We start from the raw sequence: 57671 nt of genomic DNA, 5'->3' as shown, positions 1-57671 counted from the left end.
GTCGGAACATCCGATCCACAAATATTCCGGTGACTGACCTTCGGCCAATCGCTCAAAAAAGCCAGGGTCTTCATCTTTGATGCGATTTACCCAGTCTTTGTTGCCTTCAAGAAGTAGTTTGATTGACTCTGTCATGCTGGGTGTTCCCTTTTTTGATCGCGCGTATGTGAAAGCCTAGTGAGTGGCGCTCGTCGAGTGTTGGTTGGGCCAAGTAATGGATTTTGCGTATCTGAACAAGTTAGTTTGCACCCATCATCCCGGCTCGCATCTTATGCACCGGCCGAACTGTACGCAGGCAAAACCCACAATTTCCGTTCAGCTTCCGGGCTTCACGAAAGGCACCTTTTTGGCAGGACAATTTGGCCCTACTCGACTGTAACGTGATTGGCCGTCAACACTGCGGCAAGCGGTACAGAAGCCCAAAGCCGCATACCTGTTAAGGCGCTGTCTTAATCCGGGCCAACCGAACGCCTTGATCCGGCATGGCTGGCGTTGGGAAATCGGTCTTTTCCAAGCCTGCCAAAATCAGCCTTGGGGTGCATTTTTGGAGAAATCGCCTATGATGAAAGCATTATGAGCGGCAACGATATCTTCCAGTCGATCGGAAGTCTCGGCCCTGAAGGGGTCCAAAAAATTGTCGACCGGCTGGAGTTTCGCGGACGCGACCCGGTCTTTGTCAGAATGCGCGAAGCATATCTACAACACATCGACCTCGGGTTCTGTAAGACGTTGCTTGATCTTGGTTGCGGCACCGGGGTAGTCGCCCGCGCGTTGGCAGCACGTGAAGGGCTCGTCACTGAGATCACTGGAATAGATTACAGCCCGGAATTGGTCGAGGCTGCGACTCGCCTTGCCGCCGAAGAAGGCCTTGCAGGGCGGGTCAATTTCCGGACCGGCGATTCCCACGCTCTGCCCGATCCTGATAACAGCTATGACGTGGTGCTCGCCCACACACTTGTCAGCCATGTCAGCGATCCGGATGCGGTGATCGCAGAAGCTGCCCGGGTTGTGCGCCCTGGCGGCGCGGTCGCTGTCTTCGACGGCGACTACGCCTCTTTGACCTTCGGAGCCGGAAATGCGGCGCGCAATAATGAAGTCGTCAACATGATACTTAATGCCGTGGTTGCCAATCCTCTGGTCCTGCGCAGGATGCCCGCAGTCCTTGCGCGGCATGGCTTGAAATTGACGCATTTCCTGCCCGAGGTTTTCGCTGAAGCCCGCAATGGTTCATTCTTTCTGAACCTGGCCGATAGCTATATTCCGCTGGTCGTGCGAAATGGGGATATGAGCGAAGGTGAGGCCGCCGACTGGTTGTCCGCGCAGCACCGGGCCAGTAACGAGGAGACATTCTTCGGAGCGTGCAACTACTATACCTATGTCGCCCAGAAAACCTGAGCTCTGACTGCACGGGTTGAACACCACATCTCCACGTCATGAGTTTGCCGAGGCATGTGATTTTGTGTTTGACCTTTCGGGCCAGAACCCAGGTGAACCGGGCTTGTGAACCGACGGAGTTCATCTTGGCGGGTTTGATCACGTTTTATGCGATGGCCTTGTTTTGGCCGCCGGCCTCGGATCCTGAAAACTTCCAGTTTTTGCGACCCAAGTTCTGAGCATTTGCGCGAGCGAATTTACCTCGGTAGCCAAATGCGTGTTGAGGAGGAGCAAATCAGCCGGATCGTCGAAGGCGGTCCCCCGGTCCTTCGGCGATGCCGCCTTGATGCCCGCAACAATTTTGAGGGTAAATCCTGAAATCGCCGAGTTCCCAGACTGTTTTTCCTATCCGTGGCGAACCTTCCTGCAAATCCAAGGGTGTTGCTTGCCTCAATCAAGTACTCCGGTTTGATCGCCTTCCCAAAACTGATGACTGACAAATTCAGATGCACTGACTCACGTTATGTGCGGGGGACTGGTAAGGAACCATTCATCATTCTATCGACCAGCGACGGTAGAAACTGTATCGCGAATGTGCCTATTTGGCATGCCCCTGCTCACTCAAGCCAGTAACGCCAGGTCATGGCCGGTGGTTTTTTTGCGCGTGGCCATGGACTTGGCGTCCTTGCCACCAATGGTCAGGGTGAGGTCTTTGAAAAACCCCTTACTGTCGAACCACCAGCGATGGGAATAGACTTTGGTTCGTTTTGGCTTCGGAACGTCGCGCTTGTATTGTTCATTGCAGTAAATGTCCCAATGGCCTTTGGTAGTGAGCGTTGGCATCCCAACATGGCCTGCGCGGTCGCGTCCGCCGTGGACTAGCCCGCCGGCCAGTGCCAACACCTTGTCCCGACCGCTGTAGTAATTCGTGAAGCGTTTACTGCGATTGCCAAGAACCAGCCCCCCCCACGCGCCTTTCTCGAGCCAGGCGGAATCCACATCGGCCGATGCAAACATGACTTGATCGACGCCCCAGTTGCCGCTTCCAGAACCCGCCGAGTCACCAAAATCGGAGAAGGCGCGCAAAACAACAAATGCCCCCATGGAATGCGCGATAAGATGAACTTTTGGGCGCGGCGACATGGCCAGCAACGGCAGTATTCCGTCGCCCACAAGATGAGGGGCCACTGCCTTGGCGTCGGAACGATCCTTGTCATAGCTGAGAACAGAACCGTCGCTTGGCCAGTCGAACGCAACGACCGCGCCCTTATATCCTTTTGATCTCACACCCTTTTCGATCTTGGCCAGCCGGTCCAGCATTTCCTTCTGCGACGTGTTGAAACCGTGAACGTAAATCAGGACGTCTTTGTCACCTCCTGCCTTCTGCACCATCTCAAGCCACTTCTTTTGCTTGATGATGCCTCCTTTTCGGATGCGTCCGTCGGAACTTGTATGTGAGATCGAGACGTACCGGGTTTTCGCGGCAGGTTTTATCGTGAACTTCTTTTTTGAAGCGTTGTAAGTGCGCCGGGAGAAAAACAAAGCCATCCTGTGAACTCCTTTTAACCAATTCATAAAATCTGCCACAGAAAAGCGTTTCTAGCAAAATATTGGAGAACTTCTGATACAATGTAACCGCGCTACTGACCCGAAGCCCGCGAATTTCGGACGGCTGGCCGCAAAGTTAACACCAGGACCCGACTGCCCGGAAATATGAGTATTCGAGAGGGATCTGTTCCAAAGAAATTTCTATCTAAATACCTTGGAGGGAGTAATGACCGCGCGAGATATTTCATTTGCCAGTTTCAATTTGTTGAACCTTCACCTGTCTGGTCAGGCCATCTATGGCGACTCAGATGGATGGGATCAGGCCACCTATGAAAAGAAGATAGCGTTTACCGCGAAGGCGCTGAGCAGAATTGATGCGGACGTGGTCGGCGTGCAGGAGCTTTGGGCCGAGGACGCGCTGCAAGCGGCGCTGGACAACTCGTCTTTGGCTGGAACCCATACACTGTTGGTGCCCGAGGATCACAATAACAAGAAGATCGTATGCGCGGCCGCTGTGCGTTCGGACATACTGGTGGATCAACCAGAATGGATCGAAGATTTTCCCGAGGAATGCGTTTTGCAGTCGACAGGGGATGATCCGCAGCAACCTGATATTTCTGTGGCGCTGGATGGCTTTTCCCGTCCTGTCATGCATTTTCAGGTCCGCCCCGATCCTCGGACACCGGTTATTCATGTGTTCGTCTGTCATTTCAAATCCCGCCGCCCGGCCCAGATTTGGCGCGAGCGGGGTTGGTATGACAAGGACGTTCACGGCCCGCATATCACGTCACTGGGCTATGCTATCTCGACCGTGCGCAGGACCGCCGAAGCGGCCGCTTTGCGCGTGATCATAACCAACCTGACAAAGAAAACGGATACCCCTGTGGTTCTGATCGGCGACATGAATGACGGCAAGGAAAGCAACACGCTCAATATTCTGTCAGAACAGCCAACCTACCTGTCGCCTCTGTCTTCGGGAGGAGCCGACAACGCGCTTTATACCGCGCAAACCATGCAGGAATACCGTTCGACGCGCGACGTATATTACACGCATGTGTTCAAAGGACAGCGCGAAAGCTTGGACCACATCATGTTCAGTCAGGAGTTCTACGATAATTCGAAGAAACGCCTTTGGGCCTTTGACGAGATGCTTGTGCAGAATGACCACCTGAACCATGACGATCATAAAGAAAGCGGAACCACGGATCATGGGATTATTCGCGTGGGTTTTCAGTGGAAGCCTGCGCCCGGCCAAGGCAGTTGATATTGTTTGGTTTCCGGGTACTTCCTGACCATTTTTATGGCCATATGGGATCACGCCGGATTCGCCACCCGGCTACCTGGATAGCTTTTTTGGCACTTCCACAACCTGTGCCATTGAACGCGGACAACCATAGCGGCTTGAGACGGCATCGGTGTAATCGGGCGGAACGCTCCCCCTCAGGTTGCGTAATTGCAAGTTTTATGTTATGTTTTTAGATATTTAGTATGAACATTTGATCGGCGCAGCCGTTTTTTAGTTTTTTGTGGAGTAACTGATGCGGTATCTTGTTGTTATCATTTTGATATTGGTTGCCGCGAACGCGGTGATCAAAGAGTCTGCGGCCTACGCCAATACTTCCTGCAATCCCAAATATGAAAAATGCGGCTGGTAGTGCGGTTACGCGAAACTCTTTGATTGACGCAACAGAGTCGGGGAACCGAAAACATGGGCAACTATGCTGTTTGGGCCATCGGTCTGGGTGGGCTGATACTGCTGTTCGAGGCGTACAAGGAATACACAACCTCTGACGCCGTGGACAATCTGAAATCCAACAACCAGGCATCTCGTAAAGAGCTTGAAAACGTCCGAATGTCGGCACTGACCACCAAGGCCGAAAACCGCCGAGGTCTGGCGATATATATGGTGTTCTTTGTCGGCATCTACTTCGTGATGCTGATGTCGCCGGAACTGATCGCGACCTTTGTGATGGGCAGCAAGGAAGCGACGGCTGCGACAGGCGGGTCCAACGTTGTGGCCCGATCCATCGTTAACCCCGAGGCTGGTACGGGGCCTGCCGTTGATCCGCGTACTCTGCCGTTTTGGCTGGCCATCGCCATCACCTTTGGGGCCGCTTCGCCCACCTTTCAGGTTATCGAGCGCAAAATCCGCGCCATCGCCTATTTCTTTGCCGGTGTACCCAGAAACATTTTTCGGGTGCTGCAATCTCTCGAAGATCTGAATTACGGCAGCTATGGGGATGGCGAGACCCTGCCGCTGTGGAAAGCTTTTCGTGAGAAGATCGCGGCAAGTAAGGTTGACCCGATCATGGATGGAATGGTGCAAAGCATCGAAAGCTCGTTGCGCTGTATCGATTTGCTGCAACCGCCAATCATCGGGCCGCAAAGCTCGGCCTTCCGGCAATTGTTCAATGAAGATACCCCACTGGCGCGGATCGACGACCTGCGATCACGGTACGCCAGCATTCTGGGCCGCATTGCCAACTTCAAGCTGGAAAAAGACACCTTGCAAAGCCTGCAGGATGAAACCGCAAAACTGGCGGACTCGATGCAGTGTCTGTTTGCGCTTTATTCGATCAGGTCGCGCAAAGTGCCCGAAGCGCTGATGAACACGCCAACGGCACAGATCATCGAAAAAGTGACTGGTGAAGACACCGCGCAATCCCTGCACGACATCACGCTTGCAAGTATTTTCGGGGCGGTTTTCAGCTATGTCCTGGTTGAACAGGTGGCCATGTTCAGCAGCAACGTAAACGATGCGACCGAATTGCGCGAAATCTGCGCCGCCATGCTGATCCCCCTGATCCCGTCACTTATCCTGCTGGCGTTTCTTACCATACTGCTGCGGCATCTCAGGATGGATCAGGGCAGCTGGCCCCGCAGTGACGATATACAGATTCCGTTCTGGGATTATGCCAAGCTTGCTTTCTGGCCCGCCTTCCTGGCCACGGTTCTCTATGGTGCGATAACCTGCATCGGCGCGGATGGTGTCGTTCGACACGCGCTGGACGGTGACGGCAGCGCAATGATCACAACAGGCCTGAATTTTCTGAAGGATGAAATCGAACAGTTGCCGCGTATCTTTTTGCTGTCTTACGTGACGGCCTGCGCCCTGTTGTTCGTTGCGGATCAGCATGACCGGATGCGCTGGTTCGTGACGGTTGGTATCGCCCTGTTGGTATCGGCATTCCTTCTGATGGTGGCAAATCTGGCCGCAAGCCTGTTCAATATAGTCCCCCCGGCGACGGGCCTTGGCCTGCTGGACATCGCAATCATGGTAACGCTTCCCTATTCCATTTTCCTGGTCTTTTACGCAATCGCCGCCGAACTGGCTGAAACCGGGTCGATGAAGAAAATCCTGTCAGTTGTCGGCACCCGCATCCGCGAGCCCCAGAGATCGGATGGTCGCTCATGACACGCCCTGCTGTTTTGGCGTTCGCCTTGGCGGCTTTGGCCTGGCAAGGCACTGCCTCTTCTGTCACGGCCGAAGCGGACCTGATCGTTGGCGTGCGAACGGACGCCCCGCCTTTTTCGTATCTCGCGGTGCGTGATCGCGAAGGACGTTTGACCAGCGATACGCCGCCTCTTGCGTCGGGTGAGGTGTTCACCGGCTACATGGTCAATATCTGCGCCACGGTTCTTGAAGAACTGCAGAAGTCCCGCGATTTCACCGTTGAATGGAAGGCTGTCGAGGCGCGGGACCGGTTCACCGACCTACAAAGCGGCAAAATCAACATTCTCTGCGATCCGGCCACCATTACCCAAGAGCGTTTGTCCTATCCCGGCGTGCTTGTTTCCCCGCCGGTCTATCTGTCTGGTGTCGGAAGGGCGGAGACGACGCGTGACCAGTGGGCTGGTCACTGGCCCTGTATCGGCCCGGTCGCAGGGATCGTGGAAGGCACCACGGCACCGCGTTCTATTAGGCTGATTGCAGAAAAATACGGTTTCGGCGAGACATTCTCGGAAATCGTCAGAATGCATCCGGATGTAGACAAGGTTGTTCTCAGCGACGATGAGAAAAAACGCCTGACCGATTGCCCGGATGCCGTGGCTGGGTTGACGTGGGATGTGGGTTCGCTTGCTAAATATGTCAGCGCCGATGCGGCCGATACAGATCCTGACGCTGCCTATGTTGTCCGCAGTTACCCAAACCATGAAAAACTGGCGCAAGCGCTGTGCGACGGGCAAATCTATTACTCGGTTGGCGATCTTGAGATCGTGACGCTGGCATTGAAGTCCTACATTGAAAGAAACCCGGATTGTCAGGCCCGCGCGGACGCTCAGGTCTATTCTGAAGAGCGCTATGGCATTTTCGTCCACTTGTCAGATCAGATGAACAGTTCGGACCAACTCGCCTTGGCGTTTCTTCAGCAGCTCACGATCGAGATTCACAAGGGTCACGATTCAATCCTTGTGCGAAGTTTTTCGGATAATTTTGACCGCAACAAGATTTCACGCTCCTTGGATCTGTTCCTGTGGAATCTGGTCGCCGGGGCCAACTGACGGCGGACGTGTCACCCAAGATAGTCTCGCAGCGCAGGCGGCGGGTTATCAAAAAGTGTGGATGTCTCGGTGACCGGGTGCGCCAGCCCATCCGCCACCAGAACCGAATGACTTGCGATCCGTCTTGCATCCTGTGGATCATGGCTGACCATCATCATTGTCGTTCCGGCCTCGGTCGTCAGGGCAGAGACAAGATCCAGCATTTCCGCCTTGAGCGCCGGTCCCAGAGCGGCAAACGGCTCGTCCAGCAACAGCAAAGGCCGCTGTTGTACCAGCACGCGGGCAAGGGCAACACGGCTTTGTTGACCGCCCGACAATTGTGCCGGTCGCCGGTCCGCCATATCGGGCAAACCAACACGATCCAGCGCGGAATGCACCTGTGCCTGCTGATCGGCTGACAACCGGCCGTTCGGATGCAAACCCAGGGCGATGTTCTGGCCAGCGGTCAGATGAGGAAACAGGTTCCCATCCTGAAACAGCATCGCCAGCGGGCGCTGCCCCGGCGGTAATCCGGTAATATCGCTGCCGCGCCAGTAAATTTGCCCCGCGGCCAGATCGCGAAACCCAGCAATCGCCTCTAAAAGGGTCGACTTTCCCGCACCGGAAGGACCAATGATCGCAACCCGTGATCCGGATTCGATTTGCAGGGTCGCGCGTAATACGAAATCGCCATTTGAAATCGCACAGCCATCAAGCTTCAGCATGCCAGCGCCCTCCTCGATCCAAAAGCCAGAATGCCCCCATCGAAAGCGCCAGCAGCAACAGGGCGCCACCGGCCGCTGCCTCCATCTGATAGGCTCCCATCAGCCGGTAAATCTGAAGCGGAAGCGTGGCAATTTGTGCATCGGCAAATAGCGCGATGACCCCCAAATCCCCCATGGACAGTGCCGCCGCCAGACCCGCGGCAAATCCGATTTGCGGTCGCAGGCGGGGCAGCAGAATGCGTGTCACAAAACTCCATCTGCTCATATCCAGTGACAGTGCCAGACGACCGTATTGAGCAACAACCTCGCGCGTCGATGGAACAAGTATCCTCAGGGCAAAGGGCAACGCCATGACGGCATTCACCAGAGCCGTTACAGGCAGGGCCAGAACAGTAGGGTTGGCAAGTGGGCGGATCAGGATGAACAGCCCGGTGCCGACGACCAGAGGTGACGCTGCCAATCCAAGAACACCGCAGAGTTCGACGATCCCGTATCGCCCGGTTGCAACCGTCATCGCCATCGGCAAGGCCAGAAGCAGCAGAACGACGGTGCTGGCTGCCGCGACCAAAACGGATATCAAGGCCGCCCGGTACACCTGCGCCGGCATCTCGAACACTCCCGAAAGTCCGGAGATCACGACCGAGGTCAACGGCAGCAGGAGAAAGGCAGCCGCTGCGCTGATCCAGAAGGCATCAAACACCCGCGTCCCTTCATCCCAGCGTCGGATCGAACGATCCAGCCCGGCACCAAACCCGTCACCCCTGGAGAACCTGAGCGCTGCCAGGGCCGCCACCGCGGTCAGAACCAGTTGCACTCCGGACAGAAGCGCGGCGCGACCCAAGTTGAAATCATAGGTAAAGGCCTGGTAAATCGCGAGTTCTATCGTGGTCGCGCGTGGTCCACCACCCAAAGTCAGGGCAACTGCAAAACTGGTCAGGCAAATGGCAAAAACAACGGCCAGAATACCGGGCAGGATACGTGCCAGCATAGGCATTTCGATCAGCCGGAACATGGCCCATCCGTTGCAACCCAACTGGGCGGCCAATCGAAACCTTTCGGACGGGATCTCCTGCCACCCCTGCAAGATCAGACGCGTGGCCAAGGGGAGATTGAAAAAGACATGCGCCAGAACCACGCCATGCAGCCCGTAGATACGGATCGGCGGTAGCCCAAAAACCGCTAGAACGTCTGAAATCCAGCCCGCTCGGCCGAAAACCTGCAGCAAGCCGATGATGGCGACAATGACCGGCAAAATGAACGGCGCCCCCAGCAGCGCGATCAGAACCGCCCGCCCGCGAAAACGCCGCCGGGCCAGCGCGCGGGCGACAGGAACGGCAAGCCCTGCACTGAAAATGGCGGACAACACCGCCTGAACCAGTGTGAACCGAAGGGCTGACCAATCGGCCGGTCCGAACCCACTTGCGGAGTCGGCGCGCAGGGCAACTGCGGCGAGCGTACCAAGAATAAGCACGGCAATCAGTATCGCCGCGCCAATACCCGGCGTCGGATTTACTGGCTGAGCGCGCCCAGCCATTCCGCCAACGCCTCATCCCGCACGGCTGCCGCCTGATCAGAATCCAGCAGCAAAGATTTTTCCGGTACGGTCAGTGTATCAAACCCTTCGGGCAGGCCCGCCGCAGGCGTTACCGCCGGATACATCCAGTTTGTTGTCGGGATGATCTGCTGGAAGGCATCCGAAACCATGAACTGTAAAAACTGGTCCGCCAGTTCAGGCTGATCGGTTCCGGCCAGTTTCCCGGCTACTTCGACCTGCATATAGTGACCTTCGTCAAATGCCGCCGCCGCCTTGCTTGCATCTTCTTCAGCGATCAGGTGATAGGCAGGTGATGTGGTGTAACTGAGAACCATGTCAGCCTCACCCTCAAGAAACAGTCCATACGCCTCGGACCAGCCCTTGGTGACGGTCACGATATTATCGGCCAGTCCTGCCCAGATTTCGGGGGCTTCGTCGCCATAGGCGGCTTTGACCCACAGCAACAGGCCTAGCCCTGGCGTGGATGAACGCGGATCCTGAATGATGATTTTGGTATCACCGTCGGCCAGCTCACGGAAATTGGCCGGTGCTGCTGCGTCGGCATTATGGACAAACGCGAAATACCCCCAGTCGTAAGGCGCAAATACGTCATCGTTCCATTCTACGGGCAAAGTGTATTTGGCGCTGACCGAACTGGGCGCAAACAGGCCGGTTTCCTTTGCTGCTGCAATCAGGTTGGTGTCCAGACCCAAGACGACGTCTGCATCCGAGTTTTCGCCTTCCAGACGGATGCGCGACAGCAGGGCGGCACCGTCTTCCACACCAACAAGGTTCAGTTCGCAGTCGCAGACCGCTTCGAATGCTTCCTTGACCTGCGGACCCGGACCCCAATCCGAGACGAAGCTGTCATAAGTATAAACGGTCAGCTGAGGTTTGTCGGCGGCGATAGCCGAAGTCGCGCTCAGAATTCCCGCAGCAATCAGCAGATGTTTCATGTCATCCTCCATTGCGGCGAGAGGGCAAGGATGGATGAAACCGTCACCTTTCCCTCCGCCGGTTCTAGCCGGTTCAGGTTCAACGGGTTCGCTATGGGCGTCTCAGCGCGGCATTCCGCGCACCCCGAGGTGAGGCCGTGATTAGGGTGATGTCGAAACAATTTCAACCAAATTCGCCCTTCACGCTTCACTGGCATGAAGGATACTTCTCAACTGGCGGGATCAGGGCAGATCAGCCTGCGAGCCCAGGCTTTGAACCTGCAGCCATTCAATCGCGGCCCGGGTCTCGCGTCGCGATCGGCCAAGTCCTGTGCTCTCGACGAAATAACCATGAGTGGGTGTTATTTTTTCATCAAACAGACGCACGACGCGACCTTCGGCCAGATCCTGATCGATCAAGGGCAGCCAGCCGACAATCGCGCCCTGCCCTTCTGCGGCACCCCGCAGCAGAACATTGGCATCTTCAAAGATCGGACCACGCAAAGGGCCATCAACCGGGACATTCATCGCCCGGAACCAGTCGAGCCAACCCCAGTGGTTCCTTTGATGCAACAGCGGACAGTGCAACAGGTCTTGGGGCTCATTCACCGGACCGTGCCTCAGGACAAATGCCTCCGACGCTATGGCAACGGGGGCAAGCTCGATCAGCTTGATCGCGGTTTCGGGCATCTCGGCCATTCGTTCCCAGCGGATCACGATGTCGATGTTTGCCCGGTTCAGCGTGCCGGGTTGATAAGAAGGAACCACCTCCAGCTCGATCTCGGGGTGGTCGTCCCAAAAATCACCGATCCGGGGCATCAGCCAGCGGGCGGTGAAAATCGGCCCCGCAGCAAGTCGGACCACTTTGCGGGAGCTGCGGCGAACCGAGCGCACCGCGTCATCCAGAATTTCAAATGCCTGAGCCGTTGCTGCCGCCAGACGCCTGCCATCTTCGGTCAACGCGACCTCGCGCCCGGCCCGTTCAAACAGCTTGACGCCCAGCTGCTCTTCCAGCCCTCGAATGTGATGGCTGATCGCCGTGGGTGTGACCGACAATTTCTCGGCCGCAATTCGAAAACTGCCCTGGCGGGCGGCTGCATCGAAGGCGCGAAGGGCGGGAAGAGAGGCGGTCACGAATTTCCCTAATGTAAGTTTTACTCATCAATTGCTGAGAAAACGGCTTTTGTAAACAAGCCCTATGGCTGTGTAGGCTGACTTTGAATGAAGCTGAGCTCATGATATTAGGCCCATGTCTACGCGCCGGCGCGGTCGCAAGGACCGTCTGACACAAGATAACAGCGACGAGGCCAGCCCTGCGGTATGGCCGGGTGTGGTTGGCGGGTGCCTGAAACCGCTGTCCCCGAATGAAGTCGCTCAGACCGAGGAAGCCGCATTGCTGCTGCTTGAGACCCTCGGACTAAGTCAGCCGACCCCATCCATGGTCGACAAGGTGACGGCAGCGGGCGGGACGCTGGGCGATGACGGACGATTGTTGTTTCCGCGCGCCCTTGTGCGCAAGTCGATCAAGCAGGCAAGGCGGAATTTCGTCCTTTGCGGGCAAGTTCCTGAAAACGATCTGCGGATCGAAGGCACGCGGGTCCATATGTCAACCGGCGGCGCCGCGCCGGGTGTCTTCGACATCGATACGGGCCACTACCGCCCTTCAACCCTGGCCGACCTGTATGATGCCGCCCGACTGGTCGACAGGATGGAGAACATCCATCATTTCAGCCGTCCGGTCGTTGCGCGCGACGTTGACCCTGCTGCGGCAATGGACCTCAACACTGCCTATGCCTGCCTGATGGGCACGTCCAAGCATGTTTCCGTCTCGATTACCGAACCCGAAAACGTCCCGGCCATTGCCCGCCTTTGTTACAGGATCGCAGGTGACGAAGCCGCCTTTCGCGCGCGACCGTTCCTGACTGTCATGGTCTGTCATGTTGTGCCGCCCATGCGCTTCGCAGAAGAGGCTTGTGAAGTGCTCGAGGCCGCTATTCTTGCGGGTTTTCCGGTACAATTGATCAGCGCGGGACAGGCCGGGGCCACAAGCCCGGCCACCTTGGCCGGGTCACTTGTACAGGCCGTGGCTGAAACGCTCGCCGGATTGGTTTTTGCCCGCCTCGTCGATCCGCAGGTTCGCGCGATTTTTGCACCCAAACCTTTGGTCGCCGACCTGCGCACCGGGTCGATGTCTGGTGGCGGAGGGGAACAGGCGATCCTGATGGCCGGTGCGGCGCAGATGGGGCGGCATTTCAACTTGCCGACTTCGTCCATAGCCGGGATTACCGACGCCAAGACACTGGATTCCCAATACGGGGCTGAGAAATGCCTGGCAGTCGCCATGGCGGCACATGCGGGATCGAACATTGTCACGCAGGCCGCTGGCAGTCATGCCAGTCTTCTGGGCGTTTCATTGGAAGGCTATGTCAGCGACAACGACCTTTTGGGCAATGTGCTTCGAACAATCCGTGGGATCGAAGTTACGACCGACAACATTGCAGCGCAGGTGATCGCCGATGTGTGTCGGGGTCCGGGTCACTACCTGGGTGAGGTTCATACCTACGACCGAATGAAATCGGACTATTTCTATCCTCATGTTGGCGACAGGCGCACACCGGTTGACTGGCAGGAAGACGGCGCGCGTCCAGTCGGTGAAGTTGCGAAAGCCAAGGCGCGTGAGTTGCTTGCAAGTCATTTCCCCTCACACATTCCGGATACGGTCGATCGCGATGTGCGACAGCAATTCGACATTCGACTGAGCCGCCGCCGGATCGGGAGAGAGCCATGACCGATCGTACCGCCGGCGCTTTCAGCGCGCTCGAAACAAGAACAATCCATGGGGCTACTGCATGACTCTGCCCCACCATGCCCGCACCATCGTGATAGGCGGCGGCGTGATCGGGTGCTCGGTCGCCTACCATCTGGCCCGTGAGGGTCGCAAAGACATCATCGTGCTCGAACGTTCCAAACTGACCTCGGGCACCACATGGCATGCGGCGGGTCTGGTGCGTCGCTTGCGCCCGTCGGCCACTCTGACAAAGCTGATCAACTATTCGATTGACCTATATGGCGCACTCGAACGTGAGACCGGGCAAGCGACGGGCTGGGTTCAAACCGGGTCGCTTACGCTGGCCACGAACGGTGATCGCCTGACCAACATCAAACGTCAGGTTTCGCTGGGCCGTGCGTTCGGGCTTGAGGCCGAAGTGGTCGATGCGGCCCGCGCGCACAACCTATGGCCTCTGATCAAAGTGGACGACGTCCTGGGGGCAGTCTGGTCACCCGCCGACGGCAGGGTCAACCCATCCGATGTTGCGCTGGCGCTGTCGAAAGGGGCCCGGGCGCGCGGTGTGCAAATATTCGAGGACACCAAGGTAACGGGTCTGCAAAAAAAAGGCGGTCGGATTGCAGCCGTCGAAGTCAGTGACCACCTGATCGAAGCTGAGGAGGTGGTGATCGCATGTGGACTGTGGTCCCGCGAAGTGGCGGCCATGGCCGGCGCGCACATGCCCCTTTACGCCTGCGAGCATTTCTACATGCTGACCAAGCCGCTGCCCGAAGTGCAGGCGCTTGGGCCGGGCGCACATCTGCCGACGCTCAACGATCAGGATGCGTTCCTGTACGCCCGCGACGATGTCGAAGGGCTTCTGGTGGGTTCATTCGAACCCCATGCCAAGGGCCTGCCACTGGATCGCCTGCCTGCTGATTTCAGCTTCGACCTGCTGGACGAAGACTGGGATCATTTCATGCCAATGATGGAAAACGCGCTGCGACGCATTCCCGCGCTGGAGCGTGCCGAAGTGCGGATGCTGCTGAACGGTCCTGAGAGTTTCACCCTCGACGGCCAGTTCATGTTGGGAGAAAGCTCGGATGTTCCTGGACTGTTTCTGATCGGCGGGATGAACTCCACCGGTATCGCGCTGGCCGGGGGCGCGGGCATGGCAATGGCCGAATGGATCATTGCCGGCGAGCCGACGATGGAACTAAGCGAATCCGATATCCGGCGGTTTAGCCCGGAGATGAACGTTCTGGGCGCGCTGGAGGCACGCATTCCCGAAGTTCTGGGACGCCACTACGACAATCCCTACCCCGGGCGCTCGATGGAGACTGCGCGGGGGCAGCGTCGCTCGCCTGTTCACGAGGGGCTGGTGGCCGCAGGGGCACGATTTGAATCCCGCGGCGGATGGGAACGTGCAGTGCATTTCGGCGGTGAAGCCGCCCACTTGCCGCTGACCTTCGGAGTGCCCGCTTGGCGCGAGCAGGTCGGCCGCGAAGTGGCCGCCTGCCGCGAGGGTGCCGCCATTCTGGACCAGAGTGCGTTCGGCAAGATCATGATCCAAGGCCCCGATGCCTGCGCCTTTCTGAACCGGCTGTGTGCGGCGCAGATAGATGTTGCCGAGGGTCGGATTGTGTACTCGCAAATCCTGAACAAACGAGGCGGGATCGAGAGCGACGTGACGGTTCAGCGGCACGGCCCGCAAACCTTCCTGATGATCACGGGTGCAAGTGAAGTTGTGCGTAACCTGAAAAGGATGCGTGAAACGCGGGGCGTATATCGTGTTGAGTTTACTGATGTAGCAAGCGGATATGCCATCCTGGGTCTCGCCGGACAAAGGGCCTGCGATGTTCTTCAAGCGACCACAAACACTCCCCTGCCCGATCTCAAGAGATTTCAGTTCAGGCCCGCTGAAATCGGCCTCGCCCGTAGCTGGGTCGGCCGCCTGAGCTTTACCGGCGAAGAAGGGTTCGAACTCTATATCCCAGCAGAAATGGCAATGGCCGCGCATGAGGCGCTGGTGAGGGCCGGGGCGACCCATGCTGGTCTCTTTGCTAGTGGTTCTTTGCGGATTGAAAGCGGCTTTCGGGCCTTTGGCCACGAACTGACCCCCGGCACCACACCCGTCGAAGCCGGGCTTGCGGCCTTTTGCGCCTTTGGCTCTGGTTTTGTGGGTGAAAATGCGCTGCTCGAGCTGGAGCCGAAAAAACGGATCGTTTCGCTGCTGTTTGATGATCCGGCCGCGATACCGATCCACGATGAGCCGATCTATCTGAACGGGCGCGCCATCGGGCAGATAACGTCGTCGGCCTGGAGTTATCGGTTCAACCGATCCGTGGCCTTGGCAGTTGTGCACGATATCCAGCGGTCTTTCGAAGAAAAATCCTGGACTGCGGATGGCACGCTGCCTGTTGAAGTCGAAATCGCCTGTGTGCGGTTTTCGGCGCAGGCCACTTTGAAACCCGCGAAGGAAGCATTTTCGTGACGGACGGGACGCGCACCACCCGTGTCGCCATCATTGGCGGCGGTATCATGGGGGTCGCTGCGCAGTTTCAGCTGGCCAAAAACGGTTGGACAGATACGATTCTGTTCGAGAAAGCGGAATTGACAAGTGGCTCGACCTGGCACGCCGCGGGACAGATCGCCCACGCCGTCGGCAGCCGTATTGCGGGATGGATCAACAAGACCTCGATCGCCACATACAAGCAGGTTGAAAAAGAGACGGGCCAAAGCATCGGTTGGCATGAAGTCGGCGGTTTTCGCATTGCCACCACCGATGATGAGGTTGACTGGATGAAATCCATCATGGGTGTGGGCAAGATGCTCAATCTGCCGATGGAACTGGTCGGGCCGGATGAGGTTGCAAAAGGCAATCCGTTTTACAAGGTCGACAACGTCAAGGCGGCAGTCCGGACGTTCGAAGACGGACATATCGACCCGTCCGGCGTGACCCAGGCGTTGGCGGCGGCATCCCGCACGCGTGGGGCCAAAATTGACCGCCGCAATCAGGTTCTGGGCGCAAGCCGACGAGGGGACATTTGGCTGCTGCGCACGGAAAATGGTGAAGTACTGGCCGAACACGTAGTGATCGCCGCAGGCAGCTATGCCAATCAGGTTGGAGAGTGGTTTGGTTTGAAAATCCCCTCGGTCTCGTGCCTGCATCACTATCTGGTCACTGATACCGTGCCTGAATTCGAAAACCGCCCGGAACTGCCGGTTATGCGCGACAACGCCTTTGGCGGGTATATCAGACAGGAACAGAAGTCCGGCCTGATCGGAATATACGAAGGCCATGTTTGCCCGACCGTCTGGACAATGCCGCAGGGTGCGCCCTGGAAGGCCGAAAATGAACTGTTCGAGGCCGATTACGACTCGATTGGCGACTTCCTGATGATCGCCTTTGAAAAAATGCCTGTCCTTGCTGATCTGGGCATCAAGCGAGTGGTTCGGGGTGCAATCACACACACACCCGACGGGGGGATGCTGGTTGGGCCCTCGGGTGCGCCGAATGTCTGGCTGTCCTGTGGGTCGTCTATCGGCCTCGCGTGGGGCGGCGGTGCGGGCAAGGTGCTGGCCGACTGGATGGTTCACGGCGAAACGCAGATCAACACAAGGTCGATGGACCCGCGCCGTTACGGCGATTTTGCCAGTGACACCTTTATCGTCGAACGCACCAAAGATGAATTCATGCGCCGCCATGACACGCCCTGCCCTGGCAAGCAGTTCACGTCCCTTCGCCCGATCAAGCGACATCCGCTGTATGATCGGTTGGCCGCCAAAGGCGCGGTTTTCGGCGAGATCGCAGGGTGGGAACGCCCACGGTATTTTGGTATGCCGGGTGAAGTCGAGCAGATAGGCTGGGGGCACCAGCCATGGCACACCAACGCGATGGCCGAGGCGCAAGTAACCCGTGCGTCTGCTGGCGTAATTGATCTATGCGCATTTGCTCAGTTCGAAATTACCGGCCCGGATGCCTGCAATCTGCTGGACAGGTTGTCTGCAAACACAATCCCCTCCCGCGACGGAGGCATAAGCCTGAACCACCTGTTAACGCCCAATGGACGGTTCGAAACCGAGATGACGATCTGGCGCATTGCCAGGGATCGGTATTTCACAGGCTCCGCAATAGCCCGCGCCAAACCGGACTTTGATTGGATCCGATCACACATTCGGCCAGGCGAGGACGTGCGGATAATCAACCGAACTTCGGACTGGGGGATGCTGGCCCTGTCCGGTCCGAACTCGCGCAAAATCCTGCGTGAACTTACCGACGCGGATCTGTCGAATGCCGCCTTCCCCTGGTTGTCGGGGCAGGAAATCACCGTGGCGGATGTGCCGGTCTATGCCTTGCGAGTATCTTTTGTTGGAGAGTTGGGTTGGGAGATTCACGCGCCACTCCACCGGATCGCGGAGATCTATGATGCGCTCCACGCGGCAGGTGCCGGGCACGGCCTGATTGATCTTGGCAGTTACGCGTTCAACGGCATGCGAATGGAGAAGGCCTATCGCGCTTCGGGCGAACTGACCACCGATGTCGGTCCGCTGGATGTCGGTTTGGACCGTTTCGTTCGTGCAGAAAGGCGCGATTTCATTGGGCGGAATGCCTTATTGGCCCACGTACCGGAATGGGAACTGCTTTATTGCGAACTCCACGCAGATCGTATCGACATTCATGGCGGAGAACCCGTCCTGCATAACAGCGTTGTTGTCGGACTGACAACGTCGGGTGGATATGGTTACACGATCGGTAGATCTCTGGGCTGGTTATTCGTGCGCAGGGGTACGGCGCGAACTGGGCTTTCGGTGCAAATTCTGAACCAGGACATACCTGTTACAGTCCATGACGAAGCCCTTTTCGACCCAAAGAACCTGCGCCCCCGATCCGAGGAGTAAATGATGACCACGATCAATGGCGGTGAGGCCGTCTATCGCGTTTTGAAGGCCAACCGGATCGACACGGTATTCGGATTACTTGGCGGCTCGATGCTGGAACTTTACGACGCAATGTATCGCGGCGGCGATATCGCCTATATCGGCGCCCGCGATGAACGCGCAGCTGGGCACATGGCGGATGCCTGGGCGCGCATGACGGGCAAACCCGGGGTCGTCCTCGGCGCGCAGGCCGGCCCCGGCGTGGTCAATATTGTAACTGCCGTAGCCGAAGCTCATCTGGCCTATTCACCGCTTGTCGTCATAGCGGGGGCGATCAGCCGGTCCGATCAGGCCAAGGATACGTTTCAGGAAGTCGACCAGGTCGCATTGTTTGCTCCGATCTGCAAGCGTTCGGTGTTGGTGACCGATCCCAGCCGACTGGCGCCAATGCTCGAAGATGCGATCCGCCTTTCAAGTTCGGGTAGACGCGGGCCGGTGGTATTGCATGTCCCACGCGATCTTTTCGCGGCCCAGGTTCCGCCCATTGCGACGGAGCCCGTCAAAATAGCCCGCCCCGGCCCGCCTGCACCCGAGGATGTGACCGCGATTGCCAGATTGCTGTCCGGCGCAAAGCGCCCGGTGATTTTCGCAGGTGCCGGTTTTAAGTGGAGTGCCGGGTGCGACACGCTGACAAGGCTTGCCGAAACGCTCGAGGTTCCGGTGGTCGCGTCCACGGGTCATGCGGATGTCATGCGGCATGGTCATCCCTGGTTCGCCGGACAGGCGGGGCCACGTGGCAATCGCGTCGCCTCGCGCCTGACCAAAGAGGCAGACGTTATGGTCGTTCTGGGCGCGCGGTTGGGGTTCAACTCGACCTTTCACAGCAATGACTATGTCGGAGCCGATACCCGAATTGCCCAAGTGGATATCGAAGGGTCCGCCGTTGGTCGCTATTTTCCGGCTGAGATCGCAGTTCAGGCAGACGCCTGCCAAACGGCCGTCGCATTGACCGAAAAATGTTCAAAGCCCGCCGCTGATCCATGGCGTATTTCTTTTCAAGACGACATGAAAACCTTGCGTGCCGAACGTGACGAAGAGGCCAGGATCGCCACGCGGCCTATGCACCCCAGACGCGCCTTGGCGGAAATTCGGAAAGTACTGCCCGAGAATGCAATTGTAACGCTGGATACCGGCAACACGTGTCTTCAGGCAGCAGACCGGCTAGCCCACTATGCACCCAGGTCCCTGATCACACCGCTGGACTTCGGATTGGTCGGTTTTGGTCTTCCGGCGGCTATTGGCGCCAAGGCCGCCGCCCCGGATCGACCGGTCGTGGCAATCATGGGCGACGGCGCGATCGGATACACGATGATTGAAATTCAGACAGCAATCTCATATGGATTGCCGATAGTGATCGTGGTCCTGGATAACGAGGCATGGGGAGCGGAAAAAGCTTATCAACAGGAGTTTTTCGAAGGCCGTCTGCTTGGTGCCGAAATCGCCTCGCCCCGGTTCGACCGGTTCGCTGAGTTGTGTGGCGGCAAAGGAATCTGGATAGAGTCGCCGGAGGATCTGGGGCCAGCCCTGACCAGCGAATTTTCCAGCGGGGCAACAACTGTTATTCACGCCAAGATCGACGCCGAAGCCCTTACGACGTTGCGCAAGGATTTGTTTCAAAGGTGATTTGCAGGGTATCGTTTGAAGCCAACCAAATTCCAGGGTGTAGCGAATTGATGGCACCAGTTTGGACCCATCTTGATCTCGTGGCGCTCCCATGACGGCGGGTTCCAGACGCAAGCTCTCCCGAACCATTTGTTTGATCGGGTTGACTACGGTCGGGTTTGAACCTGCCTAAATTAAGGCATCGAATCGGAGGATTCGTGCGCTTTGCGCGAACTCAATGCCCGGGTAGAAACCAATTCTATTTTACCTTCAGTCACCCCTTGGGGCTACAACTTTCGGAGAGAGAAGTTCTTCTTGCGAACCAGGCCGTCGTTGAAATCATACCCGAAATACTCAATGTCGCGGATGTAAACCTCACCAACCGCTTTACTGCTTTCATCGGAATAGTATTCCCGGTAATCCCGCCTTTTCGATTTCTTTCGATGCTTGAAGAACATACGCCTGCTGCCGATTTCCCGAAGCACGACTTTTAGGTCTTTATCGAGGGTTTCGAAGCGGCCCAGGAAATCCAACGGCATTTCACCGTCGTCATTTACGAGAAAACTGGATTGAGGTTTGAAATAGGGTATGTCGAGGTACTTTGAAGGTTCTTCCGTGAATGAAGACAGGAAGCTCTCGAAATCGGGGTGATTGGCCACCAGTTCCAGTTCCTGACGCCGCGCGATGATATAGTGATAGGCCGAGACCAACCTGTCCCAAGGATTCCGAACAAAACTGAACTTGAAATAGTCTGCCGCCTCCGGCCCCAATTGCTCGAGATGCACAAATAATGACGAGTGCTTATCGATCGAAGGAGAAGGATCATGTTTCGTAAAATTCAAAAGGTTCGGGCGGCGCAAAATTGTTGAAACCGTCGATCCCGCAGTTTTTGGAATATGAATGAATACGGTCTTTAGCGTGGGATAGATTGGCACCGAATTGCTACGCCTCCTTGCAGACAACGCGTGGGGCGCAAGTGCTCCGAAGGACTCGCGCAACATGCGCAAGACCAATGGTACACTCCGACGGGTGGCAAGAAAAGCATATCGGTATCATGCAGATACCATGTGCCGCGCCTAACAAATGGGAAATCCACGCGACGCCCTTGCCGCGCTGCCCGGGCCGCATGATCGAATACGGGCCAGTGGCCCGCTCCGATTCAGAACCTGTAGTTCAAGGAAAACGAAAGTGTGGTTACACCCAAGTCTTTAAAGTCACGTTCAAAATCCGAGTACTCAGAATAGACCAACTCGGCGCCAAGCGTGATCTCCTCGCGGATGAAACGTTCATAACCAAGAGACACGAAATAACCATCGCCTTCGCCAGGATTAATATCGCCGCTGGCGTGCGTGTCGAGTTCAGCATAACCGGCGCTGGCGTAGTACATGTTCAACCCGCTGTCGATGCCGCCGCGCGCGCCAAAACGCTTGTATGAACCCAGTTCGAAACCAGGGTCAATGTCCAGATTCGTCCGGGTGTATTGCAGAAAATACCCGATTATGACCTTGCCGAAATCGTAGTCCCAGCCGAATTTCGCGCCGTAGATCGGGCCGCTGGAGCCTTCCACGTCGGGGGCATAACCAAGTTCCAAACCAACGGAAAAACCTGTCCAGTCGACGCCGGATGCAGAGAGTACAGCCGGCTTTTGGAACGGTGCCATGACACGGGAAACTTCAGTATCACTCGCCATTGAAGCTGCCGGGTACGTCGCAGCAAGGACAAGGGCGACGGCTTGGGTGCGAATAGTCATTTTGATCATATCCATAGCAACTGAATTAACACCTTACTTTAGCGCAGATGCCACGTAATGTTCCATGTGGGACCCTGAAATCCAGAAAATTTGCCATGGCTGTTGCGTCAATACGGCAATGGTCGCGAACCACAAAAGCCCCTGATACGCTCTGCGTCCAAACGCTCACTCGAATGTCGTGTTGCCGCCGGGTCAGCAACCGTCATTCTTCAAAGAGTTGACCATTCTTCGGTTCTTTCCAGCTGCCTGGAGGTGAGCGGTTGTTTTCTTTGGCAGATCTTTGACGGAAAAGTCTTGGCAAGAAAACTGAAGCAGGCAAAACACTTACCTAACCTAAAGTCGAGTTTATCTGAAAAGCGTCAAAGCGATTCAAACCCCTTCGAACCGCCGGAATGCCAGAGCAATCAGGCCCGCAATCGCCATATAAACGAGCGCAAGCAGCAGCAGTGGTTCGTAGACGATAAAGGTGTCTGCCCGAACCCGGGAAGAAACTGCATAGATCTCGACCACTGTTATGGTCGCCACCAGCGGGGTTGCCTTGAGTTGCAAAATTGTTTCGCCACCCAAAGTCGGCAGCACGTTGCGGACTGCCTGCGGCAACCAGATCCGGCGGAACATGGTGAAACGTGGCATGCCAAATGACTTTGCGGCCTCAAGCTGCCCTTTCGCCACCCCGGAAAACGCGCCGCGCATTACTTCGCCCTCATAGCCCGCGAATGACAAGGTCAGCGCGAGCACTGCATAGGGCCACGCCTGGCGCAGGTACGGCCATAGTTCCGATGCGCGGATCCAGGGAAACTGGGGAAACAGAGAGCCCAGCCCATAATACAGCAACCAAATCTGCAGCAGCAGCGGCGTGCCGCGAATTATGGTGCAGAATACCCGAGCTGGAGTGGCCAGATACCAAGGCCCGACCGCCTGCGCCAATCCAAGCGGCACAGCCAAAAGAAAGCCCAGAACAGTTGTAACAACCAGAAGCCAAACCGTGGTCCAAAGACCTTGCAGTGCCAAGGGCGCATATTTTGGGATCCAGTCCCAGCGCAGCGATAACGCGCACCAGATCACCAATGCCGCAAACAGAAGCATCATAACGATGCGGTGCGGTTGCATCAGGGCTTTGAATGTTGTCATGCGGCGTCCCCTTTCAGCGAAGGTTGACCGCGCCGTGCCCATTTCTCAATTCGGGCAAAAACCACACCCGAAAACAGGGTCACCATAAGATAGAGGAAGCCCGCCGCCAGAAAGAAAGTGAAATAGGCCCGGGTGCTGCTTGCCGCCTGCCTTGTTTCCAGGGTCAATTCACTAAATCCGACAACGGCCAGCAACGCCGTGTCCTTGGTCGCGATGAGCCACAAATTGGCAAGCCCCGGCACCGCAAACCCCATCATCGCGGGTATCGTTACCCGACGCATGATCATGAAAGCTGGCATTCCGTAAGACTTTGCCGCTTCGATCTGCCCCACCGGAACAGCCTTGATGGCACCGCGCAGAACTTCGGTGGCATAGGCCCCCTGCACCACGCCCAACACCCAGATGCCTGCCGCGATACCGTTGATTTCAACCCGGCCTCCGCCGACCGCCTCAGAAATCTTGTTGATGATATCACTGCCGACGTAATAGAGGATCAGGATCAGCACCAGCTCAGGTACCGCCCGGATCACAGTCGTGTAGATAGCGAGAAGATCGCGTGTGACCTTCCCGCCGTATAGCTTTCCATAGGCTCCGAACAGCCCGATTACCAGCCCCATCCCAAATGCGCCGAAGGCGATCTGCAGCGAATTGGCAAGCCCGCGCAGCAGGTTGCCTCCCCAGCTTGACAGCGACAGCAACTCGGCGCTGGCGCCGAGGCCCAGTGTCTCAAACAGTCCGGTCACAGCAGCGCCTTAGTAGATGCTGGTCGTGAAATAGCCCGCGGTGATTTTCTCGTGGGTTCCATCTGCCAGGATCGCCGCGATCCCTTTGTTGAGCGCCTCCAGAAGCTCGGTGTCGCCTTTGCGCACACCGGCACCAACGCCGCGGCCCAGGATCGCCGGGTCATCCGCAACGGCACCCTTGATCTCGCAGCAGCTGCCATTGTCCGAGTTCACGAAGTCGGCCATGGCAATGCTGTCCGCCTGGGTCGCGTCGATGCGGCCCGCGAACAGGTCCTGATTTGCCTCGTCCTGCGTTTGGTAGACCTTCAGCTCTGCGTCCTTGAAGTATTCCTGCGCGTAAGCCTGGTGAATGGTCGAGGCCTGGATGCCGACAATCTTGCCCGCCAGCGACTCTGGGGTCGGTTCAATGTCCATCGACTTGTCCGCCACGATCACCGCCGGGGTGTTGTAGTAGGGGTCGCTGAAATCGATGGTTTTAAGGCGCTCTTCGGTGATCGACATCGAAGCCATGATGGCGTCGATCTGCTGGCCGGTCAGCGACGGGATGATGCCATCCCACGCAACAGGCGTGATCACGCAGTCCAGTTCCGCCGCAGCGCAGACGGCACCGATCACCTCAATCTCCCAGCCGACCCAATTGCCCGAGCTGTCGGGCGAGGCAAACGGAGGATAAGGCTCGGCTGCGATGCCGATCTTGACCTGTTCAGCCGCAGCGGCGCCTGCTGTCAAAACGGCCACGGCAGAGGCCGCGGTCAGAAGTGCTTTGAGTTTCATAGGTTTCTCCCTGTTGATATTATTCGGTTTTTTGTGTGCTACGCCACCGAACTGAGGAACTGTTTCAGTCGTTCGGATTGCGGGTTTCCAAAGATCTCGGCAGGCTTCCCCTGCTCCTCAATACGACCCTGATAAAGGTAGACGACATGGTTCGCGACTTCGCGCGCGAACTTCATTTCGTGGGTGACCAGCAGCATGGTGCGCCCTTCGGCGGCAAGATCGCGTATCACTGTCAGAACTTCGCCCACAAGTTCAGGGTCCAGCGCCGAGGTCGGTTCATCAAACAGCATGGCGGAAGGGTCCACCGCCAATGCCCGGGCAATTGCAGCCCTCTGCTGCTGCCCGCCAGAAAGGTAGGCGGGGAACGTGTCTTCCTTGCCGCCCAGCCCTACCCGACGCAACAATTCGTGTGCGCGTTCGATCGCCTCGGATTTCGGAACCTTCAGGACATGTACCGGCACCTCGATCACGTTTTCCAGAAGGGTTCGATGTGTCCACAGGTTGAACTGTTGAAACACCATCGCCAGCTTGGTTCGGATTCGTTCGATTTGCTTCTGGCTGGCCGGGCTGCCATCAGCCCGCATCGCCACTTCCTCACCGCCAATCACGATCTTGCCTGAGCTTGGCGTCTCAAGAAAATTGATGCAGCGCAGCATGGTCGACTTGCCCGACCCCGAGCCGCCGATGATCGCCACGACGTCACCTTGATGCGCAGTCAGATCCACGCCTTTCAGCACCTCCAGATTTCCAAAGGACTTGTGCAGATCCTCGACCCGGATCGCCTCGCGGCGCGTGTCCGTCTGTTGAACTGATGCGGTGGCAGCGTCCATTTTCATTGACCCCAAAATTCTGATTGCAGTAAGCCGCGAACCTAGTAATTATGCAAGTGTATAATTACAGCCGCCAGAAAAAAGGAACTGTCGTGAGCGAAGAGCGCAAAAAATTCAGGCGGGAATCGGCTGAATCCCGGCAGGAGGCGCTGATTCTGGCCACGCTCGAGTTGGTGGCCGAACAAGGCGTGCGCGGGGCAACGGTGCGGGGAATCGCCGAGCGTGCAGATGTCACCCAGGGACTGATCCGGCATTACTTCAGTTCCAAGGAGGAACTGATCGTCGCCGCTTACGAGCACCACATGAACACCATGACGGATCAAACCTTTGCCCCGGCAAACGGCGCGGCGGCCAGCGCACGCGCCCGGTTGATCGCTTTTGTGACGGCGTCTTTGACAGCCCCGGTTGTCGACCCAAGGGCAATCGCGCTGTGGGCCAGCTTTCTGAACAAGGTGCAGCGCGACCCACAGATGAAGGCGACGCACGAACGCACATACGCCTATTTTCGCGACCAACTGGAGGGGCTGATCGCCGCTTCGATGAAAGAAGCGGGCCGCGCGCCCTCTCCGGCCCGCCTGCGTCAACTGGCCATTGCCTGCAACGCGGTTATTGACGGCCTCTGGCTTGAGGGCGGCGCCCTTCCCGATGCTTTTGCGCCGGGCGAACTGGTCGAAATCGGGCTGCAATCCGTTTCCGCCATCATTGATTTGGATCTAACGCAGGAGATTGAGCGCCAATGAGGCTGACAGCAATTACCGAACGGCTGGCCGGTTTGGGCGGCGGGAAATGGGTAGTGCATCTGAAAGCACGCGCTATGGTCGAGGCCGGGGCCGATATCGTGGAAATGACCATTGGCGAACCAGATGTTCCAACCCCAACTGAACTGTGCGACGCGGCAGCGGCCGCGCTGAAATCGGGTCGCACAGGGTATTCCAACGGACGCGGCGAAGCCGGACTTTGCGCGGCCCTGGCCGAGGTCTACACCACAACCCGCGGACGCCGGTTTCTGCCAGAGAACGTCCTTTGCTTTCCCGGCACCCAGACCGCCCTTTTCACTGTCATGCAGGGCGTCGCAGAAGTTGGCACCGAGGTTCTGGTGGGCGATCCAATGTATGCCACCTATGAGGGCGTGATCCGAGCGTCAGGTGCCGAGCCGGTGCCGGTGCCGCTACGCCCCGATAACGGATTTCGGTTGCAGGCAGAAGACCTTGCCGCGCACATTACGCCCCGCAGCAGCGCCATTCTTCTCACGACTCCGCACAACCCGACAGGCGCCATTCTGACGCCCGAGGACGTTCGGAAGATTGGTGAACTCGCGATAGAACACGATCTCTGGATAATATCCGACGAAGTCTACGAGCATCTGATCTTTGAGGGTGCAGAGTTTGCTTCTCCCCTCTCTGATCCGGCGCTGGCAGACCGGGTCATTGCAGTCTCTTCGATCTCCAAATCACACGCCGCCCCCGGTTTTCGCAGCGGCTGGTGTGTGGGCCCGGCCGAGTTCTGCACCGCGCTGTTGCCAGTCTCGGAAACTATGCTGTTTGGCAACCAGCCCTTCATTGCTGACATGACAGAAAAAGCCGTGCGCAAGGGGTCATCGGTGGCTGCCGGTATGGCGTCGCGCTTCGCGGCGCGTGCTGCACTGCTGGAAAGCCGTCTGCACACCGAAACCGGGCTGACCGTCCACCGGCCCGATGCCGGCATGTTTGCCTTGGTCAACGTCTCGGCCAGCGGATTGGACGGCGACGCTTATGCCTGGGACCTGCTAGAGCATGGTGTTTCGGTCATGCCCGGCTCTGCCTTTGGCGAAAGCCTCAGGGACTGGGTTCGGGTCGCCCTCACTATTGACGACGACAGTTTTGCCACCGCACTGGACCGCATCGTCGCCCACGCAAACCGCAAGAAACGGAGCGTTGCATGACCAACCAAACTGTCGGCGAAGCGCTGGTCGCCGAGTTGAAGCAAAGGGGTGTCTCCTGTGTTTTTGGCATTCCCGGCGTGCATACGGTCGAGCTTTATCGCGGTCTTGCAGCCTCTGGCATCCGTCACGTGACACCACGACACGAACAGGGCGCTGGCTTCATGGCTGACGGCTATGCCCGTGTCTCGGGGAAACCGGGCGTTGCCTTTGTGATCACGGGTCCTGGCCTGACAAATACGCTGACGCCAATGGCCCAGGCCCGGGCGGACTCAGTCCCAATGCTGGTGGTTTCAGGCGTTAACGAACGCAGCACTTTGAATCGGGGACTTGGCCATCTGCACGAACTGCCCGATCAGCACGCGCTGGCCAAAACTGTTGCGCTGGTTTCCGAGCATGTCGAGCAGGCTCACGACCTGGGCACCGCTCTGGACCGCACTTTTGCCCCCTACTCCACAGGTCGACCCGGCCCAACTCATATCCAGATCCCGCTGGATGTCGCAGGCCTCGCTGCGCAGAGCGCCGTGGCCCCGAGTGCCAAGGCCCGCCCGGCATTGGACCCAACACGGATTCAAGACGCGGCAGACCAATTATCGGCGGCGAAGAAAGTGGTCATCCTTGCTGGCGGCGGAGCAAAATCGGCCGGATCGCAATTGCAGGCTCTGGCAGAACGCCTTGATGCGCCGGTCGTGCAAACCGTGAATGCCCGCGGGTTGATGCATGGTCATCCGCTTACCGTACCAGCAAGCCCCAGCCTGAAGTCCGTCCAAGCACTGATCGAAGATGCCGATTGTGTCCTCGCTGTGGGGACCGAACTGGGCCCCACCGATTATGATATGTATGCAACTGGGAAAACTGCGGCCATGTCCCGGCTTATACGCGTTGACATTTGTCCGCACCAGTTGGCTCGCCACGATGTCGCAATTGCTATCGAAGGCCGCGCTGACGAAGCTATGACCGTGTTGTTGAAGGCCCTACCCGGCAAATCAAACCAAAACGCAGGGGTGGCCCGCGCTGAAAAGACCCGCACCGCCGCGTATGAAGAGATCGGTCCGAACTATCGTGCTCAGGTCCAAATTCTGAACGAAATGCGCAATGCGGTGCCGGGCGCGCTGATGATTGGAGATTCCACTCAGCCGATCTATGCGGGCAACCTCTACTACGACCACGACCGCCCCGGCGGCTGGTTCAATGCCGCTACCGGATACGGTGCGCTGGGCTATGGTATACCTGCCGCCATCGGCGCTGCGATCGCCGCCCCGGACGCCCATGTCATTTGTATCGCTGGCGATGGCGGCGCTCAGTTCTCGCTGCCCGAGGTCATGGCCGCAGTGGACGAAAACCTGCGCATCACCTTTGTTCTGTGGAACAATCACGGATACGGCGAAATCACGACCTCGATGGAAGCCGTGGATGTGAAGGTGATCGGGTGCGACCCGACCCCGCCTGAATTTTCCGCCGCGGCTGCCTCGTTCGGCATACCCTACACACGCGTATCACCAGACCCGAGTGCCATTGCGACCGCTCTGGCAGCGGCCAGCGCACAGAATTGCCCCTCCATTCTGGAAATTGACATTGCCGGACGCAATCCGGATCAGGAGTGACCAATGCGAAATCCGACCTTTGAATTTACCCGGGCCATCACCCGTAGGCCCGCCTCGACCATTGCCGACGGTCTGCGCGCCGAAGACATCGGCAATCCCAGCCTTGACGGTATGCTGGCTGCCCATTCATCTTATGTCGAAGCCCTGCGCAGCACCGGGGCCGAGGTGATTGAGCTTGAGCCGCTCGAAGCGTTCCCGGATGCCCAGTTTGTCGAAGACACTGCGCTGTGCCTGCCGCAAGGCGCTATCCTGATGCGACCCGGCGCGCCGTCGCGGCTGGGCGAGGTGGCTGAAATGGCACCGACAATCCGCGCCTGCTATGACGATGTCCGCGAAATCAAAGGCCCCGGTCATGTCGAAGGCGGCGATATTCTGGTGACCGGAAAGGAAATCCTTGTCGGCCGCTCCGACCGCACAGATGCTGCAGGCGTGGCAGAACTGGCCGAGATCGCCAGTGAATGGGGCCACGTCCTGCGCGAAGTCTTCACGCCGGACGGCGTCTTGCATTTCAAAACGGATTGTTCGTTGATGGATGCCGAGACGATCCTGTCGACCAGGCGCCTTGATGCGTCAGGCTGTTTCGAAGGCTACAGAGTCCTGCATGTGGCCGATGGTGAAGAAGCCGCCGCTAATGCTATCCGCTTCAACAACCTTGTTCTTATGGCCTCCGGTTTTCCTCGCACGGCAGAGATGTTGGACAAGGCGGGATATGAGGTTATCCAGATCGACAACACCGATTGTGCCAAGCTGGACGGCGGCATGTCGTGCCTGTCCCTGCGGTTTTGATCAGTCGGGCAACGCGTCAAGAATAGAGTCTCGGTCCAAGGCACCGTGCTGGCAATAGCACTGGCGGAACTTTCCGCCTGTGTCGGACCCCTATCGAAACGGAGACTACACGGTCGGAGATGATAGCTTCACCATAGGCGACCTCGCGCTGAACTGTGTTTCAATTACCCTCACGAGTAATTAACGGGCGGGTTGTAACAGTCGTAATGGAACTCAGTTTCTCAAAAAAAACCGTCTGCGCACAACAAAATTGCGAGCGAAAAGGACTACCTCAGGTTCTTTGTTTACAACCTGACAACAACATTAACTGAAAGTGAACAATGTATTCTCTATGTGTTCAACCGTTTTCGACCATAGTGGGTTCACTAAGTCGGGCGGAACGAAATGCGTCCGGTTTGATGGAAGGGAACATGCATGGAAAAAACTACCACAGCGATTGCGATGCACACCCCCCCCGCGGCAAAGCAATCATCCAGCGCTGTCGTCTGCAGCGGCGTGTCGAAAAACAAAGATTCGAGCAGCGGTCGCTTCCCTCCTATTGAAAACGCACTCATCAATATTGTGAATAACAAGCGACTGATTGAGGCGATGAGGGACGTCTGAGTTACCGCAGACGATCTCTCGGTTCCCTTGGGTGTCGTCTTCCCCGGGAACAATACGAAGCTAAAGCCCGCTCTGCGCCAGAGCGGGCTTTTTCGTTGCATATTCAGATGTGATCCGAGTTATGTCTTGGCGTTCAGTAGGTGATGGGCCAGCCAAGGGGTTGGAAATGATTTGGCTGGCCCGACCTCTCGCGCCTCCGAATTCGGAAAGGCGCGAAACTCCTGATTTACAACCCCAGCAACGCCTTGACCGCCGCTTCGACTTCATCTGTGACCGGCTTGTTGGCCGCATTCTCCAACGCCTCACGTTCCCTAAGCGTCTGATCCTCCAGCTGGCCCTGCAGGTCCTCAACTTCAGAAACAGCGTCGTCGTAATTGCTTGCAGCTTCCTGTTCGGCAGCTAGCTCGGCAGCGGTGTCCCTGGATTCCTGCAGTTCGGCATTCGCCTCGTCCAACTGCGCTTCGATATGGGGGTCTGTACCCCCGGCGTCGGCAAGTTCCTGTTCCAATTCCGCCACGCGCTCTTCATCCGCGCGCACATCAGCTTCGGCCGCTTCGAGATCATCTTCGATTTCACCTATGGGACGTGAAGGCGGTTCCAGCCCGTCCAGAAGATCTTGGGCATCTTGCAGGTCGTCGCGCAGTTCGTCTCCTTCCAGAACCGTATCGCGGTATGTTGCAATACGACCGACACGCGAGTTGGGCGCGGCGTTTTTCAGAGCGGTCTCACTGGCGTGAGCAGCATTCAACGCACCCAGTTCAGAGGGGTGTGCGCCCAGAATTTCAGCCCATGATTCGTCTTTTTTGCGGGACAGAGGCCGAACGGATTTTGCAACCTGCACGGTAGACTCGGTGCTCCGCGCCACGCGCTGCGATTTCCGCTTGGGTTTTTCTGTTCGGTCGCTGGATTTCTTGCCCGTGAACAAATCTTTCAGAGAGAAATTGCTGCTCTTTGACGTGTTCGATTTCCCGCTTCCGGAAGCGGACTTTCTGCCACCTGTCTTCCCGGCGGACTTCTTGCTGCCGCCTTTGGAAGTCACATTGCCTTTGGCGTCTTGACCCTTTCCGGCACCTTTGTTCCCCTTTCCGGCGCTGTCGTTGCCCTTGCCGCCACCTTTACCGCCGTCGTTTCCGCCGCCTTTTCCTCCTCCTTTGCCGCCGCCATTTCCACCACCTTTTCCTTCTTTCGCATAAGCAATGTCGGGAAACGTGAACGTCGCGACGATCGCGGTTGACCCAATCAGGGAGATCGCGACTGCGGAGGCTTTCAGCAGACCGGAAAATTTGGTTTTCATAACGGACCTCACGGGCTCAGTGTTGCTTCAAGCGTCAACATTTCATGTTGGACGCAAATGTATTTGACCCCATTTGACCATATTATGGTTGAACTCACGCCTAACTGCTGGTTCATCACCAGTTCACATTGAAGCCGGTAGAGTTTGAGTATGTTTGTGCGGCTAAGACTTTCAGAATTGGGGAACCTGCTTGCAACTGCGGGATTGATTACCTGTTTTTTGACAGGTGATGGCAACGCTGCTGTGCGCGAGCTTAAACAATCCGAATTGCGGCACGCCACAACATCAGGTGGTGCCATTCGCCTGAAGAGGGTTATCAGAGGCGTTGAAAAGATTTTCGGCGGAACCCCCGTCGACGCCCGCGCCTTTGAATCCGATAAGGTTTACTATCGTATCCTGGTCAAGAAACCTGACGGGAAGATCATCAGCGTCATCGTGGACGCCCAGACGGGTGTCGTCGTGTCCAACCGGTCTCGCGTCAGCCGCGAGATTACAAATGCAGCGCGGGCGAAACCCGGCAATTCGGCCAATTCCGGTAGCGGAAGCGTGCAGAATACCAATAGCAAAAGTGCCAACAGCGACAGCAGAGGTAATTCCGGCAACAATCGCGGCGGCAATGGAAACGCTGGTGGCAACGGGAATGGAAACGCCGGTGGCAACAGTGGCGGCAACGGCGGCGGTAATGGCGGCGGCAACGGTGGCGGTAATGGCGGCGGCAACGGTGGCGGTAATGGCGGCGGCAACGGTGGCGGTAATGGCGGCGGCAACGGTGGCGGTAATGGCAATGGCGGTGGCAAGAAATAACTGATGATCCGTCATCAATTCGCCTGTAGTTTCAAATCATGAGAATCCTACTTGCAGAAGATGAACCGCGCCTGTGCGAGCAGATCAAAAAACTACTGAGCGCCGAAGGTCGGATCGTCGATGTAGTCCATAGCGGGGTTGATGCCCTGCATATGGGGTCGACTGAACCCTACGACATGATCATTTTGGACATCGGCCTTCCGGAACGTGACGGGATTTCCGTTTTGCGAGATTGGCGCAGTGCCGGAATAAAGACGCCTGTTCTGATCCTGACCGCCCGAGACGGCTGGAGCGAGCGGGTGGACGGTCTGGATGCAGGTGCAGATGACTATATGACCAAGCCTTTTCACATGCCCGAACTGGCGGCCCGCGTCCGTGCGATTTTACGGCGACAGAGCGGACAGCTGAACCCGGTCATCGAAATGGGAAGCGTCCTTTTGGACACAAGAAACGGGCGTGTCTCCGTGGACGGAATTCCGGTTGATCTGACCGCACAGGAAATCGCCGTCCTCACCTATCTGGCCCATAACCCCGGGCGCCTGATCTCGCGCACTGAATTGTCGGAACATATCTATGAGTATGACAAGGATCGGGATTCCAACACAATTGCCGTATTTATTACGCGCCTGCGCAAGAAGCTGGGACCGGACCTGATCACAACGGTTCGGGGTCGCGGATACATGATCGATTCTGCCTGATGCTTTCGCTGCGACAACGGGCATTGCTGGGCGGAATATTGTCCGGAGCGATGTCTGTGGGTGTGGGCACGCTGGCGGTTTTTTCCTACATCGATTCCCGGGTTTCCCAGCAGTTCGATACAACGCTTCGGGACCGGCACACACAACTGATCGTTGGACTGAGTGTCACCACCGACAATCCCGAAGCACTGCGTGATCTGATTTTCGATCCGGCATACAGTACGCCATATTCCGGGCGATACTGGCAGGTGACAAGCGAGGCAGGCGAAGTTTACTCCTCGGCTTCCCTTTTCGATGAAACCCTCGCCGAGCCGCAAGATGCACCCGACACAGTTATGCTGTGGAACACCGATGGGCCGGAGAATGAAGCGGTCCGCGGCATATATCAGAAGATCACCTATGAAGATGGCACGATCTGGGGCATCAGCGTCGCTGAAAACCGCGACAAGCTCATCGCGGAACGCCGGGCCGCACAACGCAGCCTAATCCCGGTTTTTGGGCTGGTTGGCCTGATAGGCATCGCCGGTTCGCTGTTGCTGATGTCGGCCATTCTTGGGCCGCTTCGCAAACTGCGGTCAGATGTGGCCCAGCGTTGGGACGTGGACGAAGACCTCAGACCGGAAGACTACCCCGAGGAAGTGTCGCCGCTTGTCCAGGACCTCAACCAGCTATTGCAACGCAACCGCGACATCGTCTCCGGGTCCCGCAGGCAGGCGGCTGATCTTGCACATGCGCTGAAGACACCGGCCGCGATTTTGCAGAATGAACTGGATAGTTTGTCCGAGGCCGGGGTGGACATCAAAACCGCACAGGAATCTCTGGATCGGATCGATGCGCAACTTGGCCGCTCTCTGGCGCGAATGCGCGCGATGAACACTGCCGAACTGACCCATTCCCGTACAGACCTGTCAAATTCCATCGACCGGCTTGCAAAGCTGTTTTCCCTGATGGCCGAGCGTGAACAGAAGACATTAAAGGTGGCGACCATTCCCGGCCTGTGGGTTCGAATGGACAAGCAGGACATCGAAGAGGTTCTAGGAAACCTTCTGGACAATTCAATGAAATGGTGCCGGCAGATTGTGCAGGTGACAACGACGCGGCAGGACCAGTTTATCGAAATTCGGATCGAAGACGACGGACCGGGAATTCCCGAGAATGACCGACGCGAAGCGCTTCGTTCCGGGGGGAGGCTCGACACCTCCGTCACCGGCAGCGGCTTGGGGCTGGCAATCGCAGTGGATCTGCTTACGGCATATGGTGCCAGTCTTGATCTGGGCAGGTCGGAAGAACTCGGTGGTCTGAGGTGCAGCATCGTGATCCCATTGGGTTCTCATGCTGGCGCCAGTTGAAGCATGGCGGTCCAGCTTACGGGAACGGGTAAAATTCGAATTTGCTTAGTTAGCCCTTGGTGCTTAGACCAGTTGCTTCAAGCTCGATGGGATGCAACTGCCGATCCAGCGGCGATGGAGTGATCCCTAAGAGCAGCATAGATTTCGTGGGCATCCCTCAAACGCGAAGGATCAAAGTGCTCAGTCCTGACCAGGTCGGGTTTTGAATGAAAATACCGCCCAAAGCTTTGATCGGCAGGTGACAGCCCAACCAAATCATACAAGGTTTCCATGGTTGCCTGTGGGGCGATGCGCAGGTCGTCCTGAAACAACAAAATGCACTGATCCTTATGCTTCAGAAGCGCCTTGAAGGCGCAGATCCAGTAGTCCAGCCAATAGTCCAGACTATGTGTATCTTTGCCGATCGGATCGAAGTCCGGAAACAGGAAGGGTTTATGCAAATCTCCGAACTCGAAATGTCCGATATCGGCCATGTATCGGGTTACAAAATTGTCCCGAGCCTGAAGATTGCTGAAATTGACGTGCTGGCGAAGCAGAGACTCGGCATGGCATTCCGGTCGCCGAACCGGAACCACGATCCGGCAATCCGGGAAGGATTTGAGCAGATAGGGAATTCGGGCAATGTTCGCGTTATTCTTGGAGCAATAGCGTGTTTTCGGCACGTCATTTGGACCCGCCTGACAGTTCCGCGCTCTGATGATGCAGTTCATGTGCTGTCGCAAAAACTGGTCTGCCCGAGGGTCTGTGTCGCCAACGTCCCAAAGTGGAATCGAAGTCCCCCGGTAGCGCTCTGGCCAGAACGCTTTCCAAAGCACTTCCTCGAACGCTTCCGGGCTATCAAGATCGATCTCCATCCCGTCGCCGTGGGCGCGCTGCTGCCGCCGGACGCCGCGCTGCTGACCGCCGGCTATTTTGTTCCACATAACAGGAGCCGTAATAAATGGCATATCCCGGTACATATGCGTAGCTACTTCGGGCGCATCGTGCAGTGCGTTAAGGACCGCCGTTGTGCCGCCGCGAGCGAGAGAGGTTACGAATATCGGTCGCTGCCCATCCGACGTGGAAGATTGCCGTACCAGGCGATCTTCTAGCCGCGCGCCCAGTTTCAGCACCGCCGGGCCTGAAAATGCAAGATTATGCACAAACTGGTCGATCGACGAGTACTGACCCCCTTCAGTATCTTCCGAAGCATCGGCACGACGTAGCCAGCTGACAATCTTGACGCCCGCAAAGGCAACAACCGATACCACAACGATGTAATCCAGGCGAAGCATGAGCCCAAGTACCGCTTCACCTGCCACAACGCCCGCCCAATCCGCCGATGCAATCGGCAGACCCGCCGCAGCCAGGGCCAGCGCGATGCGCCATGTCAGATTCAGACCACCCGCCAACAGCTTCAACCCCGCCTGCCTTGCAGCCTTTTCCTTGGCGTCGTCCGAAAGCTGATTGTCAAACAGTGCAGTGACACCCGCCATGCAGGTGCTCACAACGTTTTGGGCCGTGCCTGCAATGTTTGTTAGCCACAGGGCCAGAATGAACCCTGCAACCGCCAAAAGAGAAACAGCTAACGCTGACGTCATGGTGCGGAGTCGTTTTCGGAACCGGCCCTTTTCTTCCGCCCCCCGACCCACCGCTTGAGCGGGAACCAGACCAGACCGACGATCAGAAAAATCACACCCAGAATGACAGCAACCGTAACGGCTATCGCGCCCAACCCTGCTCCGGGGCCGATATAGGCTTGTGCCGGGCTCGGCAGCAGTAACAAGACGGTGCAGATAACCAACATAGGCTGGGCGATGCGGCCTACGAGCGTGTGTTTGCTAAGCCGGTTCATTATGCGCATTCCTTCCAATCGACTTCAAAATAGTCCGGTGGATAGAGTTTCGAATTGGTGATCTCACCAACAAATTCGTCATCATATTCATTTACATATTCCCAGATCACCTTGCCTGTTCTGTCCACTTCCAGAACCCGCCCGGCGTCAAACTCGGTGATCAGCATACCGCCGTTTTCCAGAATTTCATGCTGCCCGCGCACGACCGACAACATCTCCTGCCCCGGTTTGCTTCCGAATACGACTTCCGTTTCGCGGCTTACCGGATCAATCGCCATGATATTGGTGTCGCGGGGCGCATCCAGCCGGGTTTTCTCGGTTGGCGTGTAGGACGTTAGGTAAGCGTTGTTGTTGAAGATCGAAATTTTCCCGTCCGAGCGGAACTCGGGATCGTGCTGCCGGACCCAGGGACCCGTCTGGTGCCACTTTACGTTCCGGGTGGTCGCATCAACCACCATCACAAGATTGAGCCCCCGCATAGAGATCACCCAATCTCCTGCGCTGAACGATGGAAACTTGTCTGCCAATTCCAAAGGCAGCTCGTCAATTTTGTTGGCATGAACCAACTCATTACGCGCCACATGCGATGGCTTAATCTCACGTCCGTTGGCAGTCAGCAACGCGGACAGCCCGCTGTCGATAATGATGCCGGGTATCGAAATGCGCTCAAGGACCTGACCCTGTTGATCGAGTCTCAGGATGGTGTCTTCCAGTATCGTCTCGTTTGTTGCGGGGGTCGAAAAGGGTGGAAAGCGATCAACGACTTCAGATGCCATCCATTCGTCCCGGCCAAGCGTCAGGTATCCTCCGTTTTCCGATGTAACTATCGAGTGGTGGGTTTTTTCGTTGAGCGTCCAGAGAACCCCGGAACATTGGTCCAGCTTGACAGCCCCGCAATACTCATAACTGAAGACAAGCTCGCCTTTCTCGGTCAGCAATGCGCCATGAACGTCCGTCATCAAAGGGTTGTTGAGATGACCGCAAGGGCGTGTGTCGGCATCGGGAAAATGCTCAGTGTAATTCAACGACCACTTGCGGATGACGCTGCCGTCACGGTTCACAAGCCTGGCCTGGTTCTCACCGTCAAAGAAACCCATCAGCAGAATGGTGTCCTGACGGCCCGGCTGACTATTGATTACAACACCGCTGCCTTGTTTGCGCGTCGGCTGAAGATGTTTATGGTATGCCCGCGCCTCTCGTGTAAGGGATTTGTCCACGAACAGGACTTTGTAAACTGAGCGGAGCTGTGGAACAGGCGGCCAGCTCTTTCTTTGCGCGACTATCCCGAAAAGCACCGAAGAAAAAACAACGGCGATGAACAGACAAGCCCAGAACATCCGTTCGGGCAGCTTTTCGAACTTAGGTTTCTTATTGCCCACTTTACTCATTATCAACAAACTCAATACTCAAACATGGCACCGGACACGCGGCTCAGCCTCATAGCCCAACGTTCTGTTAGCCAGTTGAACTCGCTTCCATTGAGGCCCGGAGAAACTTCTGACGTCCAAACCTGTAGTTAGCCCCCTGGAAGTTCGAGGCAGAGGTCGAAGACCGTATCTTACCAACAACCCAGCCTTCTTCGAACGTTTTGTTTCTCCCCTCAAAACACGTGCATTTCACTTAGCTTCACAGCCTCAAGGTGACTATGCTTGACCAGCTTTGAACGCACTGAAAACGCCCCGTTCATCTTCAGTTAATTTTACTGTTTGAAAGCAAACGGATACGCCTTTCTAGGAAGCTCATCCAAAACTAGCACTACTGAAGTCACATGGTGCTATCTTGTGGAGCTTTCCAGAGTTGCATCGTTTTGGTTCGACAGGGCCCTCGTGCAACAAGTTCATCACACCAAAATATTCGATTTCGAACATGAGTGTAGATTTCTTGCGTCTCTGTGTGCTCTTTTTAACCGTTAAAGAGGGAGGGGACAGATAAATGAGACGACCACTCGGAGCCGGGCTTATTTGGCTATTCCTTTGGTTCGCAGCGATTTCAACTACGTTTCCTGCCAGCGCGCAAGAAACGACGGCCGAGCCGGAAACCGTTGAAGTTGAAGATAGTAATCTTCTGGATGAGGTCGTCGATCAGTCAATATCGGCGGATGACTTGGAAGTCCTGCTTGTCCCCTTGACCGCTGAGGAGCTTAGCGAGGTCGCAACCACTTGGCAGGGATATGTGCGCTCTCAGCTCGAAGACATTGCTCGGATTAATCTGAAACTCCGGTCAGCAAGCGAAGCTCAGGAGGATGGCTTGAGATCGCAGTTGTCATCCTTGAATGACACCGGATCCGAAATTTTGGACAACTATCGCGTGGTGCTCGAGGCATGGACATTGAAAGGTGCGAAGGCCGAAGATCTGACACCGCACACCGACTATATTCTCGCTCTGAAAGCCGGCGCCCTAAAAACAACTGATCTTCAAACGCTTTTCCAGAATGCTTGGGCCTGGCTGATTTCCTGGGACGGGGGCATCGGTCTGCTGATGGCTGGTCTTGGCGTCTTGCTGGCCGTCTGGGCCATGATGTTCGTCGCCCGAATGGTGCGACGGGTAACCGAACGTGGGCTAAACAAAATTCCGACGATTTCGAGGATGCTGAAAAGGTTTGTGGCCACAACCGTTTATTGGGCTGTTTTTGTCCTTGGCATATTGGTCGTTTTGGCGCTGTTCGGCGTAAACGTTACACCCCTGTTTGCCATACTGGGCGGTTTGTCCTTCATCCTGGGCTTTGCGTTGCAAGAAACGTTAGGCAACCTGGCAAGCGGCCTGATGATCATGGTCCTCAAACCGTTCGACACTGGCGACTATATACAGGTCGGCGGTTCATCGGGCTTTGTGGACGAGATGTCCGTGGTTTCAACGAAAATCAGAACATTCGACAACCAGATTATCGTGGTTCCGAACAGCAAGATTTGGGGCGACGTGATAACCAACGTAAGCGCGTCGGAAGAACGTCGGGTCGATCTGGTTTTCGGCATCGCGTATTCGGACAACGCGGCCCGGGCAATTGAGGTTCTCAAAGATCTGGTGGCGCAGCACAAGCTATGTCTGAAGACGCCAGAACCCGAGGTTTTCGTAGGAGAGCTGGGAGACAGTTCGGTCAATATCTTCTGTCGCCCATGGTCCAAGTCCGAAGACTATTGGACAGTCTATTGGGACCTCACTGGGCAAGCGAAAGAGAAGTTCGACCAAGAGGGCATTTCGATCCCCTTCCCACAACGGGATGTTCATCTGATACCCGTAGAGGGAGCAAAGTCATGAGAGCTGTATCGCTTTGGTTCGCGTCCTTTCTACTTGTGTGCGGTGTCGCATTTGCCCAGTCAGAAGAAGCACTTACCCCACAGGAAGAAAGAGAAGATCCTGAATTCGTAGCTCCGGTCGTTATCGACGGTGAGGAGTTGTTCGTGGTTCGAGGCTCAAGCGCTTTGCCTGCCACGGAACGAGCCAGAAAAATCGAAGAACGGATAGCCCAGGTCGCCGATGCTTCCAACAAATCAACTGTCCAATTGCTGATTTCGGACGCTGAATTCGGGAAGCTGATCCGCGCCGACGGGCAGATGGTTACGATAACCACCCAAGCGGATGCCGAGCATGAACAGATGGCGATTGAAGTCCTGGCCGGGCTGCAAGCAGAGGCGATCGAGGCTGCGATCCTGCAATACCGGGATGCCAGGTCCAATGAGGGCAGAGTCGACAGCGCGATGGCTGCATTTGCCTGGACGGTGATCTTTGCCCTTGCGTCTTATGGGTTTTTTGCAAAGCGGCGAAAGCTGTTGAGATATATCAGAAATAACCTTGAGAAGAGAGCAGAAGGCGTCGAGGAAGCCACCAAGTCGATCTTGAGAAGCAGGGCAATTGCCTCGATCATCGTTTACTCGATCCACATATTGATGTGGGTCCTGTTTCTGTTCTTCTTTTACTACTACCTTTCATTGGTGCTGCTGTCTTTCGCGGAAACACAGGGCATCGCCCAGATCCTTTTGAAATACGTCAGCGAGCCGCTCATCAGTGTCGTGTTGGCTATCGTGGGGTACATCCCAAACCTGATCATGCTTGTGATCATTGCCGCTGTGACGCGGATGGCAATTCGCGGCATCGACCTGTTTTTTGAAAACCTTGAGAGCGGCGCGTTCGAACTTAAGGACTTTGAAGATCACTGGATTGCACCCACGAACATGTTGGTCAGGGCTTTGATCATCGTGATCGCGCTGGTGTTTGCGTACCCCTATATTCCGGGATCTGACTCCCGTGCCTTTCAGGGTCTGACAATTCTAGCCGGCATCATGGTTTCGCTTGGCTCGAACACCGTGGTTTCAAACATGATGGCTGGTCTGTTCGTTATCTACAGGCGCAGTACAAACGTAGGTGATCGCATTAAGGTCGGCGACAAGGTCGGGGACGTCACCGAGATAAAGCTGATGGAAACTCTCATCAAATCTATCAAAAACGAAATGATAAGTATTCCAAACGCGCAGCTTCTCAATTCCGAAGTCATAAATTACTCGCGAAAAGTGGATGGTCGCGGGATATTGGTGCATACGACGGTGGGAATTGGATACGAAGAGCCACCAAAGAAGATCAAGGCGATGCTTGTGGAAGCAGCCCATCGCACGCAAGGACTGAAAAAGAACCCTGAACCATTTGTGCTTTGGACCCAGTTGGCCGACTACGCAATCAACTATGAAATCAATGCGTACACGTCTCGTGGATCGAGCCTGCCCAAGATACTGTCCGATCTTCATGAGAACATTGTCGACGTGTTCAATGAAAACGGAACGCAGATAATGACGCCGTCCTACATTGCGGATCCGCCAGAACCGAAAGTCCCGACAGAGGAATGGGATGGAAAACTCGCGAATGCAGCCGAACATACCAAGTGACTTTGCCTCCTCTGGGAACAGTTGGATCGGTGCCGCGCTACAGGTAGAGTTACAGATGTAGTCTTCAGAACGATTTGAGGTTTCAGATGATCAAATGGGCACTGTCCGCAGCTTTCGTGCTTAGTGGGAGCTTTGCTTTCGCTGCCGGTATGGAACAATGGGGTGAGTCCGGAGACTGGAAAATCCTGATTGACCCCGAGAAAGGCAACGGGTGTCTCGCCTGGAAACCCTTTGAAAACGATATGACGGTCGAAATAGGGGCCGCCCCCAAGCAGGGTGGCGGCTTTTTCGCAGCCTACAATCCGGCCTGGGTTCAGATCGAGGATGGGGCGACGGGGATTGTTAAGTTCGATTTCGGTGACGCGAAGTTCGAAGGCGAAGCGGTCGGTGTTTTCAAGAATGGCGTCCCCGGAGGTTACGCCTATTTCGATAACCCTGCATTTGTAGGTGAATTCGGAAAGCGCCAAAGCGTCACGATCATTGGCGAAAGTGGAACCGAGGTAGAGCTCGATTTGAGTGGGTCCGCCAAAGCCATCGAGGCCGTTCTGGCGTGTCAGGCCGAACAGCCGCAACCGCTAAACGAATAAGACCACGCCAAGCTATTCCAATTGGGAAATATCCGGAACGCAAGGTTGCCTGTCCGCCGGCATTTCGTCTGCACCATCAGGTGCTTCACTTCTTGATCCACCCACATCCAGTTTGAATTTTGGCGACGAAAGCTGACCGGTCACGTCGAACGGCCATGCGCTTCGGGACAAAGGTTTGCCAACCCGGCGCGGCTCCGCCCTGATCGCGATTGTATCGTTCAACCAGTCTACCTGCCCCCTGGCCACCAATTGGACCGAGCCCGTCTCAACCACTATGGAGTTCGAGCTTACCTGCCCGGCTTCAATGCGTACCGGTGCCACCACGCAGGTGATGTCGGTGTACCCTTGACGAAACTCCTCGGAGAACAGCCACGGGAAAATACCAAGCCCTGCCAGTTCCAGCAGGCTGGTGCTGACATAGCCTTGCGACATCGACAAAGAGGCGTCGCCGCGCATGGAATTGATGAAGGCTTTGCCGGACGCCGTACTGCCCGAAACATTGAACTCCCCGCTCAAACGCCCATAGGCATCGATTCCGATACCCAGTTCATCAAGGATCTCACCGAATTCCCATCCTGACGTGGAACCGGACAGGGAAAGCCAATCAGGTGAGTCAATCAGGTCCATCACCGCCCGCAGGCTGAAGTTTCCACCACCATAGGCCATCTGGAGCGGGCCAAAATCGACCGTCCCTTCCTTTGCGGACAACTGGCTTGAAACAGATGTTACCCCTTTTTGGCCTACAATCTCTTTGAATTCGATCTGCACCTCAAGATCAGCCTCTTGCAGCACCCGCTGCACATCCAGAAGATCGGCAGGCTTGCCTTTCTCCTTGGGCAAGACCAACGGCTGGACATCCGTTTCCTTCGGCAGAACCAGGGGCTGTACGTCGGTTTCAACTTCTTTCGCGGCCTCGCCCACCAGGCTCTTAAGTTGGTTCAGCGTCGCAGTCAGGTTCTTCAGGTCGCCAAGATCGAGCCTTTCGCTTGTAACGTTGCCACGAACAACAGAAGCGCCCTCGGGGAACTTTGCGCCCAATGCGGCCAGAAGGTGTGACGACCCGGCTTCAAACTCGATCGAGGCATCGAAATCGTCGCCCTGTTTCGAGGTTTCTGCATCAATGGCCAGCGCACCAACTGGGACAGGTTCCAGATTGAGCGCGGTCAGAAACTCAGCGCCGTCACCCACATCCAGTTCAACGTCGAAATCGAGACCTGCCAACCCTTTGATCTCGTTCACAGACAGCGCTAGATCGAGCGCCCAGAGATCGGTACCGTAGGTGGTTGCGTTGAACCTGTCGAGAGAAACCGGCCCACCCTTGTTGGACAGGCTGAAGTCGGCGTTTATACCACCAAACTGGTCGACGAAATCTTCATCCAGATTTGGCAGAATCAATCTGGCAGGTCCGTTTAGGGTTCCCTCAAATGTCACATCCTGAAGCTGAAGCAGGTCAAGGATTTCGCCTTCCGCCTTGAGAACCGGATCCTCGACTGGCCCGGCTTGCAAGGTAATGCCCAACATCGCAAGCCGACCATCTGGCATACGGCGTATGCGTTCGATGGAGGCTGGCCCGATAACGTCCAGTCCTTGGTCAAATGCGTTGGTTTGAAACAGAAGCTCTTCGAACTCGAATGACGCCAGTGATCCAACCATGTGCATTTCAAAGGCCGTGAACTTCAGTTCCCGGATACTCTTGGCTGCTTGCGGTGGCTGCCCTTCGGGATGAAGCCGCGCGTCAAAAAGCAGATCGACGCCTTGGGCTGCGTAGAGGTCTTCAATGGACCCCTCAGCCGAAAGCTGCTGTCCCTCCGCGAGGCTAATCGTGGTCTTGAAACTCTCGATTTTCAGAGTGTCCTGCGACACAAGCTCGGCTTCAAGCTTGCCATTCCCCTCTAGAACGCGTTCCAACCCGATGACTTCAAGAAAATCACCGAATTCACCAGTGTCCATCTGCAGGACAGCGCGATAGCCTCCGCCTTCGCTCTCCGACAATGGCTCGCCGTCGTAGTTGACCGTCATCCCCCCGAAATTGGCACGGGTCGTAAACGGCGCGCCGTGCGGATAGTCGCCCTCTATCTGGAAGCTTTGGTCATTGACGGCACCTGCCCCTGAGACCTTTGTTCTTTGTCCGTCATCCACCTGTTCGAGGCCGAGCGACTGAAGGTCAAACACAAACGAAAAGCCCGAGACTTGGTCATCAATGGTCAGCCCTATCGAACTGAAACTCACGTTCTTGTCGCTGAGAAATGCGAGGATTCCGCTGCCTTCCGCGTCACTCTCGGCGGGCTCCTCGACCTCGGCCAAAGCGTCCTGATTGTCCTCTGACTGAGCGCTTGCGGGTTTTGGCTTTGGTGGCGTTTGACCCTTTTGCCAGCTTGTCGTGCCGTCAGACGAAGTAAGAAAATTGGCCTGAAGGCCGTCCACCACGAGATTGTCAAACTGAATTCGACCGTTGGCCAAAGCCGCAATATCCAGTTCCAGTTCCAGACGACTTAACTCGGCAAGCGATGTATCTGCCATTGTCAGGCTCGGGATTACCACGCCGCCGACATAGATGTGCGTGATACGCCCAAGCGCGACGCTCACATCGTCGTTGACCAAAAGTGGTCGCCCGATTTGTTTCGAAAGAACTTGTTCAACAAGGCCGCGCCGCATGTCTGAAAACAACGGCGCAGCCAGCAACAACCAGACAAAGGCGATTGCTGCGAAAACGAGAAACGCGACAATGCCGAATATTCTAAATAGCCAAGTCCTCATGCGTTCCCTTGTCGCCGCTCACATAGGCCAGTCTACCTCGAAAACGGAAATCTCCAACCATTCTGGCTGTTTGGCACGGAAACAAGGTTTCCTTGTGCCGCGCTTTGCGCACTCAGCGGTCCAAAGCCGCAAGGATGCGCGCATCCCGTTCGTACGGGTCTTCGCGGAAGTGAACGACCCCGTCCTCAACCCACGCTGTCCAATAAGTCAGAAGAACCGGCATCGGCTCGGGCAGGTTGATGCGGGTTGTCTTTCCGCTATCCAGAATGGACTGCATTTTTTGTCTGCTCCAGTCCGGCTCACCTTCCATCAGAAGGCTTGCGAATTCGAACGGATACTCAAGGCGAACGCAGCCGGAACTGAGGTTCCTTTCGTTTCGGTCAAAAAGACTGGCGTCGTTGGTGTCATGCAAATACACCGCGTACTTGTTGGGAAACATGAACTTGACCAAACCCAACGCATTGTCCGGGCCCGGTTGCTGAACAAGCGTGACGCCGGGGTTCTTTGCCCCCCAATTCACAAGATTGGCAGGAATTGTCTGCCCGTCTTTGTTCCGCACCACATAATTGTTACGCGACAGATAGGTCGGATCCTGGCGGATGCGAGACAGCTTGTCTTTGCGAAAAATCGAAGCGGGAACGGTCCAGGTCGGGTTGAACTCCATGTATTCGATTTCATCCCGGAACACCGGGGTCTTTCTATAGGCTGACCCCGTAATCGACCTGGTGGTCCAAAGCGTACCATCCGATTTGATCATGTATGTGCGGGCGCCGGCAATGTTCACCAGCACGAACTCGTCGTCGATTTCCCGCATCAGCCAACGGCCTCGTTCCAGACTGAGACGCAGCTTGTTTACACGGTCTTCTACGGGTTTATTGAGTGAATTGAACGTCTTGCCGCCAATAACCCCGTCTGCTTCCAACCCGTGGCGACTTTGAAAGTTCTTGACCAACTCGACCAGGTTATCATCGTAAACCCAAGCCGGATCTTCACCATCTTGACTGGTTTTCGACGATGCGCCAGCTCCTGCATAACCCTCTGCCACAAGCCTTTCGCGTAGTTTTGCAACGGCCGGATCCACCATTTCCGGCTTCAAAACAGTGTCTTCGGGAACTTTGGTCCAGCCCCCTTGCGATGCGATGGATCTGTATTTGCTCAGCGCTTCAACAAGCATCGCATATTGGGCGTTGTCGATGTCGATGCGTTCAACTAATGCGCTAAAGCCCTCCCCCTGAAGAAACTGGTTCAATACCTTGGCTGGATCTTGTTGAATAACCGGCTTTGAGAAGTTCCAATCATCGTCCAGTGCGTTTGGGTCGACTTTCCCAAACACCAGATGGTGCACAAGTTTGACGGCGGCATCGGTCGCCAGAATGTCGAAGAAAGCCTGATCCGAGGTATCCCCACCCTGTGAGGTTCTTAAGGCGGTTCGAAGTTCGTCTAGTTTGAAGTCATCGGGTCTGAACCCCTGATCAATGGCCCCATCCAACTCTTCAAAAAGTTCGTCAACCAGTTCATCGCGTGTCCATACCGGCGCAAAGCCCCGTTCTTCGTAGAAACGCGGCACCAGGACCTTCGCATTCAGGCTTTTGCTGTTGGGAAGTGCGCTACCAGCGTTGTCGCTTGACACCAGAAACGCTTCAATCTGTTTCGAGACTTGATTTGCAATACTCAGGTTAGGACATACCAACAGCATTGCAGTTAGCGTCGTTGCGAGCATCGACTTAAAATACTTCACCATCCCCTCCCGTGGCGTCCATCAATATTTACCCCTTGGGGAGAAGGATACTACAACATACTGTATATTCAAATTCCAATTCATTATTTTTCAACTCTGCCGCCTTCACGGAAGTGACCCCTTGGACCAGGCCCTTGAGGTCTACGTAATCCGTTGAATTATTGGATGGACTAAGAAGCGCAGTCCTCAACCACCGCTTCGGTGAGGCTAACGAGCGACACGTAAAACGGTGCAGACAAATGATGCCCTTGAACCCTTGTCGCGAAGGCATTGTACCAGGGCAAGATGTCTTCAGCAGCAAATCGCGCAGCGTCTATTGCGCCGGGGCGCCCTTCCAGACACATCGCTAGATATTCGAGCATTATGGCCAGATGATCGGCCGGTTCAGAGAAGCCATTGGCCACTTCTGTTCCGGCTTGCTTTAGCAATGATTGCATTCTGCAATGTGGGGCAGACATGAGGTTCCCCGACCCTTGCCAAGCAGAGGCATATAGTGGGGCGGCTTCCCTGCCACCGGCCAGAAATACGCTTCCGTAACTGATTGCGAGTTCTTTTTGGGTGGTCTGCGGGTCAAACCACTTTTTCATTTCCCGGATCAGTTGATCTGATCCAGCGACATCACTCAAAAGCTCGTCAGCGACCCCGCCATGGCATGCTTTGATGGTTGCCACGTCAAGTTCGCGCGCGAATCCCGTCGACAGAAAGCGCATCAGATCCGGAGAAACTTCCTTCATACGGTGATGGGTCCGCCAAAGGCTGTTACCGGTGGAACTTCTCCTTCAAACTTCTCCATCTCTACGATGCAGGTATTTGCAGATGTCGCTTGTGACAGTTTCGAGGCGCCCACATCCAAAGTGACCGTGTTTGGGTCGCCATACGTGTCGAGAGCGTTGGGTGTGGCATCGACCGGTCCATACCAGGCACCTTCATGAATGCGGATTACGCCTCTTGGATAGTCATCGCTCAGAACAGCGCCGGCCAACAATTGACCGCGATCATTGAAAACCCGCACGATATCGCCGTCTTCAATTCCTCGGTCGGCCGCGTCTTCGGGGCTTACATACACAGGCTCTCGATCCTTTACCGCATATGTTGCGCGGTACGGGTCGCTCTCGCACATTTGCGAATGAAGGCGCTGATCCGGGTGACAGGATTGCAGCCACAGCGGAAACTTGTCGGACCCCGGCCCACCATGAGACCGTTCGACTTTTTCCATCCACTTGGGGTGTTCTCCGCAATCGTCATAGCCATAGTTGCCGATTGTCCGGCTGGAGATTTCGATAAATCCTGAAGGCGTACCAAGCGCATTTATTTCAGGGTCTTCGCGGAAATCGGCGTGCCTGACCCAAGGTTCGCCCCGTTCAAACCGAACCATGCCCTTTTCCCAGAACTCTTCGAAAGGTGGCATCTCATAGCTACCCTCGTTTGCGCTACGGGTCGTCTCATAAAGGCTCTCAACCCACTCCATTTCGTCCCAGCCGCGGGTGTATTCTTGCTCGCGACCGAAGCGTTGGCAGAACAGCGAAAAAATCTCAAAGTCGGTTTTGGAATGGAACAGCGGATCGACCAGCTTCTTCATGGCGATTACGCCGGAACGAGAATATGAGCCGTAGCTGTCTATGTCGTTCCGCTCAAATTGGGTGCAGGCAGGCAGGACCAAGTCGGCGTGTCTGCACGTAGCGGTCCACGCATAGTCAATCGCAACAATGGTCTCCAGCTTTTGGATGGCCACGCGCATCTTGTTGTGGTCCTGATGATGATGGAACGGATTGCATCCGGTGAAAATTGCCATTCGGATGTCCGGATACGTAACTGTGTGCCCGTTGTGTTCGACTGTTCCACCGGGGTTCATCAGGCAGTCGATCCATCTGGCGACAGGAATTGTACTGCTGGCACCCGGGAAATTGTCGTCTGACCGTATAGGATCAACGCCAATATCCAAATTCAGAGGAAAAGCCCCGGGCATGTTGGCGCCAGATGGTGCCACGCCAATACCGCTATAGTGATGAGAATAGCTGATGCCGCCCCCAGGCAGCCCAATTTGACCCAACATGGCCGCGATGATCGCACCCATCCAATACGGCTGTTCGCCATGCTGTTGCCGCTGCACGGACCAACCGAAGACGAGCTGCGTTCGGTCCGATGCAAGCAATCGGGCAAATTCTTTGATCGTATCAACCGGGACACCGCAAATCGGCGCTGCCCACTCGGGCGTCTTTTCGACACCATCTTCAGCCTCGCCCATAACGTAGGCCATGAAAGGCTCGAACCCGAGCGTGTAGACATTCAGAAACTCTTCGTCGTGCAGACCTTCGGTATAGAGCGTGTGCGCCAGTGCCAGCATGAAAGCCACATCTGTCATCGGATTGATGTAGAGTTGCTCGGCCCCAATGTGCTTTTGGGTTTTGGTTCGCACCGGGTCCACGCTGATGGCCCGGATGTTGCCTGCCGCGATTTTGTCCCGCAGCTGGTCAAAATACTCAAATGGTTCGTGTGTTTCGCAGGTCCAGCCGACTTGCAGGTTTTTCAGCGGGTCATTCGCCCAGAAAACGATAGTTTTGGCGTTATCCAGGATCAGTGGCCAACTGGTTCCCTGCGAATAAACTTCGGTGGACCCAAGCACGTAAGGAAGGATGGTTTGGCCTGCGCCAGTTGAATAGTCGCCCGCCTTTTTCACATAGCCGCCGTACATCGAAACGGCACGGTTCATGTGATTGATGCAGGAATGGAACTGGCCGGTCTGCCGCCAGCCCGTCGCGCCAGCGTAAAGCCCCGAAGGTCCGTGCGTAGTCTGAACACGCTCCATTTCCTCGAAGAACAGGTCCAAAGCCTCATCCCAGGTCAGACGAACAAAGCGGTTGTCGCCCCTTGTGGTTCGGTCCGCGTCTTTTCGGTTATCCAGCCATTCTGCACGGGCCATCGGGTAGCGGACGCGCGACGGCGAATAAATCAGGCCCTGGATGCCGTTCACCATATCGGTCGGGTGCGGATCGTCGGCAAGCGGGCGAACCTCGGTCACCTGACCACCTTTGACAAGGGCCTCGATCGCACCCCAGTGTGAGCCTGATGTTTTCCAGATACCGGCAGATGTCAGTTGCTCTGCACGAGCGGTCGCTGGTTGAAGCAGGCTGGGCCCCAATAGTGCGGACAACCCTGTTGCTCCTGTGCCTTTCAGAAAATCACGACGCGTTGACATGGTTTTCTCCTCAGTGAGAGCCGCCATAGTCAGCGGAATGTTTTTGCAGGTAGGTCAGCACCAAATTGGCCTGGGCTTCGTCCATGTTGGTAAACCCGACCATACCGTTAAACTGCGCAGGCCAGGAGTTGGTCCCGAAGTGATCCGGGTCCGGCTGTGCGTGGCAAGTGGAGCAGTTGGCGGTGTAGCTTTCCTCAGCCACCGTCCAAAGCTCGTCAATCTCATCCACATATCCCTGTTTGTCCGACCAAAGCGTTACCGTGACAGGCGCCCAGTCGAGCCCCGTCGCATCATCCGTCTGAGGTGCGGAAGCTTCGACCAGTTCGGCGTTCTGAGCCGTGTCCTTCGACAAAACGGCAACCCGAATATTGTGCCCGAATTCATCAAATATGACGCGCCCAAACCCTTTATCCTTGCGCCACGCCTTAAGTGCGACTTGAACACGGTCCCCGCTTTCATCCAAAACTTCGACGGCAGCACCGAGTGTCAGGTTACCCACCGGCTCCGAACCCTCGGCGCTGTCATAAACAGGGATGTCACGAATGGCGAAGTAGTCTTCGCCGACCGAGACGCTGCCTGAATTGGCCTTGTTTTCAAGCTTGGCCATGGCCGGGCTGCCCACGGCCACGTTGTCAGGCAGGTGATGAGCTATGCCCTTGTGACACTCGATACAGCCTGTATTCAGTGCGGCTGCCGGTTTCATATAGAACCGCGCTTCGGCCGACATCGCGTCCCAATCCATGCTGTCGTAATCATGACAGTTCCGACATTCGAGCGAGTTGTTTGCCTCCAGCCGGGCCCATTCGTGTCTTGCCAATTCCGCGCGGCGTGCCTCGAACTTTTCGCGGGTGTTTATGGTGCCGAATACAGCCGCCCAGACTTCCTTCGACGCTTGCATTTTTCTGGCAACCTTGTTGGTCCACTCATGCGGTACATGACAATCCGGACATGTAGCACGGACCCCGGTTCGGTTTTCCCAATGGACCGTGGACTGAAGCTCTACATAGACATTGTCACGCATCTCGTGGCAGGAAACGCAGAACTTTTCCGTGTTGGTAAACTCCATCGCGGTATTGAAGCCGCCCCAGAAAATTATCCCGGTAATAAAGCCACCCAGACTGATCACGCCCAGACTGATCGTTGTGGCAGGTCGAGATACCGTATTCCAGAAGGATGACAATGTAGACTTCAGAGACATAAGAACGTGCTCCTCGGTTCATTTTCTGGGTTTAGAGAGATCCAGCTGGCGGGCCGTAGATGATTTGGAGTATCCATACGGTGAAACCGTAAGCCCCGACCCCAAGGACTGTAATTCCGGGCAGAAACACCAACGTAATAAACAAGAAGGACAGCCATTCACGCTTGGCTGCGTCTTTCGAGCTGCTGATGGATTGATCTGTCATATCTATCTCGCTCGCCTAAGATGAAAATGCTCACGGCAATGTTACTACCATAGATAAACCTGCTTGAATCAAAGGGCGCGGCGGAATGTCGCAGTCAGAGGCTGATCTAGAGCGCTGTATTTACGTCTTTTTCCGGCAGGGTTTTCTGCTTTGGGTCCAACTTAATCATTTGAAAATGCATAAAAGATGCCCCTTTTCCACCCAATGATGGGCAAGCCTAGGGTATGATCTAGCGCTCCGTAGCACGAGACGCGATGAAGGGGGCTTCGAGGCCTTCACAAAAAAGTTGCACGGTCAAAGCTGAGGCTCGTTTCGTTTGCCCAGCCAATATGGGTTTCGCCCCTAAGGCGACTTTAACTGGTGATCTAACCAATCCATTCAGATCATGTTTCTCTGGAATCCAAGAATTGCCAGGTGTCTATGGCGCCTGTGTCCGGTGAAGTTGTGCCGGTGTATCGTCATGCCATCTCATGCCCAAATCTGACAGATGCCTTTGAACCCGGCCCGGATAATCAGACACAATTGCGTCCACGCGCAGATCGATCATTCTGCTTATTTCTTCAGGGTCATTGACTGTCCACACAGCAACACAAAGGCCCAGTTCTTTCGCAAGTGACACATTTTCTGCGGTCACATCCGCAAAATAGGGGCACCAAAGCGCACCCCCGGCCTGTTCGACCAGTTTTGGAATTTCATCCCGACGGCCCCGAAAATCCGGGCAAACAGCTTTCGAGGAATCCTCGCCGACATCGTCGGCATTTTCCGGGAGCTGAGTCAGGTAGGAAGACGGCAGATCAGGCGCCTGACGCTGACATTCTTCCAACAGGTTCCAATCGAAACTGTGCAAAACAGCCCGCGATGCCAAGCCTATGGTACGAAGCTCCTGCAGCACACGTTTTACGAATTTCCGCCGGTAAGATGAATCGTGGGCCAAATCCGGGTCAGATTTCAGTTCCAGCATAAGATTGGCATCACCGTATCTCGGTTCACCAACAAGTTTCAGCAAGTCCGAAAGCGTGGGAACGCGAATGCCGTCCAGTTGGGCCTGATCAGGGAACCGACGACCATAAGCCGATTGCCCGTTCAACCGTCCGACGTCGAATTGCTGGATCTGCTCGACAGTCAGCGAAGAAACCTTTGGCTCTTCTCCTACCAAAAAACGGCCACTGGCGTCCCTAAAAGTCGGCGCGTGAAGCCGGTGGTTATGTGTGATGACGGGGACATCGTCAGCCGTAAGAACGACATCAAACTCAAGAAGCGGGACGCCAATGGAAAGTGTGAAGTCAAAACCGATCATGCTGTTTTCAGGCAAAACGCCCCGCGCACCCCGATGACCTACGACCCGGATCAAATCCTTGCCGCCGCGAAATGCTTCGACCTGAGGGAACACCATTAGTTTTCCAGTCTTTTGCCCGTTGCGTGGTCAAACAAATGCATATTCTCTGGTGCAACCGAGAACCGCATATTCGGATGACGACCCTCGATCGGGTGAACACCCGGAAGGCTGATCGTGATCGTGTCGCCAGAACCCGTAAGGTGGCCGTGCAACAGCGTATTTGCCCCAAGCGGTTCCGCCATCTGAATCGCAGCTTCCAGCGGACCGCTTTCATCCAGCAGCAGGTGCTCTGGCCTTATGCCCAGCTTTACGGCGGCATCTGGACCTGTAGACGGGCCAACCGCGATGTCGCCGATCCGGATTGTCCCGTTTTCGCGCCGCGCTTCAAAAACATTCATCGCCGGGCTGCCGATGAATTGCGCCGCGAACAGCGTCTTAGGGGTCTCGTAGACCTCCAGCGGCGTTCCTATTTGCTCGGCGATGCCTCCATTCATTACGATCATTCTGTCCGCCATTGTCATGGCTTCGACCTGGTCATGTGTAACGTAAAGTGAGGTAATACCGAGTTTTTCCTGAAGTTCGCGGATTTCAAGACGCATCTGAACGCGAAGCTTGGCGTCAAGGTTCGAGAGCGGCTCATCAAACAGGAAAACCGCTGGCTCGCGGACGATGGCCCGCCCCATCGCCACCCTCTGACGCTGTCCGCCTGACAACTGTCTGGGCTTACGGTCCAGCAAGGGTTCCAACTGCAGCAGCTTTGCGGCGTCAGTCACTTTTTGATCGATCTGATCTTTGGGCAACCCGGCAATTTTCAGGCCATACCCCATGTTCTGACGCACCGACATATGCGGATAGAGCGCATAATTCTGGAACACCATGGCGATGTCCCGGTCCATAGGCTCTTTGTCGTTGGCCCGTTCATCACCGATCCGGATTTCCCCTGACGTGACAGTTTCCAGCCCCGCCACCATCCGCAACAGCGTGGATTTACCACAGCCAGAGGGGCCGACGATCACGATGAACTCACCATCGGCGATATCGACATCAATACCGTGAATCACATCCGTCGGGCCAAAGCTCTTTTTGACATTCTCTAGGGATACTGTTGCCATTTCTTACTTCTCGCTATCGACAAGGCCGCGGACAAAGAGCTTTTGCATCGACACCACCACGATGACCGGCGGGATCATCGCCAGAATGGACGTCGCCATGATGACCGGCCATTCGGCCACATCATCGCCGGACGGGAACATCTGCTTGATGCCCATTACGATGGTATTCATCTCTGGATCAGTGGTGATCAGCAGCGGCCACAGGTATTGGTTCCAGCCATAGATAAACAGGATCACGAACAGCGCCGCGATGTTGGTGCGGCTCATCGGAACAACGATATCAATGAAGAACCGCATCGGGCGGGCCCCATCCACGCGGGCGGCTTCGGCCAGTTCATCCGGGATTGTCAGAAAGAACTGGCGGAACAGGAACGTTGCCGTCGCCGAGGCGATCAGGGGGAAGATCAACCCATAGTAGCTGTTGAGCATTCCGAACCCTGCGACGACCTCAAAAGTCGGCACGATACGAACCTCGACCGGAAGCATAAGCGTCAAGAAGATCAGCCAAAAGAAAGTCGTCCGTCCGGGAAAGCGGAAATAGACAATCGCAAAAGCAGAGAGCAGTGAAATCACGATTTTGCCCACTGCGATCCCAATGGCCATCACGAGGCTGTTGAACAACATCGTGGCAACCGGGACATTCACGCCGGAAAACAGCGCGGCCTTGTAGTTCTCCCAGAACTGATCACCCGGTACCAACGGCATGGGCGGTGACACGATTTCAGGCTGGGTGACGGTAGAGGCGACAAATGCCAGCCAGATCGGGAAGAAGATGATCAAGACGCCAAGGATCATCATGGCATGAGTCAACCAGATCCCCATGCCGCGTTTTTCGACCATTCCGTGTTGTTGGGCTGCCATCAGTAGTGCACCCTTTTTTCCACGTATTTGAACTGGATGACGGTCAGCAGGCCAACGACGATCAGCAGAATGACAGATTGTGCCGAAGACGAACCAAGATCCTGTCCGACGAACCCATCCGAAAAGACTTTGTAGACCAGAATAGTCGTCGACTGCTGTGGCCCGCCGCCAGTGATTGTGTGAATGACGCCGAATGTTTCAAAGAAGGCATAGACGACATTCACCACCAGCAGGAAGAACGCCGTCGGCGAAAGCAACGGCAGAACAATTGTGAAAAACCGGCGCCAGAAGCGTGCGCCGTCAATTGCGGCAGCCTCGATCACCGACCTTGGGACCGACTGCAACGCTGCGAAAAAGAACAGGAAGTTATAGCTGATGCGCCCCCAGGCAGAGGCGACGACCACAAGCCCCATGGCCTCGGTGCCATTCAGAACGTGGTTCCAGTCATAACCAAGCTGGCCGAGGTACCACGACACGACCCCAACGCGCGTGTTGAACATGAACAGCCACAGCACACCTGCCACCGCAGGCGCAACGGCGTAGGGCCAGATCAGCAGCGTCCGATAAACACCCGACCCCTTGATCAGGCGGTCTGCGATAACCGCCAGAAACAAGGCCGGGATCATCGAACACAGCGTGACGAGCGTCGAAAACACTGCTGTTGTCACGAAAGAGGCGCGGTAGAACTTATCGCTCAGCAGGAACTCAAAATTGCCGAGCCCCACAAACTGGGACGACAGCCCAAACGGATCAGGTATGAACAGAGATTGCCAAACAGCCTGACCGGCAGGGTAAAAAAAGAATACTGCGGAAATGATGACCTGAGGGGCGATCAGCGCCAATGGCAACAGCCAGCCGCGAAAGGTGACGCGTTTTTCCATCCTGATGGTCCACCGAAGAAAGAGAATGCGGGCTCTGTAGAGCCCGCATCGGATTGTGGTTTATTGATTGGCGGATTCGAACCGGCGCAGCAGCGCGTCACCGCGTTCTTTTGCGCTGTCCATCGCTTCCTGAGCGGTCTTTTCACCGGACCAGACAGCCTCAAGCTCTTCGTCGATGATCCCGCGAATCTGGTCGAACGACCCCAGACGCAGACCTTTCGAATTTGCGGTCGGCTCCTTCGCAGTCATCTGGATCACCGCGATGTCGGTTCCCGGGTTTTCGTCATAGAAACCCGCAGCGCGGGTGGCTTCGCCAGCTTCAGCCGTGATCGGAAGATAGCCGGTGTCCTGGTGCCAGGCGGCCTGCACGTCGGACGACGACAAGAAGCTCAGGAATTCGCCGACGCCCTTGTATTCTTCAGGGTCATGACCTTCCATCACCCAAAGCGATGCGCCACCGATAATGGTGTTCTGCGGCTCGCTCGTGACAGCTTCCCAATAGGGCAGCGGGCGCACATCGAAATCGAACTCAGCCTCGGAACTGATGCCAGCGTAACCGGCCGAGCTTTCCGTAAACAACGCGCATTCGCCAGCCCGGAAGTTTGCCCCACCTTCGTTCCTGCGCCCGGTGTAGATGAACTTGCCATCCTTGGCCCAGTCGCCCATTGCCGTCAGGTGCGCGACCTGCGCCGGGCCGTTCAGCATCAGCTCGGTATCCAGACCGGCAAAACCGTTGTCCTTCGAGGCGAACGGAACGTCGTGATAGGCTGACAGGTTCTCAAGATGGATCCAGCTTTGCCATGCAGTCACCAGCGGGCAGTCTTCACCACCAGCCTTGAGCTGCTCGAGAACGTCGCCAACTTTTTCCCAGGTGGACAGATCCGTATCCGGGTCGACACCGGCCGCTTCCATGGCGTCGCGATTGACCCACAGAACCGGCGTGGAAGAGTTGAACGGCAACGACAGCATGTCACCGTCAGTTGTCGTGTAGTATCCTTTGACCGCGCCAATATATGCGTCGGGATCGAAGGAAGCGCCGCTTTCAGCCATAACTTCATAGACCGGTTTGATTGCACCTTCGGCCGACATCATCGTTGCCGTGCCCACTTCGAACACCATCAGGATATGCGGCTGTTCGCCGGCACGGAATGCGGCGATCCCCGCATTCAAGGTTTCCGAGTAGTTGCCCTTGTGGCTTTCGACCACGACAAACTCATCCTGGCTGGCGTTGAACTCCTCGACCTGCGCTTTCACAAGTTCACCCAGTCGACCGGTGAAGGCATGCCAGAACTGAACTTCGGTTTGCGACATTGCCGCCACCGGGGACAAGGCAGTTGTTAAGGCAAGAGCGCCTAGCAGATTCTTATTCATGATTCCTCCCATGCATCAGGTTCGATGCTTCGTTGAATACCGACCGCTACGCGTAAACGGCACACATGACGATTTCACGACGTTAGCGTTACAGAAATATAATTCAAGCTTTATCTGCTGGATAAAAAAATAACACAATGTTATGCACAAAGGCAGCAGACTAGGATCGGAAATGAGTCAAATTCTGAGAGTCCGGCAAATGGAAGCCCTCATGGCAGTGACCACCAATGGCTCTGTCACAGCGGCCGCAAACGATTTAGGGGTAAGCCAGCCTGCTGTCAGCAGATTGCTGTCGGATCTTGAAAAGTCACTTGGGTTCCAACTTTTTGATCGCCGGGAAGGCAGATTGGTGCCAACACAGGAGGTTCGTTACCTCTTGCCCAGCGTCGAACGTGTTCTCGAGCTTATGAGGCAAATCTCGGATGTCAGTCAGGACATCACAAAACGCAAAGCAGGGCACATCCGAGTCGCTTGCCTGCCCGGATTTGCCACCAGCCACCTACCCGATGTCGTCTCCAGATTTCTGGAAAATCGGCCTGGTGTCACCCTGACGATCGAACCAGACAGACCAGAACGCATTCTCGAATGGATGATCGGCGAGCAGTATGATTTCGGAATCACAGACAGCTTTAATGGTCACCCGGCGGTCGAAAGCACAAATATCGACGTCCGGACAGTTTGCGTATTCCCGACCGGACATGACCTGGAAAACCTCTCCGAAGTTACGCCTGCGGACCTTGAAGATAGCAAAATCATCCACACGCGACGCGACAGCGACTTTTTCGGTCGGCTTTCGAAAGCGTTTCAAAATGCCAATGTCGAATTGAGTTCCCATATTGAAGTCAGGCAGTTCACGGCGGCCTGCGAGTTGGCCGTCAAAGGCGTTGGCGTATCTGTCGTGAGTGAACTTGACGCCGTCCAATACACATCTCGGGGCTTAAGCTATCGGCCATTCAAACCACTGTTGCCGCACACCCTTTCGCTGGTGCGCCCGATTTTAAAGCAACCGTCACTGGTGACTTTGGAATTCATCGAACAGTTTAGGGAAAGCCTAGACCCGTATAAGGCAGAGAAGGTCAGTCGATGAGTAGAGAGGTATGAAAACGAAGTTGGACTGGCAGCAAACTCTGCGCTCACCAATTGCCTAAGGTCCGCACTCTATCCCCATGACCTGATCCTGAACCCCGCGGCTTCCTCCTTACGAAGTTTGTCAACGCAGGCCGCCATCGGCGCCCAACGGCAAACTTGTACCTCTACCCGCAGCGAAAAACCTTCAGAAAAATGTCATTTTCTGCATTTGCGAAAAAGCCAAAGCGCAATTATAGAAGCATACCGTCAATTTGTATTAAGCCGTCTTAGCGCCGCCTCAAGGCCAGCGCGAACTTAACATGCCTGAAGCTGTGTTGCCCTCGTCTGACTTACTTTCACCGAACCGAGGTTTGAATGCCGGCGCCTCAAGACTGCGCCCCGTCGTATTGGCCGCGGCAACCACGGTTCTAGGTGTCATACCGCTGCTGCCGGACGTGTTT

At 56.0% G+C, this 57671-nt stretch carries 47 protein-coding genes and 1 riboswitch (1 of these 48 running past the window's edge); of the genes, 19 read left to right on the top strand and 28 right to left on the bottom strand.

Going from position 1 to position 57671, the window contains the following annotated elements:
- On the bottom strand, positions 1-135 hold the 5' portion of the coding sequence (locus tag ACR1XU_RS21400) for a carbonic anhydrase (RefSeq protein WP_170808283.1). 507 nt of this gene lie to the left of the window's left edge; the window shows 135 of its 642 coding nt (coding positions 1-135); the start codon lies at positions 133-135; its stop codon lies off the left edge, out of view.
- Between the two features lie 438 nt (positions 136-573).
- Between ACR1XU_RS21400 and ACR1XU_RS21395 the strand changes: the two genes are divergently transcribed.
- On the top strand, positions 574-1395 hold the full coding sequence (locus tag ACR1XU_RS21395) for a methyltransferase domain-containing protein (RefSeq protein WP_480909007.1): 822 nt from the start codon (positions 574-576) through the stop codon (positions 1393-1395).
- Between the two features lie 600 nt (positions 1396-1995).
- On the opposite strand, the gene ACR1XU_RS21390 is transcribed toward ACR1XU_RS21395, so the two are convergent.
- Positions 1996-2961: an alpha/beta hydrolase gene (locus ACR1XU_RS21390; RefSeq protein WP_480915701.1), complete on the bottom strand. Its 966-nt coding sequence runs from the start codon at positions 2959-2961 to the stop codon at positions 1996-1998.
- Positions 2962-3148: 187 nt separating this feature from the next.
- Between ACR1XU_RS21390 and ACR1XU_RS21385 the strand changes: the two genes are divergently transcribed.
- The 3 genes from ACR1XU_RS21385 to ACR1XU_RS21375 all read left to right on the top strand — a co-directional run bounded on the left by ACR1XU_RS21385 (position 3149) and on the right by ACR1XU_RS21375 (position 7425).
- Positions 3149-4186, top strand: coding sequence for an endonuclease/exonuclease/phosphatase family protein (locus ACR1XU_RS21385; protein ID WP_480813261.1), 1038 nt, complete (start codon positions 3149-3151; stop codon positions 4184-4186).
- A gap of 444 nt (positions 4187-4630) precedes the next feature.
- Positions 4631-6337 carry a hypothetical protein gene (locus tag ACR1XU_RS21380; protein ID WP_480909008.1) on the top strand — a complete coding sequence of 569 codons (1707 nt, stop codon included), beginning with the start codon at positions 4631-4633 and terminating at the stop codon, positions 6335-6337.
- Entirely contained in the window at positions 6334-7425 is a 1092-nt protein-coding gene (locus ACR1XU_RS21375) for a transporter substrate-binding domain-containing protein (protein WP_480909009.1), read from the top strand. Before ACR1XU_RS21380 ends, ACR1XU_RS21375 begins: the two co-directional genes overlap by 4 nt.
- 11 nt (positions 7426-7436) lie before the next feature.
- On the opposite strand, the gene ACR1XU_RS21370 is transcribed toward ACR1XU_RS21375, so the two are convergent.
- From ACR1XU_RS21370 to ACR1XU_RS21355, 4 genes are all read right to left on the bottom strand, one after another.
- A complete protein-coding gene (locus ACR1XU_RS21370; RefSeq protein WP_480915700.1) occupies positions 7437-8129 on the bottom strand; it encodes a thiamine ABC transporter ATP-binding protein in 693 nt (230 codons plus the stop codon).
- Positions 8116-9663 (bottom strand): ABC transporter permease family protein, encoded by a 1548-nt coding sequence (locus tag ACR1XU_RS21365; RefSeq protein WP_480909672.1) that lies wholly within the window; start codon positions 9661-9663, stop codon positions 8116-8118. The genes ACR1XU_RS21370 and ACR1XU_RS21365 overlap by 14 nt, the downstream gene beginning before the upstream one ends.
- The gene (gene thiB / locus ACR1XU_RS21360) at positions 9639-10619 is read right to left on the bottom strand and encodes a thiamine ABC transporter substrate binding subunit (RefSeq protein WP_480915699.1); all 981 of its coding nucleotides are present in this window, start codon (positions 10617-10619) and stop codon (positions 9639-9641) included. Before thiB ends, ACR1XU_RS21365 begins: the two co-directional genes overlap by 25 nt.
- A gap of 32 nt (positions 10620-10651) precedes the next feature.
- Positions 10652-10756: riboswitch (TPP riboswitch) on the bottom strand.
- An 85-nt stretch (positions 10757-10841) separates the two neighbouring features.
- Entirely contained in the window at positions 10842-11732 is an 891-nt protein-coding gene (locus ACR1XU_RS21355; protein WP_170824775.1) for a LysR family transcriptional regulator, read from the bottom strand.
- A gap of 115 nt (positions 11733-11847) precedes the next feature.
- Between ACR1XU_RS21355 and ACR1XU_RS21350 the strand changes: the two genes are divergently transcribed.
- From ACR1XU_RS21350 to ACR1XU_RS21335, 4 genes are all read left to right on the top strand, one after another.
- A complete protein-coding gene (locus tag ACR1XU_RS21350; RefSeq protein WP_480908834.1) occupies positions 11848-13386 on the top strand; it encodes a trimethylamine methyltransferase family protein in 1539 nt (512 codons plus the stop codon).
- A 61-nt stretch (positions 13387-13447) separates the two neighbouring features.
- Positions 13448-15859, top strand: a complete 2412-nt coding sequence (locus ACR1XU_RS21345) for a GcvT family protein (RefSeq protein ID WP_480908835.1) — start codon at positions 13448-13450, stop codon at positions 15857-15859.
- Complete coding sequence (locus tag ACR1XU_RS21340) at positions 15856-18267, top strand: FAD-dependent oxidoreductase (RefSeq protein WP_480908836.1); 2412 nt, start codon at positions 15856-15858, stop codon at positions 18265-18267. The genes ACR1XU_RS21345 and ACR1XU_RS21340 overlap by 4 nt, the downstream gene beginning before the upstream one ends.
- A gap of 3 nt (positions 18268-18270) precedes the next feature.
- Positions 18271-19929: a thiamine pyrophosphate-binding protein gene (locus ACR1XU_RS21335; protein WP_480908837.1), complete on the top strand. Its 1659-nt coding sequence runs from the start codon at positions 18271-18273 to the stop codon at positions 19927-19929.
- A 266-nt stretch (positions 19930-20195) separates the two neighbouring features.
- On the opposite strand, the gene ACR1XU_RS21330 is transcribed toward ACR1XU_RS21335, so the two are convergent.
- The 6 genes from ACR1XU_RS21330 to ACR1XU_RS21305 form a co-directional block, all read right to left on the bottom strand.
- Positions 20196-20921 carry a sulfotransferase family 2 domain-containing protein gene (locus ACR1XU_RS21330; protein WP_480915698.1) on the bottom strand — a complete coding sequence of 242 codons (726 nt, stop codon included), beginning with the start codon at positions 20919-20921 and terminating at the stop codon, positions 20196-20198.
- Between the two features lie 146 nt (positions 20922-21067).
- Positions 21068-21658 carry a hypothetical protein gene (locus ACR1XU_RS21325; RefSeq protein ID WP_480908839.1) on the bottom strand — a complete coding sequence of 197 codons (591 nt, stop codon included), beginning with the start codon at positions 21656-21658 and terminating at the stop codon, positions 21068-21070.
- 369 nt (positions 21659-22027) lie between these two features.
- Complete coding sequence (locus ACR1XU_RS21320) at positions 22028-22789, bottom strand: ABC transporter permease (RefSeq protein ID WP_170617148.1); 762 nt, start codon at positions 22787-22789, stop codon at positions 22028-22030.
- Positions 22786-23532 carry an ABC transporter permease subunit gene (locus ACR1XU_RS21315; RefSeq protein WP_170617150.1) on the bottom strand — a complete coding sequence of 249 codons (747 nt, stop codon included), beginning with the start codon at positions 23530-23532 and terminating at the stop codon, positions 22786-22788. The genes ACR1XU_RS21320 and ACR1XU_RS21315 overlap by 4 nt, the downstream gene beginning before the upstream one ends.
- Before the next feature lie 9 nt (positions 23533-23541).
- Positions 23542-24306: a transporter substrate-binding domain-containing protein gene (locus tag ACR1XU_RS21310; protein WP_170678949.1), complete on the bottom strand. Its 765-nt coding sequence runs from the start codon at positions 24304-24306 to the stop codon at positions 23542-23544.
- Positions 24307-24344: 38 nt separating this feature from the next.
- Positions 24345-25136: an ABC transporter ATP-binding protein gene (locus ACR1XU_RS21305; protein WP_480908840.1), complete on the bottom strand. Its 792-nt coding sequence runs from the start codon at positions 25134-25136 to the stop codon at positions 24345-24347.
- A gap of 92 nt (positions 25137-25228) precedes the next feature.
- Between ACR1XU_RS21305 and ACR1XU_RS21300 the strand changes: the two genes are divergently transcribed.
- The 5 genes from ACR1XU_RS21300 to ACR1XU_RS21280 all read left to right on the top strand — a co-directional run bounded on the left by ACR1XU_RS21300 (position 25229) and on the right by ACR1XU_RS21280 (position 30047).
- Positions 25229-25876, top strand: coding sequence for a TetR/AcrR family transcriptional regulator (locus ACR1XU_RS21300; protein WP_480908841.1), 648 nt, complete (start codon positions 25229-25231; stop codon positions 25874-25876).
- Complete coding sequence (locus ACR1XU_RS21295; RefSeq protein WP_480908842.1) at positions 25873-27057, top strand: pyridoxal phosphate-dependent aminotransferase; 1185 nt, start codon at positions 25873-25875, stop codon at positions 27055-27057. Before ACR1XU_RS21300 ends, ACR1XU_RS21295 begins: the two co-directional genes overlap by 4 nt.
- Positions 27054-28658: a 5-guanidino-2-oxopentanoate decarboxylase gene (locus tag ACR1XU_RS21290; protein WP_480908843.1), complete on the top strand. Its 1605-nt coding sequence runs from the start codon at positions 27054-27056 to the stop codon at positions 28656-28658. The genes ACR1XU_RS21295 and ACR1XU_RS21290 overlap by 4 nt, the downstream gene beginning before the upstream one ends.
- A gap of 3 nt (positions 28659-28661) precedes the next feature.
- Positions 28662-29444, top strand: coding sequence for an arginine deiminase family protein (locus tag ACR1XU_RS21285; protein ID WP_480908844.1), 783 nt, complete (start codon positions 28662-28664; stop codon positions 29442-29444).
- A gap of 414 nt (positions 29445-29858) precedes the next feature.
- On the top strand, positions 29859-30047 hold the full coding sequence (locus ACR1XU_RS21280; protein WP_170617162.1) for a hypothetical protein: 189 nt from the start codon (positions 29859-29861) through the stop codon (positions 30045-30047).
- 226 nt (positions 30048-30273) lie between these two features.
- On the opposite strand, the gene ACR1XU_RS21275 is transcribed toward ACR1XU_RS21280, so the two are convergent.
- Together ACR1XU_RS21275 and ACR1XU_RS21270 are read right to left on the bottom strand one after the other, a co-directional pair.
- Entirely contained in the window at positions 30274-31341 is a 1068-nt protein-coding gene (locus ACR1XU_RS21275; RefSeq protein ID WP_480908845.1) for a hypothetical protein, read from the bottom strand.
- 285 nt (positions 31342-31626) lie between these two features.
- Positions 31627-32160, bottom strand: a complete 534-nt coding sequence (locus ACR1XU_RS21270) for a hypothetical protein (RefSeq protein WP_480915697.1) — start codon at positions 32158-32160, stop codon at positions 31627-31629.
- A gap of 23 nt (positions 32161-32183) precedes the next feature.
- On the opposite strand from ACR1XU_RS21270, the gene ACR1XU_RS21265 reads away from it, so the two are divergent.
- Both ACR1XU_RS21265 and ACR1XU_RS21260 read left to right on the top strand, forming a co-directional pair.
- A complete protein-coding gene (locus tag ACR1XU_RS21265) occupies positions 32184-32843 on the top strand; it encodes a response regulator transcription factor (RefSeq protein ID WP_170808303.1) in 660 nt (219 codons plus the stop codon).
- The gene (locus ACR1XU_RS21260; protein WP_480908847.1) at positions 32843-34192 is read left to right on the top strand and encodes an ATP-binding protein; all 1350 of its coding nucleotides are present in this window, start codon (positions 32843-32845) and stop codon (positions 34190-34192) included. Before ACR1XU_RS21265 ends, ACR1XU_RS21260 begins: the two co-directional genes overlap by 1 nt.
- Before the next feature lie 77 nt (positions 34193-34269).
- Here the strand turns inward: ACR1XU_RS21260 and ACR1XU_RS21255 are convergent, their stop codons facing one another.
- From ACR1XU_RS21255 to ACR1XU_RS21245, 3 genes are read right to left on the bottom strand one after another with little or no spacing between them, the layout of a single operon-like run.
- On the bottom strand, positions 34270-35772 hold the full coding sequence (locus ACR1XU_RS21255) for a sulfotransferase (protein WP_480908848.1): 1503 nt from the start codon (positions 35770-35772) through the stop codon (positions 34270-34272).
- Positions 35769-36026, bottom strand: a complete 258-nt coding sequence (locus tag ACR1XU_RS21250) for a hypothetical protein (RefSeq protein WP_480908849.1) — start codon at positions 36024-36026, stop codon at positions 35769-35771. The genes ACR1XU_RS21255 and ACR1XU_RS21250 overlap by 4 nt, the downstream gene beginning before the upstream one ends.
- Positions 36026-37414: an arylsulfotransferase family protein gene (locus ACR1XU_RS21245; RefSeq protein WP_480908850.1), complete on the bottom strand. Its 1389-nt coding sequence runs from the start codon at positions 37412-37414 to the stop codon at positions 36026-36028. The genes ACR1XU_RS21250 and ACR1XU_RS21245 overlap by 1 nt, the downstream gene beginning before the upstream one ends.
- Before the next feature lie 544 nt (positions 37415-37958).
- On the opposite strand from ACR1XU_RS21245, the gene ACR1XU_RS21240 reads away from it, so the two are divergent.
- From ACR1XU_RS21240 to ACR1XU_RS21230, 3 genes are all read left to right on the top strand, one after another.
- A complete protein-coding gene (locus tag ACR1XU_RS21240) occupies positions 37959-39281 on the top strand; it encodes a mechanosensitive ion channel family protein (protein WP_480908851.1) in 1323 nt (440 codons plus the stop codon).
- Positions 39278-40900 carry a mechanosensitive ion channel family protein gene (locus tag ACR1XU_RS21235; RefSeq protein ID WP_480908859.1) on the top strand — a complete coding sequence of 541 codons (1623 nt, stop codon included), beginning with the start codon at positions 39278-39280 and terminating at the stop codon, positions 40898-40900. The genes ACR1XU_RS21240 and ACR1XU_RS21235 overlap by 4 nt, the downstream gene beginning before the upstream one ends.
- An 86-nt stretch (positions 40901-40986) precedes the next feature.
- Positions 40987-41487 (top strand): hypothetical protein, encoded by a 501-nt coding sequence (locus ACR1XU_RS21230; RefSeq protein WP_170808308.1) that lies wholly within the window; start codon positions 40987-40989, stop codon positions 41485-41487.
- 12 nt (positions 41488-41499) lie between these two features.
- On the opposite strand, the gene ACR1XU_RS21225 is transcribed toward ACR1XU_RS21230, so the two are convergent.
- The 11 genes from ACR1XU_RS21225 to ugpB form a co-directional block, all read right to left on the bottom strand.
- Positions 41500-44244 carry an AsmA family protein gene (locus tag ACR1XU_RS21225; RefSeq protein ID WP_480908852.1) on the bottom strand — a complete coding sequence of 915 codons (2745 nt, stop codon included), beginning with the start codon at positions 44242-44244 and terminating at the stop codon, positions 41500-41502.
- Between the two features lie 112 nt (positions 44245-44356).
- Positions 44357-45982, bottom strand: a complete 1626-nt coding sequence (locus tag ACR1XU_RS21220) for a L,D-transpeptidase family protein (RefSeq protein ID WP_480915696.1) — start codon at positions 45980-45982, stop codon at positions 44357-44359.
- A gap of 170 nt (positions 45983-46152) precedes the next feature.
- Complete coding sequence (locus ACR1XU_RS21215) at positions 46153-46716, bottom strand: molecular chaperone TorD family protein (protein ID WP_480908854.1); 564 nt, start codon at positions 46714-46716, stop codon at positions 46153-46155.
- A complete protein-coding gene (gene torA / locus ACR1XU_RS21210) occupies positions 46713-49178 on the bottom strand; it encodes a trimethylamine-N-oxide reductase TorA (RefSeq protein WP_480908855.1) in 2466 nt (821 codons plus the stop codon). The genes ACR1XU_RS21215 and torA overlap by 4 nt, the downstream gene beginning before the upstream one ends.
- A gap of 10 nt (positions 49179-49188) precedes the next feature.
- A complete protein-coding gene (gene torC / locus ACR1XU_RS21205) occupies positions 49189-50376 on the bottom strand; it encodes a pentaheme c-type cytochrome TorC (protein ID WP_480441195.1) in 1188 nt (395 codons plus the stop codon).
- A 31-nt stretch (positions 50377-50407) separates the two neighbouring features.
- The gene (locus ACR1XU_RS21200; protein WP_480908856.1) at positions 50408-50581 is read right to left on the bottom strand and encodes a periplasmic nitrate reductase, NapE protein; all 174 of its coding nucleotides are present in this window, start codon (positions 50579-50581) and stop codon (positions 50408-50410) included.
- Positions 50582-50999: 418 nt separating this feature from the next.
- Entirely contained in the window at positions 51000-51974 is a 975-nt protein-coding gene (locus ACR1XU_RS21195) for a glycerophosphodiester phosphodiesterase family protein (RefSeq protein WP_480908857.1), read from the bottom strand.
- A complete protein-coding gene (locus tag ACR1XU_RS21190; RefSeq protein ID WP_480908858.1) occupies positions 51974-53029 on the bottom strand; it encodes a sn-glycerol-3-phosphate import ATP-binding protein UgpC in 1056 nt (351 codons plus the stop codon). Before ACR1XU_RS21190 ends, ACR1XU_RS21195 begins: the two co-directional genes overlap by 1 nt.
- A 3-nt stretch (positions 53030-53032) precedes the next feature.
- Positions 53033-53869, bottom strand: coding sequence for a sn-glycerol-3-phosphate ABC transporter permease UgpE (ugpE, locus tag ACR1XU_RS21185; protein ID WP_170617208.1), 837 nt, complete (start codon positions 53867-53869; stop codon positions 53033-53035).
- Between the two features lie 20 nt (positions 53870-53889).
- On the bottom strand, positions 53890-54771 hold the full coding sequence (ugpA, locus tag ACR1XU_RS21180; protein WP_170617192.1) for a sn-glycerol-3-phosphate ABC transporter permease UgpA: 882 nt from the start codon (positions 54769-54771) through the stop codon (positions 53890-53892).
- 60 nt (positions 54772-54831) lie between these two features.
- Positions 54832-56142, bottom strand: coding sequence for a sn-glycerol-3-phosphate ABC transporter substrate-binding protein UgpB (gene ugpB, locus ACR1XU_RS21175; protein ID WP_480491949.1), 1311 nt, complete (start codon positions 56140-56142; stop codon positions 54832-54834).
- 172 nt (positions 56143-56314) lie between these two features.
- On the opposite strand from ugpB, the gene ACR1XU_RS21170 reads away from it, so the two are divergent.
- On the top strand, positions 56315-57229 hold the full coding sequence (locus ACR1XU_RS21170; RefSeq protein WP_170617196.1) for a LysR substrate-binding domain-containing protein: 915 nt from the start codon (positions 56315-56317) through the stop codon (positions 57227-57229).
- Positions 57230-57671: the final 442 nt, after the last annotated feature.

The organism is Ruegeria sp. D1(2025) (assembly GCF_056536425.1).
Note: the sequence above shows the minus strand (reverse complement) of the source record. Positions and strands in the feature narration are given on the sequence as shown.

Bases quoted from the DNA above. Each gene is read 5' to 3' on its own strand.
- ACR1XU_RS21200 (WP_480908856.1), bottom strand. From the start codon at position 50,581: ATGACAGATCAATCCATCAGCAGCTCGAAAGACGCAGCCAAGCGTGAA.
- ugpB (WP_480491949.1), bottom strand. From the start codon at position 56,142: ATGAATAAGAATCTGCTAGGCGCTCTTGCCTTAACAACTGCCTTGTCC.
- ACR1XU_RS21310 (WP_170678949.1), bottom strand. From the start codon at position 24,306: ATGAAACTCAAAGCACTTCTGACCGCGGCCTCTGCCGTGGCCGTTTTG.
- ACR1XU_RS21365 (WP_480909672.1), bottom strand. From the start codon at position 9,663: ATGGCTGGGCGCGCTCAGCCAGTAAATCCGACGCCGGGTATTGGCGCG.
- ACR1XU_RS21170 (WP_170617196.1), top strand. From the start codon at position 56,315: ATGAGTCAAATTCTGAGAGTCCGGCAAATGGAAGCCCTCATGGCAGTG.
- ACR1XU_RS21280 (WP_170617162.1), top strand. From the start codon at position 29,859: ATGGAAAAAACTACCACAGCGATTGCGATGCACACCCCCCCCGCGGCA.
- ACR1XU_RS21335 (WP_480908837.1), top strand. From the start codon at position 18,271: ATGACCACGATCAATGGCGGTGAGGCCGTCTATCGCGTTTTGAAGGCC.
- ACR1XU_RS21290 (WP_480908843.1), top strand. From the start codon at position 27,054: ATGACCAACCAAACTGTCGGCGAAGCGCTGGTCGCCGAGTTGAAGCAA.
- ACR1XU_RS21350 (WP_480908834.1), top strand. From the start codon at position 11,848: ATGTCTACGCGCCGGCGCGGTCGCAAGGACCGTCTGACACAAGATAAC.
- ACR1XU_RS21270 (WP_480915697.1), bottom strand. From the start codon at position 32,160: ATGACGGATCATCAGTTATTTCTTGCCACCGCCATTGCCATTACCGCC.
- ACR1XU_RS21375 (WP_480909009.1), top strand. From the start codon at position 6,334: ATGACACGCCCTGCTGTTTTGGCGTTCGCCTTGGCGGCTTTGGCCTGG.
- torC (WP_480441195.1), bottom strand. From the start codon at position 50,376: ATGTCTCTGAAGTCTACATTGTCATCCTTCTGGAATACGGTATCTCGA.
- ACR1XU_RS21250 (WP_480908849.1), bottom strand. From the start codon at position 36,026: ATGAACCGGCTTAGCAAACACACGCTCGTAGGCCGCATCGCCCAGCCT.
- ACR1XU_RS21260 (WP_480908847.1), top strand. From the start codon at position 32,843: ATGCTTTCGCTGCGACAACGGGCATTGCTGGGCGGAATATTGTCCGGA.
- ugpE (WP_170617208.1), bottom strand. From the start codon at position 53,869: ATGGTCGAAAAACGCGGCATGGGGATCTGGTTGACTCATGCCATGATG.
- ACR1XU_RS21215 (WP_480908854.1), bottom strand. From the start codon at position 46,716: ATGAAGGAAGTTTCTCCGGATCTGATGCGCTTTCTGTCGACGGGATTC.
- ACR1XU_RS21295 (WP_480908842.1), top strand. From the start codon at position 25,873: ATGAGGCTGACAGCAATTACCGAACGGCTGGCCGGTTTGGGCGGCGGG.
- ACR1XU_RS21395 (WP_480909007.1), top strand. From the start codon at position 574: ATGAGCGGCAACGATATCTTCCAGTCGATCGGAAGTCTCGGCCCTGAA.
- ACR1XU_RS21235 (WP_480908859.1), top strand. From the start codon at position 39,278: ATGAGAGCTGTATCGCTTTGGTTCGCGTCCTTTCTACTTGTGTGCGGT.
- ACR1XU_RS21325 (WP_480908839.1), bottom strand. From the start codon at position 21,658: ATGACTATTCGCACCCAAGCCGTCGCCCTTGTCCTTGCTGCGACGTAC.
- ACR1XU_RS21245 (WP_480908850.1), bottom strand. From the start codon at position 37,414: ATGAGTAAAGTGGGCAATAAGAAACCTAAGTTCGAAAAGCTGCCCGAA.
- ACR1XU_RS21275 (WP_480908845.1), bottom strand. From the start codon at position 31,341: ATGAAAACCAAATTTTCCGGTCTGCTGAAAGCCTCCGCAGTCGCGATC.
- ACR1XU_RS21240 (WP_480908851.1), top strand. From the start codon at position 37,959: ATGAGACGACCACTCGGAGCCGGGCTTATTTGGCTATTCCTTTGGTTC.
- ACR1XU_RS21230 (WP_170808308.1), top strand. From the start codon at position 40,987: ATGATCAAATGGGCACTGTCCGCAGCTTTCGTGCTTAGTGGGAGCTTT.
- ACR1XU_RS21385 (WP_480813261.1), top strand. From the start codon at position 3,149: ATGACCGCGCGAGATATTTCATTTGCCAGTTTCAATTTGTTGAACCTT.
- ACR1XU_RS21195 (WP_480908857.1), bottom strand. From the start codon at position 51,974: ATGGTGTTCCCTCAGGTCGAAGCATTTCGCGGCGGCAAGGATTTGATC.
- ACR1XU_RS21320 (WP_170617148.1), bottom strand. From the start codon at position 22,789: ATGACAACATTCAAAGCCCTGATGCAACCGCACCGCATCGTTATGATG.
- torA (WP_480908855.1), bottom strand. From the start codon at position 49,178: ATGTCAACGCGTCGTGATTTTCTGAAAGGCACAGGAGCAACAGGGTTG.
- ACR1XU_RS21190 (WP_480908858.1), bottom strand. From the start codon at position 53,029: ATGGCAACAGTATCCCTAGAGAATGTCAAAAAGAGCTTTGGCCCGACG.
- ACR1XU_RS21265 (WP_170808303.1), top strand. From the start codon at position 32,184: ATGAGAATCCTACTTGCAGAAGATGAACCGCGCCTGTGCGAGCAGATC.
- ugpA (WP_170617192.1), bottom strand. From the start codon at position 54,771: ATGGAAAAACGCGTCACCTTTCGCGGCTGGCTGTTGCCATTGGCGCTG.
- thiB (WP_480915699.1), bottom strand. From the start codon at position 10,619: ATGAAACATCTGCTGATTGCTGCGGGAATTCTGAGCGCGACTTCGGCT.
- ACR1XU_RS21225 (WP_480908852.1), bottom strand. From the start codon at position 44,244: ATGAGGACTTGGCTATTTAGAATATTCGGCATTGTCGCGTTTCTCGTT.
- ACR1XU_RS21285 (WP_480908844.1), top strand. From the start codon at position 28,662: ATGCGAAATCCGACCTTTGAATTTACCCGGGCCATCACCCGTAGGCCC.
- ACR1XU_RS21370 (WP_480915700.1), bottom strand. From the start codon at position 8,129: ATGCTGAAGCTTGATGGCTGTGCGATTTCAAATGGCGATTTCGTATTA.
- ACR1XU_RS21380 (WP_480909008.1), top strand. From the start codon at position 4,631: ATGGGCAACTATGCTGTTTGGGCCATCGGTCTGGGTGGGCTGATACTG.
- ACR1XU_RS21255 (WP_480908848.1), bottom strand. From the start codon at position 35,772: ATGACGTCAGCGTTAGCTGTTTCTCTTTTGGCGGTTGCAGGGTTCATT.
- ACR1XU_RS21305 (WP_480908840.1), bottom strand. From the start codon at position 25,136: ATGGACGCTGCCACCGCATCAGTTCAACAGACGGACACGCGCCGCGAG.
- ACR1XU_RS21345 (WP_480908835.1), top strand. From the start codon at position 13,448: ATGACTCTGCCCCACCATGCCCGCACCATCGTGATAGGCGGCGGCGTG.